Origin of the sequence: Variovorax paradoxus (assembly GCF_000834655.1) — a bacterium.
GTDB classification, from domain to species: Bacteria; Pseudomonadota; Gammaproteobacteria; order Burkholderiales; family Burkholderiaceae_C; genus Variovorax; species Variovorax paradoxus_F.
Genome location: NZ_JXQQ01000008.1, coordinates 1 through 55784, shown reverse-complemented (window position 1 = coordinate 55784; position 55784 = coordinate 1). Strand labels below are relative to the sequence as shown.

Annotated in this window: 52 protein-coding genes and 1 riboswitch (1 of these 53 running past the window's edge); of the genes, 21 read left to right on the top strand and 31 right to left on the bottom strand. The window is 65.0% G+C overall.

Features of this window, described 5'->3' with window-relative positions; translation table 11 throughout:
- From RT97_RS02850 to RT97_RS02840, 3 genes are all read right to left on the bottom strand, one after another.
- Positions 1-206 carry the 5' portion of a DUF350 domain-containing protein gene (locus tag RT97_RS02850; RefSeq protein WP_013544332.1) on the bottom strand. It extends 13 nt beyond the left edge of the window, so only the first 206 of its 219 coding nucleotides appear in the window; it begins with the start codon at positions 204-206; its stop codon lies beyond the left edge, outside the window.
- A 48-nt stretch (positions 207-254) separates the two neighbouring features.
- Entirely contained in the window at positions 255-1739 is a 1485-nt protein-coding gene (locus RT97_RS02845; RefSeq protein ID WP_042577280.1) for a DUF4178 domain-containing protein, read from the bottom strand.
- A gap of 118 nt (positions 1740-1857) precedes the next feature.
- Positions 1858-2916 (bottom strand): SPFH domain-containing protein, encoded by a 1059-nt coding sequence (locus tag RT97_RS02840; RefSeq protein ID WP_042577279.1) that lies wholly within the window; start codon positions 2914-2916, stop codon positions 1858-1860.
- A gap of 171 nt (positions 2917-3087) precedes the next feature.
- Here RT97_RS02840 and RT97_RS02835 point away from each other — a divergent pair, with 171 nt between their 5' ends.
- The 3 genes from RT97_RS02835 (at position 3088) to RT97_RS02825 (ending at position 6508) form a co-directional block, all read left to right on the top strand.
- Positions 3088-5436, top strand: a complete 2349-nt coding sequence (locus RT97_RS02835) for an NADP-dependent malic enzyme (RefSeq protein ID WP_042577278.1) — start codon at positions 3088-3090, stop codon at positions 5434-5436.
- Between the two features lie 182 nt (positions 5437-5618).
- A complete protein-coding gene (locus RT97_RS02830) occupies positions 5619-6032 on the top strand; it encodes a ribonuclease domain-containing protein (protein ID WP_042577277.1) in 414 nt (137 codons plus the stop codon).
- 50 nt (positions 6033-6082) lie between these two features.
- Positions 6083-6508 carry a barstar family protein gene (locus tag RT97_RS02825; protein WP_086011111.1) on the top strand — a complete coding sequence of 142 codons (426 nt, stop codon included), beginning with the start codon at positions 6083-6085 and terminating at the stop codon, positions 6506-6508.
- Between the two features lie 43 nt (positions 6509-6551).
- Here RT97_RS02825 and RT97_RS33360 read toward each other — a convergent pair whose 3' ends face one another.
- Genes RT97_RS33360 through RT97_RS02810 form a run of 4 tightly spaced genes read right to left on the bottom strand, consistent with a single transcriptional unit; the run spans position 6552 to position 11596 of the window.
- Positions 6552-6785, bottom strand: a complete 234-nt coding sequence (locus RT97_RS33360; RefSeq protein WP_172672145.1) for a hypothetical protein — start codon at positions 6783-6785, stop codon at positions 6552-6554.
- Positions 6782-7546 carry a 16S rRNA (adenine(1518)-N(6)/adenine(1519)-N(6))-dimethyltransferase RsmA gene (rsmA, locus tag RT97_RS02820; protein ID WP_042577276.1) on the bottom strand — a complete coding sequence of 255 codons (765 nt, stop codon included), beginning with the start codon at positions 7544-7546 and terminating at the stop codon, positions 6782-6784. Before rsmA ends, RT97_RS33360 begins: the two co-directional genes overlap by 4 nt.
- 3 nt (positions 7547-7549) lie before the next feature.
- Positions 7550-8959, bottom strand: coding sequence for a peptidylprolyl isomerase (locus tag RT97_RS02815; protein ID WP_042577275.1), 1410 nt, complete (start codon positions 8957-8959; stop codon positions 7550-7552).
- A 21-nt stretch (positions 8960-8980) separates the two neighbouring features.
- On the bottom strand, positions 8981-11596 hold the full coding sequence (locus tag RT97_RS02810) for an LPS-assembly protein LptD (RefSeq protein ID WP_042577274.1): 2616 nt from the start codon (positions 11594-11596) through the stop codon (positions 8981-8983).
- 237 nt (positions 11597-11833) lie between these two features.
- On the opposite strand from RT97_RS02810, the gene RT97_RS02805 reads away from it, so the two are divergent.
- The 5 genes from RT97_RS02805 to RT97_RS02785 all read left to right on the top strand — a co-directional run bounded on the left by RT97_RS02805 (position 11834) and on the right by RT97_RS02785 (position 17102).
- Positions 11834-13012 carry an aminoglycoside phosphotransferase family protein gene (locus RT97_RS02805; RefSeq protein ID WP_042577273.1) on the top strand — a complete coding sequence of 393 codons (1179 nt, stop codon included), beginning with the start codon at positions 11834-11836 and terminating at the stop codon, positions 13010-13012.
- Positions 13013-13081: 69 nt separating this feature from the next.
- Positions 13082-13825: a 16S rRNA (uracil(1498)-N(3))-methyltransferase gene (locus RT97_RS02800; protein WP_042577272.1), complete on the top strand. Its 744-nt coding sequence runs from the start codon at positions 13082-13084 to the stop codon at positions 13823-13825.
- An 88-nt stretch (positions 13826-13913) separates the two neighbouring features.
- Positions 13914-15260: a M20/M25/M40 family metallo-hydrolase gene (locus RT97_RS02795; protein ID WP_042577271.1), complete on the top strand. Its 1347-nt coding sequence runs from the start codon at positions 13914-13916 to the stop codon at positions 15258-15260.
- A 99-nt stretch (positions 15261-15359) separates the two neighbouring features.
- The gene (locus RT97_RS02790; protein ID WP_042577270.1) at positions 15360-15821 is read left to right on the top strand and encodes a YidB family protein; all 462 of its coding nucleotides are present in this window, start codon (positions 15360-15362) and stop codon (positions 15819-15821) included.
- Positions 15822-15932: 111 nt separating this feature from the next.
- Positions 15933-17102 (top strand): MFS transporter, encoded by a 1170-nt coding sequence (locus RT97_RS02785; protein WP_042577269.1) that lies wholly within the window; start codon positions 15933-15935, stop codon positions 17100-17102.
- A gap of 10 nt (positions 17103-17112) precedes the next feature.
- Here RT97_RS02785 and RT97_RS02780 read toward each other — a convergent pair whose 3' ends face one another.
- Both RT97_RS02780 and RT97_RS02775 read right to left on the bottom strand, forming a co-directional pair.
- A complete protein-coding gene (locus RT97_RS02780) occupies positions 17113-17967 on the bottom strand; it encodes an alpha/beta hydrolase (protein ID WP_042577268.1) in 855 nt (284 codons plus the stop codon).
- 22 nt (positions 17968-17989) lie between these two features.
- On the bottom strand, positions 17990-19501 hold the full coding sequence (locus RT97_RS02775; protein ID WP_042577267.1) for a M20 family metallopeptidase: 1512 nt from the start codon (positions 19499-19501) through the stop codon (positions 17990-17992).
- 91 nt (positions 19502-19592) lie between these two features.
- Between RT97_RS02775 and RT97_RS02770 the strand changes: the two genes are divergently transcribed.
- Positions 19593-20375 carry a DUF72 domain-containing protein gene (locus RT97_RS02770; RefSeq protein WP_042577266.1) on the top strand — a complete coding sequence of 261 codons (783 nt, stop codon included), beginning with the start codon at positions 19593-19595 and terminating at the stop codon, positions 20373-20375.
- On the opposite strand, the gene RT97_RS02765 is transcribed toward RT97_RS02770, so the two are convergent.
- A complete protein-coding gene (locus RT97_RS02765; RefSeq protein ID WP_042577265.1) occupies positions 20372-20896 on the bottom strand; it encodes a bactofilin family protein in 525 nt (174 codons plus the stop codon). The two genes, RT97_RS02770 and RT97_RS02765, sit on opposite strands and share 4 nt — an antisense overlap.
- 134 nt (positions 20897-21030) lie before the next feature.
- On the opposite strand from RT97_RS02765, the gene RT97_RS02760 reads away from it, so the two are divergent.
- The gene (locus RT97_RS02760; RefSeq protein ID WP_042577264.1) at positions 21031-21957 is read left to right on the top strand and encodes an ion transporter; all 927 of its coding nucleotides are present in this window, start codon (positions 21031-21033) and stop codon (positions 21955-21957) included.
- Here RT97_RS02760 and RT97_RS02755 read toward each other — a convergent pair.
- From RT97_RS02755 to RT97_RS02740, 4 genes are all read right to left on the bottom strand, one after another.
- Positions 21902-22489, bottom strand: coding sequence for an IMPACT family protein (locus RT97_RS02755; protein WP_042577263.1), 588 nt, complete (start codon positions 22487-22489; stop codon positions 21902-21904). The genes RT97_RS02760 and RT97_RS02755 overlap by 56 nt on opposite strands.
- A 22-nt stretch (positions 22490-22511) precedes the next feature.
- Positions 22512-23099, bottom strand: coding sequence for a methionine biosynthesis protein MetW (gene metW / locus RT97_RS02750; protein ID WP_042577262.1), 588 nt, complete (start codon positions 23097-23099; stop codon positions 22512-22514).
- Positions 23096-24253, bottom strand: a complete 1158-nt coding sequence (metX, locus tag RT97_RS02745; RefSeq protein ID WP_042577261.1) for a homoserine O-succinyltransferase MetX — start codon at positions 24251-24253, stop codon at positions 23096-23098. Before metX ends, metW begins: the two co-directional genes overlap by 4 nt.
- A gap of 216 nt (positions 24254-24469) precedes the next feature.
- Positions 24470-25033, bottom strand: coding sequence for a TMEM165/GDT1 family protein (locus tag RT97_RS02740; RefSeq protein WP_042577260.1), 564 nt, complete (start codon positions 25031-25033; stop codon positions 24470-24472).
- Between the two features lie 43 nt (positions 25034-25076).
- A riboswitch (yybP-ykoY riboswitch) is annotated at positions 25077-25228 on the bottom strand.
- A 261-nt stretch (positions 25229-25489) separates the two neighbouring features.
- On the opposite strand from RT97_RS02740, the gene RT97_RS02735 reads away from it, so the two are divergent.
- Positions 25490-26038, top strand: a complete 549-nt coding sequence (locus RT97_RS02735; protein WP_042577259.1) for an RNA recognition motif domain-containing protein — start codon at positions 25490-25492, stop codon at positions 26036-26038.
- Positions 26039-26115: 77 nt separating this feature from the next.
- Here the strand turns inward: RT97_RS02735 and RT97_RS02730 are convergent, their stop codons facing one another.
- From RT97_RS02730 to RT97_RS02715, 4 genes are read right to left on the bottom strand one after another with little or no spacing between them, the layout of a single operon-like run.
- The gene (locus tag RT97_RS02730; protein WP_042577258.1) at positions 26116-26901 is read right to left on the bottom strand and encodes an SDR family oxidoreductase; all 786 of its coding nucleotides are present in this window, start codon (positions 26899-26901) and stop codon (positions 26116-26118) included.
- A gap of 19 nt (positions 26902-26920) precedes the next feature.
- Positions 26921-27583, bottom strand: a complete 663-nt coding sequence (gene lptC / locus RT97_RS02725) for an LPS export ABC transporter periplasmic protein LptC (protein ID WP_042577257.1) — start codon at positions 27581-27583, stop codon at positions 26921-26923.
- Positions 27580-28128 carry a KdsC family phosphatase gene (locus tag RT97_RS02720; protein ID WP_042577256.1) on the bottom strand — a complete coding sequence of 183 codons (549 nt, stop codon included), beginning with the start codon at positions 28126-28128 and terminating at the stop codon, positions 27580-27582. Before RT97_RS02720 ends, lptC begins: the two co-directional genes overlap by 4 nt.
- Positions 28128-29129 carry a KpsF/GutQ family sugar-phosphate isomerase gene (locus RT97_RS02715; RefSeq protein ID WP_042577255.1) on the bottom strand — a complete coding sequence of 334 codons (1002 nt, stop codon included), beginning with the start codon at positions 29127-29129 and terminating at the stop codon, positions 28128-28130. Before RT97_RS02715 ends, RT97_RS02720 begins: the two co-directional genes overlap by 1 nt.
- An 87-nt stretch (positions 29130-29216) precedes the next feature.
- On the opposite strand from RT97_RS02715, the gene RT97_RS02710 reads away from it, so the two are divergent.
- The gene (locus RT97_RS02710; protein ID WP_042577254.1) at positions 29217-31202 is read left to right on the top strand and encodes a monovalent cation:proton antiporter family protein; all 1986 of its coding nucleotides are present in this window, start codon (positions 29217-29219) and stop codon (positions 31200-31202) included.
- 109 nt (positions 31203-31311) lie between these two features.
- On the opposite strand, the gene RT97_RS02705 is transcribed toward RT97_RS02710, so the two are convergent.
- The 7 genes from RT97_RS02705 to rpmH form a co-directional block, all read right to left on the bottom strand.
- Complete coding sequence (locus tag RT97_RS02705) at positions 31312-32256, bottom strand: zinc ribbon domain-containing protein (RefSeq protein WP_042577253.1); 945 nt, start codon at positions 32254-32256, stop codon at positions 31312-31314.
- A gap of 99 nt (positions 32257-32355) precedes the next feature.
- Complete coding sequence (locus RT97_RS02700) at positions 32356-32817, bottom strand: Crp/Fnr family transcriptional regulator (RefSeq protein ID WP_042577252.1); 462 nt, start codon at positions 32815-32817, stop codon at positions 32356-32358.
- A 100-nt stretch (positions 32818-32917) separates the two neighbouring features.
- Positions 32918-34327, bottom strand: a complete 1410-nt coding sequence (gene mnmE, locus RT97_RS02695; RefSeq protein WP_042577251.1) for a tRNA uridine-5-carboxymethylaminomethyl(34) synthesis GTPase MnmE — start codon at positions 34325-34327, stop codon at positions 32918-32920.
- A gap of 85 nt (positions 34328-34412) precedes the next feature.
- Entirely contained in the window at positions 34413-36104 is a 1692-nt protein-coding gene (yidC, locus tag RT97_RS02690; RefSeq protein ID WP_042577250.1) for a membrane protein insertase YidC, read from the bottom strand.
- Positions 36101-36388, bottom strand: a complete 288-nt coding sequence (yidD, locus tag RT97_RS02685) for a membrane protein insertion efficiency factor YidD (protein ID WP_013544365.1) — start codon at positions 36386-36388, stop codon at positions 36101-36103. Before yidD ends, yidC begins: the two co-directional genes overlap by 4 nt.
- Positions 36385-36795, bottom strand: coding sequence for a ribonuclease P protein component (locus RT97_RS02680; protein WP_042577249.1), 411 nt, complete (start codon positions 36793-36795; stop codon positions 36385-36387). The genes yidD and RT97_RS02680 overlap by 4 nt, the downstream gene beginning before the upstream one ends.
- 101 nt (positions 36796-36896) lie before the next feature.
- A complete protein-coding gene (rpmH, locus tag RT97_RS02675) occupies positions 36897-37031 on the bottom strand; it encodes a 50S ribosomal protein L34 (RefSeq protein WP_007834827.1) in 135 nt (44 codons plus the stop codon).
- A gap of 287 nt (positions 37032-37318) precedes the next feature.
- On the opposite strand from rpmH, the gene dnaA reads away from it, so the two are divergent.
- The 5 genes from dnaA to RT97_RS32980 all read left to right on the top strand — a co-directional run bounded on the left by dnaA (position 37319) and on the right by RT97_RS32980 (position 46116).
- The gene (dnaA, locus tag RT97_RS02670; protein WP_042577248.1) at positions 37319-38698 is read left to right on the top strand and encodes a chromosomal replication initiator protein DnaA; all 1380 of its coding nucleotides are present in this window, start codon (positions 37319-37321) and stop codon (positions 38696-38698) included.
- An 89-nt stretch (positions 38699-38787) separates the two neighbouring features.
- On the top strand, positions 38788-39894 hold the full coding sequence (dnaN, locus tag RT97_RS02665) for a DNA polymerase III subunit beta (protein WP_013538472.1): 1107 nt from the start codon (positions 38788-38790) through the stop codon (positions 39892-39894).
- Positions 39895-40029: 135 nt separating this feature from the next.
- Positions 40030-42651, top strand: coding sequence for a DNA topoisomerase (ATP-hydrolyzing) subunit B (gyrB, locus tag RT97_RS02660; protein WP_042577247.1), 2622 nt, complete (start codon positions 40030-40032; stop codon positions 42649-42651).
- 86 nt (positions 42652-42737) lie between these two features.
- Positions 42738-44951, top strand: a complete 2214-nt coding sequence (locus RT97_RS32315; RefSeq protein WP_042577246.1) for a sensor histidine kinase — start codon at positions 42738-42740, stop codon at positions 44949-44951.
- Positions 44944-46116, top strand: a complete 1173-nt coding sequence (locus RT97_RS32980; RefSeq protein WP_155403713.1) for a hypothetical protein — start codon at positions 44944-44946, stop codon at positions 46114-46116. The genes RT97_RS32315 and RT97_RS32980 overlap by 8 nt, the downstream gene beginning before the upstream one ends.
- Here RT97_RS32980 and RT97_RS02650 read toward each other — a convergent pair.
- The gene (locus tag RT97_RS02650; RefSeq protein WP_080898150.1) at positions 46066-47682 is read right to left on the bottom strand and encodes a DNA cytosine methyltransferase; all 1617 of its coding nucleotides are present in this window, start codon (positions 47680-47682) and stop codon (positions 46066-46068) included. The genes RT97_RS32980 and RT97_RS02650 overlap by 51 nt on opposite strands.
- Positions 47683-48177 (bottom strand): very short patch repair endonuclease, encoded by a 495-nt coding sequence (locus RT97_RS02645; protein WP_042577245.1) that lies wholly within the window; start codon positions 48175-48177, stop codon positions 47683-47685.
- A gap of 609 nt (positions 48178-48786) precedes the next feature.
- On the opposite strand from RT97_RS02645, the gene RT97_RS02640 reads away from it, so the two are divergent.
- From RT97_RS02640 to RT97_RS02630, 3 genes are all read left to right on the top strand, one after another.
- Positions 48787-49311: a hypothetical protein gene (locus RT97_RS02640; protein ID WP_042577244.1), complete on the top strand. Its 525-nt coding sequence runs from the start codon at positions 48787-48789 to the stop codon at positions 49309-49311.
- Positions 49312-49433: 122 nt separating this feature from the next.
- Positions 49434-49925 (top strand): hypothetical protein, encoded by a 492-nt coding sequence (locus tag RT97_RS02635; protein WP_042577243.1) that lies wholly within the window; start codon positions 49434-49436, stop codon positions 49923-49925.
- A 132-nt stretch (positions 49926-50057) separates the two neighbouring features.
- A complete protein-coding gene (locus RT97_RS02630) occupies positions 50058-51305 on the top strand; it encodes a metallophosphoesterase (RefSeq protein ID WP_042577242.1) in 1248 nt (415 codons plus the stop codon).
- Positions 51306-51326: 21 nt separating this feature from the next.
- Here RT97_RS02630 and RT97_RS02625 read toward each other — a convergent pair whose 3' ends face one another.
- Complete coding sequence (locus RT97_RS02625; protein WP_042577241.1) at positions 51327-51824, bottom strand: polyhydroxyalkanoate granule-associated phasin; 498 nt, start codon at positions 51822-51824, stop codon at positions 51327-51329.
- Positions 51825-52024: 200 nt separating this feature from the next.
- Here RT97_RS02625 and RT97_RS02620 point away from each other — a divergent pair, with 200 nt between their 5' ends.
- Positions 52025-52600, top strand: a complete 576-nt coding sequence (locus RT97_RS02620; protein WP_042577240.1) for an acyloxyacyl hydrolase — start codon at positions 52025-52027, stop codon at positions 52598-52600.
- A 3-nt stretch (positions 52601-52603) separates the two neighbouring features.
- Here the strand turns inward: RT97_RS02620 and RT97_RS02615 are convergent, their stop codons facing one another.
- The 3 genes from RT97_RS02615 to RT97_RS02605 are packed head-to-tail and all read right to left on the bottom strand — an operon-like array spanning position 52604 to position 55656.
- On the bottom strand, positions 52604-53557 hold the full coding sequence (locus RT97_RS02615; protein ID WP_042577239.1) for a lysylphosphatidylglycerol synthase domain-containing protein: 954 nt from the start codon (positions 53555-53557) through the stop codon (positions 52604-52606).
- Between the two features lie 13 nt (positions 53558-53570).
- Positions 53571-54854 (bottom strand): cardiolipin synthase ClsB, encoded by a 1284-nt coding sequence (gene clsB, locus RT97_RS02610; protein ID WP_042577238.1) that lies wholly within the window; start codon positions 54852-54854, stop codon positions 53571-53573.
- A gap of 13 nt (positions 54855-54867) precedes the next feature.
- On the bottom strand, positions 54868-55656 hold the full coding sequence (locus RT97_RS02605) for an endonuclease/exonuclease/phosphatase family protein (RefSeq protein WP_042577237.1): 789 nt from the start codon (positions 55654-55656) through the stop codon (positions 54868-54870).
- Positions 55657-55784: the final 128 nt, after the last annotated feature.

Here is a 55784-nt window from a genome sequence, read left to right as displayed (position 1 = left end):
GCGGCGACGATGATGCAGATGCCCAGGCTCATCGCGGCGACGACCAGGCCCAGTGCCACGTTCTGCTTCTCGACGATCTCGCCCCACAGGTCATAGGGCGTGATCTTGTCGATGATGAGGAAGCACAGCCAGAAGATGATCACGCCGATCAGCGCGTACACGAGCGATCCGAGGACCACGCCCGGTTTCAGCCATTCAAATCCCATGGGGACCTCCAGTCGTAGTAGTAAGAGACATCGCGCAGATCTTCGCCGTCATTTGTGGCCGCCGCCACTCGAATATCCGCCGTAGGAGCCGCCCGAGCTGCGATAGCCCGAGCCGGTGGTGTTGTTGGTGCAGGTGCTCAGGATGATCAGCAGGATGATGATCACCACGATGATGATGATGATCGTGCCGCAGCCCAGGCCCGAGGCGGCGCTCACCGGCAGCGCGTCGCCGCGCTTGAACATGTCCTTCTTGGCATCGAGCTTGAAGGCGGTCGCGACCACGCCGCTGTCCAGCTTGATGCCCGACGACCACGTCAGCTCGTTGGTCGAGCGCTCCATCGACAGCAGCGCCGGGCCGCTGGCGAAGTCGCGATTGAAGGTCTTCTGCCCGCGCTCGACCTGCCAGTAGAACTCGCCCGCCACGTAGGTGGTCTCGGCGTTGTAGGCGTACTGCTGCTGGTAGCGCTTGCTCAGGTAGGTGGCGGTGCTGCCGTTCTCGGCCATCACCGGCGCGCCGGTGGTCGGCTTGACCATGCTCCAGCCGTCCTCGGCATCGACCAGGAAGCTGAAGCCGCGCTTCTTGTTGTAGAGCAGGTACTCGTCCCACCCGAAGTGCTCGTCGTCGCCGGGCTCCACGCCCATGCGGTGCTGGAAGCCCACCACCTGCCACTGCGCGCCCTGCAGCTGGCCCATGGTGCCCAGGGCGATGAGCGGGCGCACCGGCTCGTCCTGCGTCGCGTGCTTGAGCTCGCCGCCGATGCCCTGCGACAGGTCGATGATGCTGTTGCACGAGCGGCATGTGATGCTCTTGCTGTCGGCCAGGTTCACGGTGACCGGCGAGCCGCAGTTGGGGCAGTTGAAGCTGCGGCCCTTTTCGTCCTTCGCCGATTCCTCGCGCAGCCCGGCCAGTTGGAGGTCTTCCAGCTGCACCGAGCGGCCGAGGTAGGCGCTGGGCTTGGCGGTGCCGTAGTCGATGCTGAGCACCAGCCCCTTGTCGTTGCGCAGCTCGACCATCGCGAACGGCCGGCCGAGATCGGGCAGGTGCGGCAGCTCGCCCTGCGCGGAGGTGAGCGCGACCTGCTCGTTCGAGGTGACCGTGTAGCTCTGGCCCGCGAAGGCGCTGGTAGCGCCCACGCGCAGGTCGACCGGCGGCGGCGCGGTGCGCTGCAGGTCGAAGGGCAGCGCGAAGACGTAGGCGCCGTTGTCCTCGCTGAGGATGGCGGTGCGCTCGTCGTCGAGCGCGGCGATCCATTCGGTCCAGCGGCCACCCGGGTAGGTGTATTGCAGCCGGCCGATCAGCGTGAAGGGCTTGTCCTGGATGCGGCCGGTGGCGAACAGCTGGAGTGGGCTGAAGTCGTCGAACAGCTCGGCCATCTTGCCGGTGCGCGCGAGCGTCTCGCCCTGGCGCACGACGGTGCTCTGGCAGTAGGGACAGACCGCGTGCGTCGATTGCGCCGAGCGGAATTCGACCGGCGCGCCACAGCCGGGGCAGGGCGCGCGGTAGTAGCGTTGGTTGCCGGTTTCCTCAGCCATGGCAACCAGCGACAGATGCAGTTATGAGGAATGCCGTGAAACCGGCTCTGCCGAGCCACGGGCATTGCCCCCTGCAAGGGGGGAGGAGAAGCGACACGGAGTGCGCGAAGCCTGGGGGTTAAACCAGCTTCTTGAGCAGGTCTGCCTTCTTGGCGTCGAACTCTTCTTGCGTGAGGATGCCCTTGGTCTTGAGCTCGCCGAGCTTCTCGAGCGTGGTCATCACGTCGGCCGGGCTCACCACGGCCACGGCGGGCTGGGATGCTGCGGTGGTCGTGGCCGCAGCCGCTGCGGCCGCGTTCGGGCTCAGGCCCTGCGCGAGGTTCTGCGCCAGCACCTGGCCGAGCGCCACGCCGGCGCCCAGGCCCATCGCGTCGCCCGCGATGCCGCCGCCGTTGGCTGCGCCTTCGGCGAACTTGGGGATGGCCTGCGCCGTCTGGTACTGCATGAACTTGCCCATGTCGTTGCCGACCATGCCCATGCCGATCTTCTGGTCGAGGATCTTCTGCAGCTCTTCGGGCAGCGAGACGTTCTGGACCGTGATGTTCTCGAGCTTGATGCCGATCTTCTCGAACTCGGGCACGAGCTGCGCGGCGAGCGCCTGCGCGAACTGGATCTGGTTGGCCGCGAGGTCCAGGAAAGGCACGCCGCTGGAAGCGATGGCGTTGCTGATGTTCTGCAGCACCAGGCCGCGCAGCTGGCCGTCGAGGTCGGCAACGCTGTAGATGTCGCGCGTGCCGGAGATCTCGGTATGGAACAGCTTGGCATCGCCGATGCGGAAGCTGTAGTTGCCGAAGGCCCTGAGGCGCACGGCGCCGAAGTCCTTGTCGCGGATGGTGATCGGCTGGGGCGTGCCCCACTTCTGGTCGACCTGCTGGCGGGTGCTGAAGAAGTAGACGTCGCTCTTGAAGGGGGACTCGAAGAGCTTGTCCCAGTTCTTCAGGTACGTGAGCACGGGCAGCGTCTGCGTCGTGAGCTTGTACATGCCGGGGCCGAACACGTCGGCCACCTTGCCTTCGTTGACGAAGACGGCCACCTGCGATTCGCGAACGGTGAGCGAGGCGCCGTTCTGGATTTCCATCTCGGCCATCGGGAACCGCCAGGCCAGCGTGCCATCGCCGGTCTCGGTCCACTGGATGATGTCGATGAACTGTTTCTTGATGAAATCCATCAGTGCCATGGTTGCTCCTCGTCTTCAGGTGTTTTGTCCGAACTGTGCATATTGCCACATCGTCTTGACAACGCCCCGTGCTTTTGGTCATGTCTCGCACCGGCCATGCGGCGTATGGCTTGCACGACCGAGGTCTACAATCGGCGCCCCCAGAAGAAGCGCCACCAGGAGCTACGGCACATGTCAGATTCGACCCCCTCGACCTCATCGACTCCCACGCCCGAAGACAAACGCGCCGAGCTGCGCCGTGCCGCCCTCGAGTACCACGAGTTCCCCGTCCCCGGCAAGATCGCCATCGCGGCGACCAAGCAGATGGTCAACCAGCGCGACCTGTCGCTGGCCTACTCGCCCGGCGTGGCCGCGCCCTGCGAGGAAATCGTCAAGGACCCGCTGAACGCCTTCAAGTACACCTCGCGCGGCAATCTCGTCGGCGTGATCAGCAACGGCACCGCGGTGCTCGGCCTGGGCGACATCGGCGCTCTGGCGTCCAAGCCGGTGATGGAAGGCAAGGGCGTCCTCTTCAAGAAGTTTGCCGGCGTCGACGTGTTCGACATCGAGATCGACGAGAAGGACCCGGCCAAGCTGGTGGAGATCATCGCTTCGCTGGAGCCCACCTTCGGCGCGATCAACCTGGAAGACATCAAGGCCCCGGACTGCTTCTACGTGGAGCGCGAACTGCGCAAGCGCATGAAGATTCCGGTGTTCCACGACGACCAGCACGGCACGGCCATCACCGTGGCGGCAGCCATGGTCAACGGCCTGAAGGTGGCCGGGAAGAACATCGCCGACGTCAAGCTGGTCACCTCCGGCGCTGGCGCCGCGGCGCTGGCCTGCCTGAACCTGCTGCTCAAGGTGGGCCTCAAGCGCGAGAACGTGTTCGTCACCGACCTGGCCGGCGTGGTCTACGAAGGCCGCGAAGAGCTGATGGACGACGACAAGCGCCAGTACATGCAGAAGACCGAGTTGCGCAAGCTCTCGCAAGTGATCGTCGGCGCCGACGTGTTCCTGGGCCTCTCGGCCGGCGGCGTGCTCAAGCCCGAGATGGTCGCCAGCATGGCGGCCAAGCCGGTGATCTTCGCGCTGGCCAACCCGAACCCCGAGATCGCCCCCGAAGACGCGCACGCCGTGCGCCCCGACGTGATCATGGCCACGGGCCGCACCGACTATCCGAACCAGGTCAACAATGTCCTGTGCTTCCCGTACATCTTCCGCGGCGCGCTCGACTCCGGCGCGACCACGATCACCGACGAGATGGAAATCGCCGCGGTGCACGCGATTGCCGACTTGGCGCAGGCTGAGCAAAGCGAACGGGTCGCTGCCGCGTACGTCGGTGAAAAGCTGTCCTTCGGCCCCGAATACCTGATTCCGAAGCCCTTCGACCCGCGTCTCATGATGAAGATCGCGCCGGCGGTGGCCAAGGCGGCCGAGGAAAGCGGTGTGGCAACGCGTCCGATCAAGGACATGGACGCCTACCGCGACAAGCTGCAGAACTTCGTCTACGCCTCGGGCACGACGATGAAGCCGATCTTCGAAGCGGCCCGCCGCGCCTCGAAGAAGCGCGTGGCGTACTGCGAGGGCGAGGAAGAGCGCGTGCTGCGCGCCGCGCAGATCGTGGTCGACGAAGGCATCGCGCGCCCGACGCTCATCGGCCGCCCGGCCGTGATCGCGCAGCGCATCGAGAAGTTTGGCCTGCGCCTCAAGGAAGAGCTCGACTACGACATCGTCAACGTCGAGCAGGACCACCGCTACCGCGATTTCTGGCAGACCTACCACCGCATGACCGAGCGCAAGGGCCAGACGGTGCAGACCGCCAAGATCGAAATGCGCCGCCGCCTCACGCTGATCGGCGCGATGCTGCTGCACAAGGACGAGGTCGACGGCATGATCTGCGGCACCTGGGGCACCACGCTGATCCACCTGCACTACATCGACCAGGTGATCGGCAAGCGCCCCGGCGGCTGCGAGAGCACCCCGCAGGACGTGCCGGTGTACGCCTGCATGAACGGCCTGCTGCTGCCCGACCGCCAGGTGTTCCTGGTCGATACGCACGTCAACTACGACCCCTCTCCCGAGGAACTGGCCGAGATCACGACGATGGCGGCCGAGGAAATGATGCGCTTCGGCCTCAAGCCCAAAGCCGCGCTGCTGTCGCATTCGAACTTCGGCACCAGCAACGAGCCCAGCGCCATCAAGATGCGCAAGACGCTCGACCTCCTGCGCGTGCAGGCACCGTGGCTCGAAGTGGACGGCGAAATGCACGGTGACGTGGCGCTGGACAGCAAGCAGCGCGCGGTCGTCATGCCCCACAGCGCGCTGGCGGGTGACGCCAACCTGTTGGTTTTTCCAAACATCGACGCTGCCAATATTTCGTACAACCTGCTCAAGACGGCAGCAGGCGGCAACATCGCCATCGGCCCGGTCCTGCTCGGTGCGGCCAAACCTGTGCACATTCTCACGGCCAGCGCGACTGTTCGACGCATCGTGAACATGACAGCCTTGACGGTGGCTGACGCAAACGCCGAAAGATAGGCCATTCGGCGAAAGTGGACGCTGACTTAGCGGCCCACTTTCGCCCTTTGCGACTGCTCAAACTTTGGGCAGTCGCTTGCTATTTTGGCCAGCGTGGTGCACACTCGCGGGCTTGAATTTGCGGGTTAACCCCGAGGTTGAGCGCAATTCGAACCCCCCGCTCTTTTCTCTTGTGGTGTCCCATGGCGGCTTACGCCTCGCTCACGTCCTCAGTCTCAAAGTTTGCGCTCACCAGCCTGATGCTGTTGGCGTTGACGACCGGGGCCGAGGCCCGCGGTTGGTTCGGCGCAGGAAAAACGTCCGCTGAGGAATCGATTGCACTGACCGATCTTCCGGTCCAGGGCCAGCGAACCTATCAGGCCATCTTGAACGGTGGCCCCTTCCGGTACGAAAAGGACGGCACTGTATTTGGCAATCGCGAGCGTCTCCTGCCGCCGGCACGGCGCGGCCACTACCGGGAGTACACGGTGACGACACCGGGCGCTCGCAACCGGGGTGCCCAGCGAATCGTCTGCGGCGGCGAGCGGCGCACGACACCCGAGGCCTGCTGGTACACGGCAGACCACTATGCAAGTTTCAGACGGATTGCGCCATGAGCGATGAAAACGACCTGAGCGGCGCCCCCAAGCGCCCCGAAGAAATGATGATGACTATGGAAAGACCAGCGGAGATGACCTTATCCCTTCGTGCCGTACGCCCGAACATCGTGCAATCGATCCGCGCGTTCCGCGTGAACGACCTGCAGGACGCCGCCAACGCGGCCGGCCAGCACTTCCTGTACGCGAACCTGGGCAACGCCCAGACCAAGCAGGACGTGCTCGACCTGATCGCCCAGCAGTTCACCTTCCCGGCGCACTTCGGCAAGAACTTCGACGCGCTGTACGACTGCATGACCGACCCGTTGCATAAATCGGGCCCGCAGCCAGGTTTCGTCATCGTGCTCGAGCAGATTCCGGCCAACGCCAAGTTCGACAAGGAAGCGCGCGAGCAGCTGCTCGACATCTTCCGGGACGCTTCGGATTACTGGGGCGACCGCAAGGTCCCCTTCCGGTGCTTCTATTCTTTTCTGTAGCCCGTTCTGCATCTACCAGCCAAGCAGAACGGGCGAACGAGGCTCAGCCCACCGCTGAAACCCTCGATGGCATCGAAGTGAACCCCAACGCCGCCGCAACGGCCGCCGCCAGCACCGAGCCGGCCGGCGAAAAAATGCCGACCGACAAACTGGTCGACGTGTCGCCCCTGGCTTTGCGCATGAGCAGCCCCTTCAACGCAGGGTACTGGCTGGCCGCCGCGTAATCGCAGCAACCTGCCTGAATGAAGAAAGCCCGTCGACGACGGGCTTTCTTCATGGGGGAACGGCCTGGGCCAGTGCAACGTATTCGGCCACCGGCACTTCCTCGGCGCGCCGCTGGGGATCGAACTCCCCCTCGAAGCCGTGCGTCTCCAGCCATTTGCCCAGCGTGTGCCGCAGAATCTTGCGGCGCTGGCTGAAAGCCACCTGCACGATCTCGCCCAGCCGCGCCGCATCCACCGCCGGCGGCTGCGCCAGCGGCACCATGCGCACCACGGCGCTGTCCACGCGCGGCGGCGGATCGAAGCTCTCGGGCGGCACGAACAGCACGTTCTGCATGTCGTAGCGCCACTGCAGCATCACGCTCAGGCGGCTGTAGTCGGAGGTGGCGGGCCTGGCCACCATGCGGTCGATCACTTCCTTTTGCAGCATGAAGTGCTGGTCCGCGATCAGGTGGGCAAAGCCCAGCAGATGGAACAGGATCGGCGTGGAGATGTTGTAGGGCAGGTTGCCCACCACGCGCAGCGGTTTGGGCGCTGCCTTGGCCGCGAGCTCGGCGAAGTCCACCTTCAGCACGTCGGATTCGATGACCTCCAGCTGCGGATGCTCCCGCAGCCGCTTGGCCAGGTCGCGGTCGAGCTCGATGACCGTCAGGCGCCCGAGCCGCTCGACCAGCGGCTGGGTGAGCGCCGCGAGCCCCGGGCCGATCTCGACCATCGCATCGCCGGGCTGCGGCGCGATCTCGTGAACGATCGCATCGATGATCCCGCCGTCGGACAGGAAATGCTGCCCGAACCGCTTCCTGGCGATGTGTGCCATCGATCAGGACTGCGGCGGGTCGCGGTATTCCACGTACGCGCGTGCGCGCACTTCCTGCACCCAGGTGGTGAAGGCTTCCTCGATGCGCTGTTCGCGCAGCACGTTGCGCGCGGCCTCGCGCTGCTCCGTCTGGGTCAACTTGGAATCGCGGCGGCCGACCACCTGGATCAGGTGCACGCCGAAGCGGGACACGACGGGGTCGCTGATCTGGCCCGGCGACAGCCGGTCCATGGCTTCCTCGAACTCGGGCACGAACTGGCCGGGGCGCGACCAGCCGAGGTCGCCGCCTTCCTTGGCGCTGGCGTCCTGCGAGTTGTCGCGCGCCAGGCTCGCGAAGTCGGCCGTGCCGGCCTGCACGCGGCGCTTGAATTCCGCCAGCTGCGCCACCGCCTGCGCCGTGGTGCGCTTGGGGTCGTTCAGCAGCAGGATGTGACGCACCTGGGTCTGCGTGACGGTCGCGTCGAGCGAGCCGATCTGCGCCTTGGCCAGCACCTTGAGCACATGGAAGCCGGCGCTGGAGCGGACCGGCCCGGCGATGCCGTTCAGCCCCGTCGATTGCACGGCGTCGACGAACAGCGGCGGGTAGCGGTCGGCCGTGCGCATGCCGATGGCGCCGCCGTTGGCGCGGTCGGGCGAGTCGGAGTTCTCGCGCACCAGCTTGGCGAAGTCCTCGCCCGAACGGGCGCGGTCGGCGATGCCTTGCGCCTTCTTCTGCGCGGCAGCCACCTGGGCGTCCGTGGCGTTCTCGGGCAGGGCGACGAGCACCTGCGCGAGATTGAGGTTCTGCAGGGCCGCATTCTTGGTGGTCGAGTTGCGCTGGTCGCGCAGGTACTCGTCGGCTTCGGTGTCGCTGATCTTGATCTTCGACTCGACTTCGCGGTCGCGCAGGCGCGTGAGCAGGAGCTGGTCGCGCAGGTCGCTGCGGAAGTCAGCCAGCGCGATGCCTTCGGCGGCCACGCGGCGGCGCAGCTCGACCAGGCTGATCTCGTTCTGGCGCGCCACGGTCTGCTCGGCCTGGTCGATCGCCACGTCGTCGACCTTGATGCCGCCTTCCTTGGCCAGCTGCAACTGGGCGCGCTCGACGATCAGGCGCTCGAGCACCAGGCGCGCAAGTTCGGCGCGCGGCACGCGTTCCGCATCGGGGTTCTCCTTGAGCAGGCGAGTCACCCGCGTCTGCACGTCGGTGTTGGTGATCGGCTCGGAGTTGACCAGCGCGACGATGAATTCAGCCGCCCGCTGCACGGGCGCCGCAGCCGGCGCGGCCGGGGCGCGCTGCACCGGCGGGGGCCCCAGGCGCGGACCGGCGCGCATGATGTCCGTGATGCCGCTGCCAGAGCGAAAGCCCTGCGCACCCGACGTTGCGGCCATTGCCGCGAGGCAGCCCAGGGTGATGATGGAACGGATGTGTTTCATGGCGGTGCTCAGTCAGTCGTCTCAGTCGTAGTTGGTGAAGCGGCTCGGCGCCTCGCCAGGTTGGCGCAGGGGTTCGTAGCGCTGGATGTTCTGCCGCAGCGCCTGCATCGGGCTCGAGCCGATGCTGGAGAAGCCGACAAATTCGAGCTGGAACATGATGCGGGTGTTGGCCGTCACCTGGCCGGTGGTGATGCGTTGCAGTACCACGCGCCCGATCCAGCAGCAGCCGTCGTACTCGAAGCCGAGCACGCCGTCCGTGAGTTTCTTGTCCTGCAGGTCGTAGTTGAGACGGCCCACCGCATACCAGCGGCCGCCGCCCTGGCCCTTGCCGGGGCCCAGGTTCTTGCCCTTGTCGCCCCACAGGTCGTTGAGCGGCCATTGCCAGCCCACGTCGATCGACTTGTTGCCGTCGTTCACCGCCGTGGTGTTCGGGTTGGCCAGCAACGCGGCCTGGTACGCCGCGCTCGGGGCCTGGTAGCGGAACGCCACGCTCAGGTTGTGATACGGCTCGGGGTTGTAGCGTGCGCTGAGCGCCGCACGGGTGGAGCGGCGCGTGTCGGGGTTGTACTGGACGAGCGCGTCGGTGCTCCACTTGGGCGTCCAGTTGATCTGGCCGCCGACGAGGAAGTCGCTCGCGCGGTCGGTGACCGGCAGGCCGCCGGGCAGCGTGACTTTCTGGTCGGCGAAGCGTAGCCGCTGCGCGATGCCGATGCGGGCCGCCTCGACACCGGTGGCGGGATCGATCAGCCGAGAGGTCACGCCCAGCGTGAGCGCATTGGTGTCCGAGATGCGGTCGTTGCCCGAGAAGGCGTTCTCGGTGTAGATGGTCGCGAAGCTGAAGTCGTTGGCGGCCGAGTCGTAGTTCGGCAGCCGGCTCTGGTCGCGATACGGCGTGTAGACGTAGTAGGCGCGCGGCTCCAGCGTCTGGCGGAAGGCGCGGCTGAAGTAGGTGGCGTCGCGCTCGAAGATCAGGCCGCTGTCCAGGCTGAACGTCGGCACCGTCCGGTTGGCCGAGGTCGGGAAGAAATAGAGCGCGCCGTTCTGGCGCGGCACGCCATTGACGTATTGGACCCCGTTGACCGTGATCGTCGGAATTTCGTTCTGCGGCCGGTAGAAGTTGTAGGCGGTCGAGTTCAGCTGCAGCTTCGGAATGACGAACGAACTCGGCGTGATGAACGGCCGGCTGATCGTGGCCAGCGCGAATGCCCGGTCGCCATCGGGCTGCGACTGCTGCGTGAGGTCGAAACCGGGCTGCCCGCTCAGGATGCTGTTGACCCGGAAGCGCGTGTAGTCCAGGTTCAGCGAAACGTCGAAGCCGTGCCAGTCGTACTTGTTGTAGTTGGCCGTGATCTGCGGCATGCGGTCGTACGACGGCACGATCGGCGACAGGTTGTACTGCAGCGTCTGGTAGCGCAGCGTGCGGACCTGGCCGCTCCAGTCGTCTTTCGTCCAGTTGAGCGAGGCCTCGTTGGGCAGCTGGCGCTGCGCGAGCGTCGGCGTGCGCGTGAAGTCGCGCCAGTAGTCGTTGTCGCTGACGCGGTTGATGTTGATGTTGGCCGACAGCGAATCCAGGCCTAGCGCCTTGGCGTCGAAGTCCTGGTGGTGGTTCGCCCAGATGCCCCAGCGCTTGGTGCTGCCCGGTGCCGCGGTCAGGTCCTTGGCCTGGATTTCTCCCTTGGCCAGTTGCTCGAGCTGCGAGGCACGCAATTCGTTGTAGCGCTGGCCCACCAGGCGGTCGGCGCCCATCAGGTCCAGGCGGATGCTGCCGCTGTATTCCTTCTCCATGTACCGGAACTCGGTGCCCAGGTTGAGGCCGCGCTTGCTCATGATCGTCGGGGTGATCGTGGCGTCGCGGTTGGGCGCGATGTTCCAGTAGTAAGGCTGCGAGATCTCGATGCCGTTGGTGTTGTCCACGCCGATGGTGGGCGGCAGGAGGCCGCTCTTGCGCGCGTTCGACAGCGGAAAGCTCACGCTCGGAATCGGCGGCGTGCTGATGCCCATGAAGCTCAGGCGCGCGTTGGTGGCCACGCCCTCGTTCTCCTCGGTGTCGGTGGTGATCGTGGCCGCGGTCAAGAGCCACGCCGGCATCCAGCCCGGGAAGTCTTCGCGGCGGCAGGTGGTGTAGGTCGCGCGCCGGGCGATCGACACGTTGGCGTCGACGAAATCGATGCGCTCCGCATCGCCGTGGCCGCCGTTCGCAAGGAACCGGTAGCGCACGTTGTTGAAGAAGCCCTCGAAGGTCTCCAGCTTGAGTTCGAGCTCGGGACCTTCGTACACGTTGCCGGCCTGGTTGACGCGCACGTTGCCCGTCGCCTTGGCGCGGTCGTCGGGCTGGTAGTACTCGAGCCGGTCGGCGGTGATGGCGACCGGGCCGCGCCTGAGCGTCGCATTGCCTTCGACCACGGTTTCCAGGTCGGGGCGGCCGGACATGCGGTCGCCCGTCACCAGGCTGGGCAGCTGGCCGCGCTCGGTGGGCGGGACGACTTCGGTCAACAGCGGGGTGCGCTTGAGCGTCAGCGGGCCGTCCAGGCCGTTCGCAGGCTGAGCGTAGGCACCGTGCGCCTGGAGCAGCGCCAGCGACAGCATGGCCAGCTTCAGCGGCGGGCTGGCGCGTCGCAGGGCAACACGTCGGCTCATCAAGCCTCCTCGCAGGCCGTTCCGAGGAAAGCCCGCGGCTCCCCCGAGGAGAGCAGCGAGCGCACAAGGTGCCAAGCGTGAGGGCTTTGGGTCGTAGGCATCGGTTCGGAACGAAAGATCGTCGGGGAGACGGCGCGGCAGGCCGGCGGGTTGCAGGGGCCGGCAGCAACCTCTGTTCGATCGGTGGCCGACCGGAGGGGGTTGCCGCGCCAGGCGGATTTGTAGAATCGATTATCCATGACAGCACCCCCGCCCCCGGCCTCATTGGCCCCACGCCCCGCCGAGGCCCTTCTCTGGACAGATCCGCAGCGCGCCGAAGTGTTCCGGGCCTGGCTCTCGGGCATTGCCGTCGCACAGCATCTTCTGCCGGACACCGTGCGCCTCGCCTCGGCCGATGCGAGCTTTCGCCGCTACTTCCGCGTCGACACCAGCATCCCCGGCACGCCGACGCGCATCGTGATGGACGCCCCGCCCGACAAGGAGAACAGCGATCCCTTCGTGCAGGTGGCCAAGCTCATGGCCGAGGCCGGCGTCACCGCGCCGCAGGTGCTCGAGTGGGACCGCCCGAACGGCTTCCTGCTCCTGGACGACCTGGGCCGCCAGACCATGCTCGATGTGATCGACCCGGCCAAGCCCGATGCCAGCCGCCCGCTCTACGACCAGGCGATCGACGCGCTCGTCCGCTGGCAGCTGGCTTCCAAACCGGGCGTGCTGCCCCCCTACGAACGGGCGCTGCTCGAGCGTGAACTGGCGCTCTTTCCCGAGTGGTACATTGGCCGCCACCGCGGCGTAGCCGTCGAAGGCAAGCTGAAGGAGCGGCTCGAGCGCAGCTTCAAGCTGATCGTCGAGAGCAACCTGGCGTCGCCCAGCGTCTACGTGCACCGCGACTTCATGCCGCGCAACCTGATGATCAGCGTGGCCCCCACGCTCGGCACTGGCGTGTCCTCGCTGCCCCCCGAGGGGGCACTCGCCGCCTCGGGGCGGCCCGGCGGCGGCTCGGGCACCACCTTGGGCGTGCTCGACTTCCAAGACGCCGTCTACGGCCCCATCACCTACGACATCGCCAGCCTGATGCGCGACGCCTTCCTCAGTTGGGACGAGGAGTTCGTGCTCGACGTCACCGTGCGCTACTGGCAGGCCGCGCGCAAGGCCGGGCTGCCGGTCGACGAAGACTTCGGCGCCTTCTATCGCGCCGTCGAATGGATGGGCCTGCAGCGCCACCTCAAAGTGGCCGGCATCTTCGCGCGCCTCACGCTGCGCGACGGCAAGCCCCGCTACCTGGCCGACACGCCGCGCTTCATTGCGTACATCCGCGCCACCGCGAGCCGCTACATGGAGCTCACGCCGCTCTTGCGGGTGATCGACGAGGTCGAGGGCACCTCCGCGCTCACGGGCTTCGCCTACGGCCGGGTCTGAGCCAAGGTTGCAGAAAACCACCCGTGTTGCCCGCACCACCGCTGCATTTTTCGCTCCTTATTTCATAGCATGCCCCGTTTCCATTGCTCCGTGCCGCTGAGCGCCGACGCCGCTTTGGCGCTGCCGCCCGGGGCCGCACGCCATGTGCAGGTGCTGCGCATGCAGCCCGGCGACGCGCTGACCCTGTTCGACGGCGCGGGCGGCGAGTACGAGGCGACGATCGAGCGCATGGGCCGCAGCGATGTCTCGGTGACGGTCGGTGCCCACTTCGCAGTCGAGCGCGAGGCGACGCGCGCGGTGCACCTGGCCGTCGGCATGCCGGCCAACGAGCGCATGGACTGGCTGGTCGAGAAGGCCACCGAGCTGGGCGTCGCGAGCATCCAGCCGCTGGCCACGGCGCACGGCGTGCTGCGTCTTTCGGGCGAGCGGGCCGAGAAGAAGCGGGGGCACTGGGAGGCCATCGCCATCGCGGCATGCGAGCAATGCGGCCGCAATCGCGTGCCGGTGATTCACCCGGTGCGGTCGTTCTCGGGCAACGCGGGCTTCATCGACGCGCAAGCCGAAACCGGAGGCGCAGCAGCGCGCTTCGTCCTGAGCCTGGCCGAGGGCACGCAAAGCATTGCCGCCGCCGTTGCGGTGCACGCCCCCGACAACCGTGAGGTGCGCGTGCTGAGCGGCCCCGAGGGCGGCCTCAGTGCGGCCGAGGAGCAGGAGGCCATCGCACGCGGCTTTGCGCCGGTCACGCTCGGCGCGCGCGTGCTGCGTGCCGAAACCGCGGCGCTCGCGGCCCTGGTGTTGCTCGGCGGCGCCTAGGGGGTGTTTTCCGCGACGCGCGCGCGGGCAGGCTGCGGAAGAATGGGTACCTCCCCCTTTCATCACGACAAAGAAGGACCCTCCGCCCATGTCCCGTTCGCTGCGTCTTGCCCCTCTCTTTCTCGCCGCGCTGTGCGCCGTCCATGGCGTCCATGCCCAGAGCAACGCGGTCGCGCCCACGCCGGCGCAGGTCAGCCCTGAAGTCGAGCGGACCTACACCCAGCTGATGGCCTCGCCGGCGATCCAGAAGCTGCTGGACGCGGTCAAGGCCGACCACGAGCGCGCGGTCGAGGAGTTGAAGACGCTCACGGAGATCGAAGCGCCACCGTTCAAGGAGCAGAAGCGCGCCGAAGCGTTTCTCGCGCGAATGAAGGCCTTGGGCCTGGCGGACGCGAAGATCGATGCCGAAGGCAACGTCGTGGGCCTTCGCAAGGGCGTGGGCAACGGCCCGAAGCTCCTGATCTCCGCGCACCTCGATACGGTGTTCCCCGCCGGCACCGACGTGAAGGTGAAGGAGCGCGACGGCCGGCTCCACGCGCCGGGCATCGCCGACGACACGCGCGGCCTCACGGTGCTGCTGTCGTGGCTCAAGGTGCTCAACGACAACAAGGTGCAGACGGCGGGCGACCTCCTGATCGTCGGCAACGTGGGCGAGGAAGAACTGGGCAACCTGCGCGGCATCAAGGCGATCTTTCGCGACCACCTGGACATCGACGGCATGGTCGGGCTGGAGCCGTCGCCGGACGGCCACGTGCTGGTCCTGGGCACCGCGAGCCATCGCTACGAGGTCAACTTCAAGGGCCCGGGCGGCCACAGCTTCGGCGCATTCGGCCAGGTGCCCAGCGCCATCCACGGCATGGGCCGCGCGATCGCCAAGATCGCCGACGTGCGCACGCCGAGCTTTCCCAAGACCACCTTCACCGTCGGCACCGTGGGCGGCGGGACCTCGGTCAACACCATCTCGCCGGATGCGCGCATGGCCATCGACATCCGCTCGGACGACATGGCCTCGCTGCTGGAGACCGAGAAAAAAATCCTCGCGGCCATCGACGAAGCCGTGGCCGAGGAAAACAGGCGCTGGAACGTGACCACGCTGAGCGCGAGCCACAAGCTGATCGGCGACCGGCCCGGCGGACGCACCCCGGCGGACTCGGTGATCGTCGAGGCGGCCACGCGCTCGAACACGGCCTTCGGGCACAAGACGCTGCTGCGCGGCGGCAGCACCGATGCCAACGTGCCGATCTCGCTGGGCATCCCGGCCATCATCATCGGGGGCGGCGGCAAGGCCTCTGGTTCCCATGCGCTGAGCGAGTCGATCGACGTGACAGATGCCTGGAAAGGCGCGCAGAATTCGCTCGTGACCGTGCTCGGGCTCGTGGGCGTGCAGGGGGTCACCCCCGCATTGCTGCCCAAACGCCCGGCACGTACCAAGTAATTTGTCACGTTGCAAGTTCGAAAGTGGGCGCTCCGCTCAGGGCTTGCGGTCCGTCACACGGAAAATGCGACGGTTCTGTCACACACCAAGGAAATGGCCATGGGATTGCTCGATTCAGTACTCGGTCAAGTGCTCGGAGGCGCTGGCCAACAGCAGCAACCGCAAGGCGGAGGCATCGGGGGATTGGGAGATCTCGGCGGCCTGGCCGGCGCACTGGGTGGCCTGCTCGCCAACAACGGAAGCGTGGGCGGCCTGGGGGGCCTGGTCTCGAAGTTCGAGCAGGCCGGCATGGGCGATGTCATCGGCTCATGGATCGGCAAGGGGGACAACCAGCCGGTGTCGGGCGACCAGCTCCAGAACGCGCTCGGCGGCGACACCATCGCGAACATAGCGGCCAAGCTCGGCATCAATGCCCAAACGCTGCTGCCCATGCTCGCCACCATGCTGCCGGCCCTCATCGACCAGCTCACGCCGCATGGCAAGGTACCGGATCAGGGGCTGGGCAACCATGACGACCTGCTGGGTTCGCTCAGCGGCTTGCTGCAAGGCAGGCAGCCCTGAGCGAGTCCCGCCTCACCAGAATTCTGGCGCCCGCGAGGGCGCTTTTTTTTGGCCGGCACCTGGCCGACGCTCGGCTGGCGCTCGGGAGGCGAATCCCGTAGAACCCTCGCCATGAACCGCAACCTCTGGCTCCTGGCCATCTGCCAGGGCCTCTTCCTGACCAACAACGTCACCTTCATCGCCATCAACGGGCTGGTGGGCCTTGGCATCGCGCCGCGCGGCTGGATGGCGACGCTGCCGGTGATGGGCTACGTGGTGGGCGGCGCGCTCACCACCGGGCTGGTGGCGCGCACGCAGCAGCGCTTCGGCCGCCGCGGGTCGTTCCAGATCGGGCTGGCGGTGGCGCTGGGGTCGGCGCTGCTGTGCGTGTACGCGGCAATCTCGAAGAATTTCTGGCTGCTGTGCTTCGCGACGGTCGTGGCCGGCTACTACAACGCCAACGCCAACCTCTACCGTTTTGCAGCGGCCGAACTCGCGGCGCCGGAGTGGCGCGAGAAGGCGGTGTCGCTGGTGATGGCCGGCGGCCTGATCGGCGCGGTGGCGGGCCCGAACCTCGCATCCGCCACGCGCGAACTCTTCGCCGTGCCGTTTGCGGGCGCCTACATCGCGCTCGCGGCGGTGGCGCTGCTCTCAATGGCGGTGATGCGCTTCATCGACTTCCCCGCGCCGCTGACCCGGCAGCAGGCCATGGGGGGACGGCCGCTGTCAGAAATCGTGCGGCAGCCGGTGTTCATCGTCGCCGCGGCCGCGGGCGCCCTGGGCTTCGGTGTGATGAACCTGCTGATGGCCGCCACGCCGATCGCGATGCAGATCTGCAGCCTGCCGTTTTCCGATGCGGCGCTGGTGCTCGAATGGCACGTGATCGGCATGTTCGCGCCGGGCTTTTTCACCGGCCACCTGATCCGCCGCTTCGGCGCGCTGCCCGTGATGGGCGTGGGGCTCGCGCTCAACCTGGGCTGCATCGCGGTCGCGCTGTCGGGCGTGGAGCTGCAGCACTTTCTCGTGGCGCTGTGCCTGCTGGGCGTGGGCTGGAATTTCCTGTTCACCGGCAGCACGACGCTCTCGCTCACGGCCTACACGGCCGAGGAGCGCGACCGGGCCCAGGGCGCGCTCAATTTCTGCGTGTTCGCGACGCTGGCGCTGACCTCGTTCGCCTCGGGCGTGCTGGTCACGACCCAGGGCTGGCAACTGCTGAACTACGGCTCGCTGGTGCCGGTGGTGCTGACCGGCGCGGCACTGCTGTGGCTCGCGCGGACCCGGCGGCGCTCGGCCGCTGCCTGACGTTGTCTGGTCAGCGCGGCGGGAACCGCTTGTCGAGCCAGCGCTGCAGCGCGGCGAATACGGGCTCGGCGTCCAGCTCGTTGAAGATCTCGTGGTACAGGGTCTCGAAGCAATGCGCTTCGACCCTGCCGCTGGGCGCGGCGGCCGCAGCGAATGCGCGGCTCGCGGCGGGCTTCACGAGCCGGTCGTCGCCCGCATAGATCTGCAGCGTCTGCACCGGCCAGCGCGCCGCCGCCTCCTGCACCGTGGCGCCTTCGTACGCCAGGAACCGCGCGAGCCGGCTGCCGATGCGGTCGTGCGTGAGCGGATCGTCGCGATAGGCCTGCACCACGGCGCGGTCGTGCGAGAGAAAGTTGTCGTCCAGCCCGTTGCCCACGCGCAGGTTTGGCGCGATGCGCGGAAGCACCGCAAGCAGCGCCTTCTGGAACCCGCTCAAGCCCGGATCGAGCCCCGGCGACGAGAGCACCAGGCCGTCGACAGGCCGCACGCCGCGTGCGACCAGACTTGCCGCGACCAGTCCGCCAAGGCTGTGCCCCAGCAGCACGACCGGCACGCCGGGGTTCTCGCGGCGCGCGTCGTCGATGACCAGCGCGAGGTCTTCGACCAATCGAAGCTCGCTCGGCAGTCCGCCGCGCGCACCGGTCGATTCGCCGTGTCCGTGATGGTCGTGCGCCCAGACCGCGAAGCCCCATTCGTGCAGCCGCTTCGCGAGCCCGTGATAGCGCCCCGCATGCTCGCCGAGCCCGTGCACCACGACCACCACGGCGCGAGGCGCCCCGGCGACGGGCAAGCGGCGCAGCGCCAGCGTCTGGCCGTCCGGGGTGGACAGCGGCACGCGCTGCGGCAGCGGCAGCGCGTCTCTCACAGGTGCACTCTTGGCAAGTCGCTCAAGCGGCCGCCGGCTCCGTGGCTGCGGCGCGGTGCGCGACCGGCAAGGCTGCGATGACCTCGGCCACGGCGGCCGTGAGCTTCTTGGCGTACGGCACGTGCAGGAACTCGTTGGGTCCGTGCGCGTTGCTCTTCGGGCCGAGCACGCCGCAGACCATCATCTGGGCCTTGGGGAAGCCGGCGCTGAGCATGTTCATCAGCGGGATCGTGCCGCCCTGGCCGATGTAGCCGCAGGACGCGCCGAAGTGCGCCTGCGAGGCCTTGTTGAGCGCGTCCTCGAACCACGGCGTGATCGTCGGCGCGTTCCAGCCGGTGGCGCCGCCGTTGCTCTCGAAGGTGACGCGCGCCTGATAGGGCGCGTTGTCTTCCAGCAGCTTCTTGAGGTTCTGCACCGACTCGGCCGCATCGACCAGCGGCGGCAGGCGCAGCGAGAGCTTGAAGGCGGTGTAGGGCCGCAGCACGTTGCCCGCGTCCTTCAGCGCCGGAAAGCCTTCGGCGCCGGTGACCGACAGCGTGGGCTTCCAGGTGCGGTTGAGCAGCGCCTCCACCGGGTCCGTGGTGGTCGGCAGCGCGAACATGGTCGAGCCGCCGCAGTCGTAGTGCGCCCATGGAAAGCGCTTGTAGACCTCGTCGCCGAGGATCGCGGCCGTCGCCTTGGCTTGCGCGAGGCGGTCGGCTGGCACTTCGCAATGGAAGCTCGCGGGCAGGAGGCGGCCGGTGGCGCTGTCTTCGAGGCGATCGAGCACCTGCCGCATGATGCGAAAGCTCGAGGGCACGAGGCCGGATGCGTCGCCCGAGTGGATGCCTTCGGTCAGCACCTCGACCTTGAGCGTGCCGCTGGCCATGCCGCGCAGCGATGTGGTGAGCCACAGCTGGTCATAGTTGCCGGCGCCGGAATCCAGGCAGATCACCAGTTCGACGTTGCCCAGGCGCGGACGCAAAGCATCCACGTAGGGCAGCAGGTCATAGGAGCCGCTTTCCTCGCAGGTCTCGATCAGGCCGACGATGCGCGGATGCGCCACGCCCTGCGCCTTGAGCGCCTGCAGCGCGGCGACGCTCGCATACACCGCATAGCCGTCGTCGGCGCCGCCGCGGCCGTAGAGCAGGCCGTTCTCGTACTTGGGCGTCCAGGGGCCGAGGTCGTTGCGCCAGCCGGTGAATTCGGGTTGCTTGTCCAGGTGGCCGTACATCAGCACGGTCTCGCCCATGTCGGTGCCGGTGGCCGGCACTTCGAAGAACAGCACCGGCGTGCGGCCTTCGAGGCGAACGATCTCCAGCTTGAGGCCTTCGACCTTCTGGGCCTCGACCCAGGCGGCCGCGTTGCGCAGCACGGTCTCCAGGTAGCCGTTGGCCGACCAGTCCTTGTCGAAGCCGGGCGACTTGGCGGGGATGGCGATGTAGTCGGTGAGTTGCCTGACGATGTCGCCGTCCCACTGGGCGGTGACATCGGAGAGGGCGCGCGTCGCGTCGAGCGTGCCGGCAGGCATTTCGCGGTGCAGGGGGGCGTTCATCGGTGGGTTCTCCGCGTGGGACGAAAAAGCGCATTTTGCGCCTCGCGGCGAGCGCGCGTAGAGTGCGGGCGATCTCAACCCGGAGCGCAATGTGAGCAAGGCAACATCGACTCGGATCAAGGTAGGCATCGGCGGCTGGACCTACGAGCCCTGGCGCGACAACTTCTATCCCAAGGGGCTCGCGCAGGCCAAGGAGTTGAACTACGCGAGTCGCCACGTGAGCGCCATCGAGATCAACGGCACCTACTACAGCACCTTCAAGCCCGAGACCTTCCGCAAATGGCACGACGACACGCCGGCGGACTTCGTGTTCTCGATGAAGGCCTCGCGCTTCACCACCAACCGCAAGGTGCTGGCGACCGCGGGCGAGTCGATCCAGCGCTTCATCGACAGCGGCGTGAGCGAGCTGGGCGACAAGCTCGGGCCGATCGTGTGGCAGTTCATGCCGACCAAGCAGTTCGATGCGGAGGACTTCGAGGCCTTCCTGGAACTGCTGCCGAAGAAGGAAGGCAGCCGCGTGCTGCGCCACGTGATGGATGTGAGGCACGAGAGCTTCATCACGCCCGCGTACAAGGCGCTCGCGAAGAAGCACAAGGTCTCGACCGTGTTCACCGACGCGGACAAATTCCCGTCGTTCGAGGAGCCCGAAGGCGACGTCGCCTATGCGCGGCTCATGATGGCCGATGCGAAGCTCAAGACAGGGTATGGACCGAAAGCGCTCGATGCCTGGGCCGAGCGCGCGCAGGGCTGGACCGGATCGCCGAAGAAGCGCGACGTGTTCGTCTACTTCATCAATGGCGCAAAAGAAAGAGCACCGGCCGCGGCCGGTGCCTTGTTGGAGCGCCTGGGGTGGAAGCCCCCCGAAGAGGCTTAGGCCGCAGCCTGAAGCGACGGCTTGGCGCCGAAGCTGATTTCGCCGGACAGCTGGCCGCCTTCTTCGATCACGATCTTGCCGTAGCGGATCTTGCCGGTGACCTTGCCGGTCGAGTGGATCACGAGCTTTTCGCGCACCGTGAGGTTGCCGTCGAAGACGCCGCGGATTTCTGCGATGTCTATTTCGGCCGAGCCCTTGAATTCGCCCTGCTCGGCGATCTGCATCAGGCGCGAGTCCATGGTCGCTTCGACCAGGCCTTCGACCACGAGCGTGTCGCAATCGGTGATCTCGACGCCCTTCAGCTTGATGTTCGGGCCGACGGTGAGCTTGCTGCCGCCTTCCTTGGCGACGGGTGCTGCCGCTGCGGCGGCATTGAGGCCGCCCTGCTGCGCGGTCAACGAGGAGGGATTGACGGGCGTGCCCGACAGATTGGTGCCCGAACCGACCAGCGGTGCGGGGCGGGATGTCAACGAGTCGGTGTCACGATCGCGCTTGCCGAAGAAGGGGGACTGTGTAGCCAATGGGGAGCTCCTCAAGAAAGGGACTATCGTAAGAACGCACTTACGGCGTGCCGCACTTCATTGCGCAAGAGGCGTAACCGAATAAGACGATGCGCCTCGACAATGGCACGACAGTAGACCCTAATCCACGGACGATGACGACCCCCTTGCAAAGCACCGCCGCATCCCCCGTTCATGCAGTGGCCGAAACGGCCGTGGGCGACGCCCGCTTCGGCAAGCCGGCAGACGGCTGGCGGCGCGCGTTGTTCTCGGTGATCTTCGAATCGGAATCGCGGCTGGGCCGCCTGTTCGACCTGATCCTCATCGCGGTGATCGTGACCAGCGTGGTGGTCGTGATCCTGGACAGCGTGCAGTCGATCCACCAGCACTGGGGCCGTGTGTTCGGCGTGCTCGAATGGGTCTTCACGGGGCTCTTCACGCTCGAATACATCGGGCGCCTGGCCTGCGTGAAGCGGCCCTTGCGCTATGCCACCAGCTTCTACGGCGTGATCGACCTGCTTGCGCTGCTGCCGACCTTTCTCGTGGTGCTCGCGCCGGAGTTCGCGTATCTCATCGACGTGCGCATCCTGCGGCTCCTGCGCGTGTTCCGCATCTTCAAGCTTTCGCGTTACTCGGTGGAGTACCGCGCGCTGGTGTCGGCCGTGGCGGCGAGCCGTCGCAAGATCACGGTGTTCGTCGGCTTCGTGATGCTGGTGGTGCTGGTGATGGGCACGCTGATGTACGTGGTCGAAGGGCCGGTGCACGGCTTCACGAGCATTCCGGTGGCGATCTACTGGGCCATCTCGACGATGGCCACGGTGGGCTTCGGCGACCTCGTGCCCAAGACCGACCTGGGCCGCGCGATCGCCTCGGTGATGATGCTGCTGGGCTGGGGCGTGCTGGCCGTGCCCACGGGCATCGTGACCGCCGAGATGGCACGGCGCGGCCCCGACGACGAGGTCGTGCCGCTGACCGGCCGCGGCATCCTCGCGATGACACCGCCGCCCGCCACGCCGCCGCGGCGGCTCACGCCGGCTGCCAGACGACGCGCCCTTGCGCAGCATCGTCGAGGCGCGCGATGAAGGCATTCGCTTCAGGCTCGGGGAGGGTGAAGGCGAAGTGCACCTCGTCGGCGTGCTGCACGCTGTCGAGCACCGCGCCGACGGCAGCCATCTCGCGCCGCACCAATCCTTCGAGCGCATAGGGCACGGCGCAGCGCAGGCTGCGCTGCCGCACCAGCGGCACGAGCGTGGCGCCGAGCAGCGCCTGCGCAATGGCATCGGTGTAGGCGCGCACGAGGCCGCCGGCGCCGAGCTTCACGCCGCCGAAATAGCGCACCACGGTGGCGAGCGAGCCCTCGATCTGTTGATGGCGCAGCACTTCGAGCATGGGGCGGCCGGCCGTGCCGCCGGGCTCGCCATCGTCGTTGGCGGCCGATTGCCCGCCCGCCATCAGCGCCCAGCACACGTGCGCGGCCTGAGGGTGCTCCGTGCGCAGCGATGCAACGACCGCCAATGCGGCGGCGCGGTCTGCCACCGGCTGCACGCAGCCGATGAACCGGCTCTTCTTGATGACCAGCTCGCTGTGAACCGGCTGCGCCAGCGTGAAGCTCATCCGGTGCGTTCGCGCGCGGTGTTCAGCCGCCCCGCTCGAACTTGAAGACCGCCGTGCTGGCGCGCGCGTTGGGCAGCCAGCGCACATCGCGCCCGTTCTGCAGGCCGAAGGCATCGAGCACGCGCAGGTTGTTCTTGCCGGCAAGCACCTCGAAGTCCTTGTAGGTGCCCACGCGGATGTTGGGCGTGTCGTACCACTGGTAGGGCAGCCGCCGCGTCACCGGCATGCGGCCGCGCGCCACGCTCAGGCGGTTGGGCCAGTGCGCGAAATTAGGGAAGGCGACGATGCCGATGCGGCCGACTCGCGCGGTCTCGCGCAGCATCACCTCGGCGTTGCGCAGGTGCTGCAGGGTGTCGATCTGCAGCACGACGTCGAAGGAGGCGTCGTCGAACATCGCGAGGCCTTCGTCCAGGTTGAGCTGGATCACGTCGACGCCGCGGCGAATGCACTGCAGCACGTTGCCGTCGGCGATCTCCACGCCGTAGCCGGTGCAGCCGCGCTCGCGCTGCAAGAGGTCGAGCAGCGCGCCATCGCCGCAGCCCAGGTCGAGCACGCGCGCGCCTTCGGGCACGAGCGCGGCAATGAGTTTCTGGTTGTCGAGGTCGCTCATTGGATTTCCTTGGCGACGCGTTCGAAGTACGAGCGCACCACGCCGATGTAGCGCACGTCGTCCAGCAGGAAGGCGTCGTGGCCGTGCGGCGCATCGATTTCGGCGTAGCTCACGTTGCGGCGGTTGTCGAGCAACGCCTTCACCAGCTCGCGGCTGCGCGCGGGGGAGAAGCGCCAATCGGTCTTGAAGCTCACGAGCAGGAATTTGGCGGTCGCCTTCGCGAGCGCCGTGCTGAGCTGGCCTCCGTGGCTGCGCGCGGGGTCGAAGTAATCGAGCGCGCGGGTGATAAGGAGGTAGGTGTTGGCATCGAAGTACTCGCTGAACTTGTCGCCCTGGTAGCGCAGGTAGCTCTCGATCTGGAATTCGACGTCCTGCGTGGAGTAGCGGTAGTCCAGCCCCGCCGCCTCGCCTTCGACGGCGCTGCGCAGGATGCGCCCGAACTTTTCGTTCATCACGTCGTCGCTCAGGTACGTGATGTGGCCGATCATCCGCGCGATGCGCAGGCCCCGCTTGGGGATCACGCCGTGTTCGTAGAAGTGGCCGCCGTGGAAGTCGGGGTCGGTCACGATGGCGCGGCGCGCCACCTCGTTGAAGGCGATGTTCTCGGCCGTGAGGTTGGGGGCGCTGGCCACCACCACGGCGTGGCGCACGCGATCGGGGTACTGCAGCGTCCACGAGAGCGCCTGCATGCCGCCGAGGCTGCCGCCCATCACGGCCGCGAGCGTCCGGATGCCCAGGGCATCGAGCAGCACGGCCTGCGCATCCACCCAGTCTTCGACGGTGACCACCGGGAAGTCGGCGCCGTAGACCCGCCCGGTGACGGGGTTCACGTGCATCGGGCCGGTCGAGCCGAAGCAGGAGCCTAGGTTGTTCACGCCGATCACGAAGAAACGGTCGGTGTCGACGGGCTTGCCCGGGCCGACCATGTTGTCCCACCAGCCCTCGGAGCGGGCCTGGCCTTCATAGACGCCCGCCACGTGGTGCGAGGCGTTCAGCGCATGGCAAACCAGCACCGCGTTGCTGCGGTCGGCATTGAGGGTGCCGTAGGTTTCGTAGGCGAGCGTGTAGTCGCTGATCGATGCGCCGCTGCGCAGGGCCAGCGGGCCTGCGAACTGCATCGACTGTGGACTGACGACCAGAGGAGGTGACGACATGAATGAAAAAACCCGGCCTCGCCAAAAACGAGCCGGGTTCCGGTGCCGTCTTTAGCTGAATTTATAAAGCGCCCGCAAGCTGTAGCAAATCGGCGCGGAGCAAAGTATATCCCCCAGGCGGCGCGCACTTCGTGTCGCTTCGCCAACCTCCTTCGGGGGCAACACCTTCGGCCCTGTGAAGCCGGTTCCGCGGCGTTTATTGAAGAAGTCCTCCTCTTACCAGCCGACGATCATCACGATGCCCAGCACGAGGAAGATCGCCGCCGAGATACCGTGCACGAGCTTGATCGGCACCCGCCGCACGATCTTCTCGCCGAGCCACACCACCGGCGCATTGGCCAGCATCATCCCGAGCGTGGTGCCCGCGACGACCCAGAAGTAGTCTTGCGTGAAGCGGGCGGCGAGCATGACGGTGGCGATCTGGGTCTTGTCGCCCATCTCGGCGAGGAAGAACGCGATCAGCGTGGTGCCGAAGACGCCGAAGTGCGAGGCGCGGGGGGCATCGTCATCGTCGAGCTTGTCGGGGATCAGCATCCAGACGGCCATCGCGATGAACGAGCCGCCAAGGATCCAGCGCAGCACCTCGGGGCCGAGCCAGCGCGTGATGTAGTTGCCGACGGCACCCGCCAGGGCGTGGTTGACGATGGTGGCCGCGAAGATGCCGAGGACGATGGGCCAGGGTTTCCTGAACCGCGCGGCGAGAAGAAGGGCCAGGAGTTGGGTCTTGTCGCCCATTTCCGCGAGCGCGACGACGCCCGTTGCTACGAGAAAAGCTTCCATGATGAACGTGGGGTTCCTTGGGCCGAAGGACGCAATTGACCGTGCAACACCTTCGGCCATATTCCCGAAGTTGCACGGTCAAAGGTCTCGCCAGGTGTGTTACTGCACGCGCCATGTCCTGTGTGGGGCAGGACAAGTCTGTTGACGCGGGCCCTTCTCGAAAACGGAAGGCGGCTACTCCCCAATGACGGGGCGGATTCTACCTGTAGCGCCAATCGCCTCATTCCGAGTCTGTAAGCGTGCGCTAGCTTTCCATGGTTTTGACAAGTGCTACTCCAAGACGCAATTTCCCGCTTGCTTTTTGGATATTTCACCCATAATGCACGAGCCTCCCTCTTCATTTTGGTCGGGGGGTAGTTCGGTGATCGGTCAGTTTCGCGCGACTCGACGGCTCTCGTTTGAGTGATGCTTTCGGGACTCCATCGCTTTTCTTGATGTGTTTATAGGAGTCCCTTGATGGGCAACAAACTGTACGTCGGCAACCTGCCTTACTCGGTGCGCGACGGTGATCTCGAACAGGCATTCGGACAATTCGGCGCAGTGACCAGCGCCAAGGTCATGATGGAACGCGACACCGGTCGCTCGAAGGGCTTCGGCTTCGTCGAGATGGGCAGTGACGCCGAAGCGCAAGCTGCCATCAACGGCATGAACGGCCAGCCCCTGGGCGGCCGCAGCGTCGTCGTCAACGAAGCACGTCCCATGGAAGCACGTCCCCCGCGCAGCGGTGGTGGCGGCTACGGCGGCGGCGGCGGTGGTTATGGCGGCGGTGGTGGCGGTGGCTACGGCGGCGGCGGTGGTGGCGGCTACGGTGGTGGCGGCGATCGCAGCGGCGGTGGTGGCCGTTCCGGCGGTGGCGGCTACGGCGGCGGCGGTGGCCGCAGTGGTGGCGGCGGCGGTGGTGGCGATGGCGGTTTCCGCAGCCCCTACGGCGCAGGCCCCCGTGGCGGTGGCGGCGGTGGTCGCTCCGGCGGCGGCTACGGCGGCGGTGGCAACAGCGGCTACTGAGCCCTGCGAACCCCAACGCATACAAAGACAAAAGGCTCCCTCGGGAGCCTTTTTCATTGGGGGATCGCCGGACTGGCTCAGCTTTCGCCGCTGCGCTTCTTGCGCCCACGGCCCTGCACGACACGGTCGAGCAGCGCGTTCGGCAGCATGCGCATGATCTTGGCGATCACGCCCATCTGCCACGGAATCACCCGATAGCTGGTGCCGGCCTCGATGTCGCGCAGCGCCTGGTCGGCAAAGTCCTCGGCCTTCATGAGAAAAGGCATGCCGTAGCGATTGCCATGCGTGAGCGGCGTGTCGATGTAACCTGGGCAGAGCGTGACGACCTTGACGCCGCTCTTGTGCAACTCGCCGCGCAGGCTTTCGCAGTACGCGACCACGCCCGCCTTGCTCGCGCAATAGGCGCCGTGCCCCGGCAGCCCGCGGATGGCCGCGACGCTCGCGATGCCGACCAGCCGCCCGCTGCCGCGCTGCCGCATTGCCGCCACGAACGGGTGGAAGGTGGCCATCAGCCCCACGTTGTTGGTCGCGAAGACGCGCGCCATCACGTCGATGTCCTCGCGCTCCGCGGTATCGACGCCGACGCTGATGCCGGCGTTGGCGATCACCACATCGGGCAGCCCCTGGTGCTCGATGCAGGCGGCGCCGGCCGCGACGATGCTGTCGGTCTGGGACACGTCCGCGCTGAAGATCCGATAGCGGCTCGCGTCCAGTCGACGTCCGTTTGCCCACGACTCGATCTCGGCCGTGCGCCGCGCCACCAAAGCCAGCCGATAGCCCGCGTCATAGAAGCTCGAAGCCAGCGCCTGGCCGATGCCGCTCGACGCACCGGTGATGAAGACGAGCGGGGAGGTGGTGGTCATGCGTGGATGGGTGCCTTCTTCAGCGCGGCTTCTTGCCGCTGCCGGCGGCTGCGGCCGCCGACGGCACCAGCAGCCCGCGCACACGGCCGGTCAGGTTGGCCACGCCGCTCAGGTTGTCGTAGTCGAGGTTGTCGGCGGTGAACTGGTCGGTGCCGCGGATCAGCGTAACCGGCTTGTTCGAGGTCACGCGCTCGGTGTCGAGGAAGGCATGCAGGAATTCGCCGCGGAACTCCAGGCGCGGCGTCGGCTTGCCGTTCGCGCCCACCGAAGGATCGCGAATGACGACCGCGTTGCCGAACAGCTGGATCTCGCTGCCGTCCGAATTCGAGATCCCTCGATTGGCCGTCGAGCGTGTCGTGTAGCCCTGCGGCGATACGGAACGCATGTTCACATCGTCGACTTCGACTGTGTCGGTGTCCGGGTAGTGCCGGCCTTCCTTGCCGTGCAACTCGCTGCGCAGGTCGCCGTTGGGCAGGAAGTTCTTGATCACGAAGTCGCGCATGAAGTAGTCGGGCTCGTGCGTGGGCGCCGTCTTGGCGGTGGGCTCCAGCAGCTTGGGCGCGTTGCGCACCAGCCAGTAGGTGCCCAGCGCCACAGCCGCCGTCAGGATGATCGGCAGGTAGATCGTCGTGCGGTCGAGCACGTCGCGCACCAGGCCCCATGCGCTCTTCAGGTTGTTCATGGCTTCGAGCCTCGCGCGGCGTCGAGCAGGTGCCGGTACTGGCCGCAAGCCGTGAGCAGCAGGTCGCAGAATTCGCGCGCCGCGCCTTCACCGCCGCGCGCCTGGGTGACGTAGCGCGCGATGCCGCGCACTTCGATGTGCGCATTGGCCGGCGCCGCGGCAAAGCCCACGCGCGTGAGCACCGGCAGGTCGGGCCAGTCGTCGCCGATGGCCGCGGCCTGCGCCCAGGTGAAGCCGAGCTGCTCGAGCATGGTTTCGGCGGCAGGGAGCTTGTCTTCGGTGCCGTAGCGCACGTGTTCGATGCCCAGCGCCTCGAGCCGCACGCGCAGCGGCTTGGAGTCGCGTCCGGTGATCACGGCCGGCACGATGCCTGCCAACTTCAGCAGCTTGAGGCCGTAGCCATCCAGGATGCTGAATCGCTTGAGGGTTTCGCCGTGTTCGGTGAAGTAGACGCCGCCGTCGGTCAGCACGCCGTCGATGTCGAAGAAGACGATGCGGACATCCTGCGCGGCGAGCAATGTTTCGGCCTGGAACGCGAGCGGCATCAGATGACTTTCGCGCGCATCAGGTCGTTGATGCTCAGCGCGCCGATCAGCAGGCCCGCCGCGTCGACCACCAGCACGCTGGTGATGCGGTGGTTTTCCATCAGCTCCGCCGCCTCGACGGCGAGTGCGTCGGCGCGCAGCGTGCGCGGGCCGGGGTGCATGACGTCGGCGGCGGTCAGGGCGCGCAGGTCGGCGCCGGTCTCGACCTTCCGGCGCAGGTCGCCGTCGGTGAAGATGCCGATCGCACGGCCCTCGGCATCGACCACAGCGGTGGCGCCGAGCCCCTTGGAGCTCATCTCGCGCATCAGCTCGCTCAATGTGGCGGTGGGCGCGACGCGCGGCACCTCGGCGTCCGAGCGCATCACGTCGCTCACATGCGTGAGCAGCTTGCGCCCCAGCGCGCCGCCGGGATGCGAGCGTGCGAAATCCTCGGAGCCGAAGCCGCGCGCGTCGAGCAGCGCCACGGCCAGCGCATCGCCCATCGCCATCTGGGCGGTGGTGCTGGCGGTGGGGGCGAGGTTGAGGGGGCAGGCTTCCTTGGAGACGCCCGCGTCGAGCACGATGTCGGCATGGCGCCCGAGCGTCGAATCGGCGCGTCCGGTCATGGCAATCAGCGGCACGCCCTGGCGCTTGACCACGGGGAGGATCACCGTAAGTTCCTGGACCTCGCCGCTGTTGGAGATGGCCAGCACCAGGTCGACCGCCTTGATCATGCCCAGGTCGCCATGGCTGGCCTCGGCCGGGTGCACGAACATCGCCGGCGTGCCGGTGGAGGCGAGGGTGGCGGCGATCTTGCGGCCGACGTGGCCGCTCTTGCCCATGCCCATCACGACCACGCGGCCGCGCACCTCCAGGATCTTGCGCACGGCCTCGACGAAGCTGGGGCCGACGCGGTCCTTCAGTCCGAGGACGGCCTCGGCTTCGATGTCGAAGGTCAGGCGTGCCCGAGCGAGGATGGCTTCGGGGTCGACCACGGGGGCCGGGGCGGGGCGGGAACTCATTCGCGGATTTTACGGGCCACCCAATGTCGCAAGCCGGCTTGCCCCGGGGAAGCCCGGGGCACGGACATTGCTCTAGCATCCGCACCCATGTCTTCGTTCGATCTCACGCTGTTGTATTTGCTCGCCGCTGTGATCGGCGTCGTCGTCTGCCGGTCGCTCAAGCTGCCGCCGATGCTGGGGTATCTCTCGGCGGGCGTGCTGATCGGGCCGCATGCGTTCGCATTGGCGCAGAACTCCGAGGGCATCCGGCACCTGGGCGAGTTCGGCGTGGTGTTCCTGATGTTCGTGATCGGCCTCGAATTCAGCCTGCCCAAGCTGAGGGCGATGCGCAAGCACGTGTTCGGGCTCGGCCTCTTGCAGGTGCTGCTCACGATGGCGATCGCCACGGCCGGCGCCCTGGTCATCGCCACGCAGTTGCCGCCGGCCTGGCGCCTGGGCTGGCAGACGGCACTGGCGCTCTCCGGCGCGCTCACCATGAGCAGCACCGCGATCGTGGTCAAGCTGATGGCCGAGCGGCTCGAACTGGAGAGCGAGCACGGCAAGCGCGTGATGGGCGTGCTGCTGTTCCAGGACCTGGCCGTGGTGCCGCTGCTGGTGCTGATTCCCGCGCTCGGCGCGCCGCCCGAAGCGCTGGCCAAGGCGCTGGGCCTCGCGCTGGTGAAGGCAACCTTTCTCATCGGCCTGCTGCTCTACGGCGGCCCGCGCGTGATGCGCTGGTGGCTCACCATCGTCGCGCGGCGGCGCAGCGAAGAGCTCTTCATCCTGAACGTGTTGCTGATCACGCTGGGGCTCGCGTGGCTCACCGAGTTGGCAGGCCTCAGCCTCGCGCTGGGCGCCTTCATTGCTGGCATGCTGGTGTCCGAGACCGAATACAAGCACCAGGTCGAGACCGACATCCGCCCCTTCCACGACGTGCTGCTGGGCCTGTTCTTCATCACGGTCGGCATGTCGCTGGACTGGCACATCGTGGTCGACCGCTGGCTGCTGGTGGCCGTGCTGCTGCTGGTGCCGCTGCTCTTCAAGCTGGCGCTGGTGACGGTGCTGGCGCGGGTGCTGGGCGCGACCTCGGGTGTGTCGCTGCGCACCGGCCTCTACCTCGCGCAGGCCGGCGAATTCGGCTTCGTGCTGCTGACGCTCGCGCAGGAACGCAGCCTGCTGCCGCCCTGGCTCGCGAACCCGGTGCTGGCCTCGATGGTGCTGTCGATGCTCGCCACGCCGTTCATCATCATGTACAGCAACGCCATCGTGCGAAAGCTGGTGGCCAGCGACTGGCTGCAGCAGTCGCTGCAGATGACGAGCATCGCGCGCAAGACCATCAACACCGCCAAGCACGTGATCATCTGCGGCTACGGGCGCTGCGGGCAGAACCTGGCGCGCATCCTGGAGCGCGAGGGCATTCCGTACATGGCGCTGGACCTCGACCCCGACCGCGTCCGCCAGGCCGCCGCCGCCGGCGACTCGGTGGTGTTCGGCGATGCGGCCCGGCTGCAGGCGCTGATGGCCGCAGGCCTCGCGCGCGCCAGCGCGGTGGTCGTGACCTACCTGGACGTGCCCGGCGCGATGAAGGTGCTGGCCAACACGCGCGCCCACGCGGCCCACGTGCCGGTGATCGTGCGCACGCAGGACGACCACGATCTCGAGAAGCTGCAGGCCGCCGGTGCGACCGAGGTGGTGCCCGAGGCCATCGAGGGTTCGCTGATGCTCGCGAGCCATGCGCTGGCGCTGGTCGGCGTGCCGATGCGGCGCGTGATCCGCGTGGTGCAGGACCAGCGCGACGCACGCTACAACCTGCTGCGCGGCTACTTCCACGGCGCCGACGACGACAACGCCGACGAGATCGACCACGAGCGGCTCAACAGCTTCACCCTGAATCCCGGCGCTCGCGCCATCGGCCACACCCTGGAGCAACTGGCGCTCGACACGCTGGGCGTGCGCGTCGCCACCCTGCGCCGCCAGGACGGCCAGGCCCGCGTGCCCACCGGCGAGACCGTGCTGACGGACGGCGACACGCTGGTGCTCTCAGGCAAACCCACCGCCCTGGCCATCGCCATCGAACGCCTTCAAAAAGGCTAGCTTTTTGTTGGTGAATACCGAGGAGCCGGCTTTGCCGGGCCTCAGGTATTGCCCCCCGGGGTAGGGGGTAGGCGAAGCGGACACGAAGTGCCGCGCAGCCTGGGGCGAGTCAATTGATCAGGGTGGGATTGCGCTTTTCTTCTTCGAGCCGCTGCTGGCGCCGCACCGCTTCGCATTGCGCATGCGCCTTGAACTCGGGCTTGACGCACTGCGCCGCCATGCACTGGGCCTTGGCGATGAAGTTGCGGTCGCCGCACTGAGACTGCGGATCGGAGGGCGCGGCGGCCGGGCCGGGCGGAGGCGGTGCAGGTGCGGCGGCGGGCGCCGGTGCTTCCGGCACAGGCGCCGGCGGCGTGGCCGTCGCCTGCTTGCGCTGCTTGGCGGTTGGCTTGGGCGCTGCTGGTGCAACGGGCGCCGTTTCTGCGGCCGGGGCTTCAGCGATCGGCGCTTCCGGCTGGGCGGCCGGAGGTTCGATGGCTGCCGGCGCAGCGGCAGGCGCAGGTGCCGGCGGCGGTGCGGGCGCGGCCACCGGGGGCGGCGGAGCCTCGACCGGCTCGGCCGACTTCCGGGTGCCGTAGCCGTACCAGCCCGCCACGACCATCACCACCGCGACCGCGAGCAAGCCCAGCCACAGCATGAGGCCGCGCTGGCGCAACGCCGGCTCCGGCGGCTCGGGTGTGCGGGGCACCTTGACCCGCGTGCGCTTGCGCTCGGACCGCTCGCTGCCGGCGGGCGAGGCTGGCGCGGGCGGCTGGCCGGGCGCCAGGATCACGGTGCGCTCATCGCCCGGCGCGGCAGCGGGCGCCCTGCCGAAAAAGCTGCGCGAGGACGGCGCAGGCTCGGGCAAATCGAAGAGCGGCGCCGGAATCGTCGGCGCACGCAACTGGGCAGGCGCGGTGGTGGCCCACTCGCGGTCGGCCTGGCTGTTCAGGTTGAGGGGACTGGGGGGAGCAGGAATACGGGTCGCCGTCGCCGACAGCGTGGTGCCGCAGCTCTTGCAGAAATTCGCGCCGTCACGGTTTTCCGTGCTGCAGACCGGGCAGATCGAGGCCATGGCTTACTTACTGACTACTCTCGGGATCCAAAAGAACTGAAACTTTGCTGCGCGTGGGGCCTGCTGATCTGTCTGGCTGTGCGCCGTAGACGCTTCGGGTCAGGTCACTGCCACGCGCTTGGAACGGTGCGCCATGCGCTTGGCGATCACGCCGCCGAGCGCCATCGCGATCTCCAGCGCCATGTTGGGCTGGCGGTTCGACATTTCCGCGAAGCGGATCGCGGTCAGGCGCCAGACCCGTCCTGCGCCGGTAACGACCACATTGGCAGAGTGCGGCTGGCGCGAGAAGAACGCGCCTTCACCCACTACCGACCCGGGCGTGAGCACCGCCAGGCGCATCTGTTCCTTGCTGCTGACGCGATGCACGCTGATGGCGCCGCTCTCGACGAAGAACACCGAGCGGTCGGGTGTGTTCTGCTCGATCAGCACGTCGCCCACGCCGGTGTCGATGGGCTGCAGGTAACCGGCCACCGTTTCCCATTGCTGGACGGTGAAAGTCAACGCAAACGCGTCGGTGCTCGTGTTTTCCGCGATGGCGCGGCTCAGGTTCTGGATGGACATGTTTTTTTCGGCCCCCGCATGTGAGTCGAAGTATCGCGAAGGGCGCGCGTTTCGGCTACAAGTGTTTACGTTTCGCCGGGCGACGCGTCGCCATGTGTCGCTATTTCCCGATACAGAAGCGCGAAAAGATGACCCCCAGCAGGTCGTCGGCGCCGAACTCCCCGGTGATCTCGTTGAGCGCGTTCTGCGCGAGGCGCAGCTCCTCGGCCAGCAGGTCGAGCAACTGGGCCTGCGCCGCGAGGTGGCTCGCGGCGAGCGCAAGGTGCGTCTCGACCCGGCCGAGCGCCTGCACATGGCGCGCCCGCGCGAGGTAGACGCCTTCGGGCACGGACTGCCAGCCGGCCATCGCCAGCAGCTGGTCGCGCAGGGCCTCGATGCCCAGGCCCGTCTTCGCCGAGAGCGCGATGCCTTGGCTAGGTGCGGCGCCCGGCGCGGCGTCCTGCTTGTTCCAGACATCGAGCACCGGCACGCTCGCGGGCAGCTTGCCCTGCAGGCCACGCAGGATCTCGGCGTCGGCGGCCGCGTAGTCCGGCTCGTCGGCGCGCGTCAGGTCGTGCAGGAACAGTACGGCATCGGCGCTTTCGATCTGCCCCCAGGCGCGCGCCACGCCGATCTGTTCGACCTCGTCGCTGCTTTCGCGCAGGCCCGCGGTGTCGGCCACGTGCAGCGGCACCCCGTGGATCTGGATTGTCTGCGAGACCACGTCGCGCGTGGTGCCCGCGACCGCGCTCACGATGGCCAGCTCGGCGCCGGCCAGGGCGTTGAGCAGCGAGCTCTTGCCCGCGTTCGGCTGGCCTGCGATGACGACCTTGATGCCCTCGCGCAGCAGGGCGCCTTGCTTGGCGCGCTGCTGCACCGCGGCGAGCTGCGACTTCAGCTTCGTTAGCTGCCCGGTCGCATCGGCTTTCTGCAGGAAGTCGATTTCCTCTTCCGGGAAATCGAGCGTCGCCTCCACCAGCATGCGCAGGTGGATCAGCGCATCGCGCAGCGTGTGGATCTCGCGCGAGAACGCGCCCGAGAGCGAACGTCCGGCGCTGCGCGCCGCGGCCTCGGTGCTGGCGTCGATCAGGTCGGCGATGGCCTCGGCCTGCGCCAGATCGATCTTGCCGTTGAGGAAGGCGCGCTGGCTGAACTCGCCGGGCTCCGCCACGCGCAGGCCCGCAAGACGCGGGCGCCCGGTGACCGGATCGGCCTCGGCGGCCGCTTCGAGGCAGCGCGCGAGAAGGAGCTGCAGCACGACCGTGCCGCCATGCGCCTGCAGCTCGAGCACGTCTTCGCCGGTGAAGGAGTTCGGCGAAGGAAAGTGGATCGCCAGCCCGTGGTCGACCGGCTCGCCGTCGGCATCCCGGAACGGCAGGTAGGTCGCCTCGCGCGGCTTGAGCGCCCGCCCGCAGAGCGCCTCGATCAAAGGCGCGAGCTGGGCGCCGGACACCCGCACGATGCCCACCGCCCCGCGCCCCGAGGCGGTGGCGATGGCGACGATGGGATCGGTGGTGCGGGCGAAGGTCATGGCAGGCGCGATTCTTTCAGCAAAAAGGAAAAGGGCCGCGGATGCGGCCCTTTGCGATGGCGCCGAAGCGCAGTGTGCGTGCGGCTTACTTGCCCAGCACGCCAAGCCGCTTGTTGATGAACCACTGCTGCGCAATCGACAGCACGTTGTTCGTGATCCAGTACAGCACGAGGCCGGCCGGGAAGAAGATGAACATCACGCTGAACGCGAGCGGCATGATCCACATCAGCTTGGCCTGCATCGGATCGGGCGGCGTCGGGTTGAGCCAGGTCTGGAACAGCGAGGTGAGCGTCATCACGACCGGCAGGATGTACCAGGGGTCCGGTGCCGAGAGGTCGGTGATCCAGCCGATCCACGGTGCGTGACGCATTTCGACCGACGACAGCAGCACCCAATAGAGCGCGATGAACACCGGGATCTGGATCACGATGGGGAAGCAGCCGCCCATCGGATTGACCTTCTCGGTCTTGTAGATTCGCATCATCTCCTGCTGCATCTCTTGCGGCTTGTCTTTGAGCCGCTCGCGCATTTCCATGATCTTGGGGTTGATGGCCTTCATCTTGGCCATGCTGGCGTAGGCCTTGGCGTTGAGCCAGTAGAAGGCGGCCTTCAGCAGCACCACCAGCGCCACGATCGCCCAGCCCCAGTTGCCGATGATCCCGTGCAACTGGTTCAGGAGCCAGTACAGCGGCTTGGAGATGATCGCGAAGATGCCGTAGTCCTTGACCAGGTCCAGGCCCGGGGCGATGGCTTCGAGCTTCTTTTCTTCCTCGGGACCGGCGAACAGCGCGCTGTTCACGGTCTGCGTCGTGCCCGGGGCGATCTTGGGCAGCGTGGCCACCATGGCGACGGTGAACAGGTTGTCGCCCAGGTCCTTCACGCGGAACTCGCGGCGCAGCTGCTCGCTGGCCGGGTCGCCCTTCAGGAGCCACGCCGAGACGAAGTAATGCTGCACCATCGCGATCCAGCCGTCGTTGGCCGGCGGCGGCGGTTCGATCTTGCCCTTGGCGATGTCCTTGAAGTCGAGCTTGTGGAACTTCTTCTCGTTGGTGTACGCGGCCGGACCGGTGAAGGTGTTGGTGCCGAACATCGTGCCGGCGGCCACGGTGCCGTGGCGCAGGAGCTGCATGTAGAGCTGCGCGTCGCGCGGCTGGTCGCTCACGTTGGCGATCTCGTGGCGCACGCCGATGGTGTAGTCGCCTCGGTGGAAGACGTAGGTCTTGGTGTACTTCAGGCCGCCGACGGGGGCGCTCTCGAAGCTCACTTCCAGCGTGTTCTGGCCGTCGGCCATTTCGCGCGGGCCGGCCTTCGCCGTCATCGGCGTCAGGTGGTTGGGGAAGCGGTCACCGGTATCGATCGTGTTCAGCAGGCCCGTCTGCGCCACGTAGCGCGTGGCCGGCGAGCCGTTCTCGAACAGCACGACGCGCTTGGTGCGATCGGCCTCGTCGTACTTCTGCAGCTCCAGGTGGTTGACCGTGCCGCCTTCGCTGTTGATCGTGGCCTTGAACAGGTCGGTGGTCACGGTGACCTGCTCGCGGGGAGCAACCGCCGCCGGCTGCGTGGGCACGGCGCCTGCATTGCCGCTGGTGCCGGATGCCGTCGGCACGCCGTTGATGGCCGCGGGCGTGGTGCCGGCCGGGGCGGTGGCCACGGCAGCCGGCTTGCTCGACGGCAGGAAAGTCGGCTTGTTGCCGTTGAAGACCTGCCATTGGTCCCACAGCAATACCAGCGAGAACCCAAAAATCACCCACAGGATCGTGCGGCGGATATCGTTCATGACGAAGACTTCTTGTCGGAGGAGAGAAGAGACGAAAACAGCGAGCCTGACTTGTCAGTGCGACACGGTGATTTCGGTGGAACCGGATCGTGCCCGCCCTGACACCAGGGCTGGCAGCGCGCGATGCGGTGCAGGGTGAGGTAGCTACCCTTGAGCGCACCGTGCACCTCCAGCGCCTCGATCGAATACACCGAGCAGGTCGGCGTGAAGCGGCATGACTGGCCGAGCCAGGGGCTCAGCAGCAGGCGGTAGCCCTTCACGAGGCCGATCAGCAGGCGTTTCATGAGGAGGAGCGGGAAGAAGGTGGTGCCGGCGAACGCGCGGCGCGAGCCAGCAATTGCTGGAGTTCGGCGCGAACGGCGCCCTTGAGCTTGTCCGAGGACGCGCTCACGAACTCCTTGCGATCGAACCCCGCCCGCAGCCGCACCACGTGCGCAGCACGGGGCAGGCCGACGTCGGATGCGGCGCTCACGGTATAGATCTGTCGCTTGATGGCGTTGCGCGTGACGGCGCGACGCGCCCAGCGCTTGGGCACCATGGCGCCCAGCCAGACATCGTCGGACGCGAACAGCGGAGCCGCGCTCGATCCGAGATCGAGCGCACAGCGATGCAATGCGAAATGAGCAGTGCGCGCCACGGTGGCACCTGCGAGGACGGCCTGGAATTGCGCGCGGGTCTTGAGCCGCTGCATGGAAACCGAGCCGCGTCCGTCGTTTCCGGTCGGGCCGTGAGCGCTAGCCGAGGAAGCTGGCGCCGGCGGGTCGGCTGCTGGCAACGGCAGGTGGGCTGCCGTCAGACGGCCAGGCGCTTGCGGCCCTTGGCGCGGCGTGCGTTGATGACGGCACGGCCGCCGCGGGTCTTCATGCGGACCAGAAAGCCGTGGGTACGGGCGCGGCGGACTTTGGATGCTTGGTATGTGCGTTTCATGATGGTTCCTGATTCCCTGATTTCCGCATGCGAAAAGCAGCGGGCGCTGGGGAGCGAGTTTCGGATGGCCCCCGAAAGACGCAATGAGGTTTTCAGGGAAACCCGCAATTATCGCAAACATTCGGCCGCGGAACAATCTTCGACCGGATTTGCGGGCCTTTCGCAGCCGTCCACAGCGTGTGGATAAGGTTTTGACAAGTTAGAATGCCCGGCGCCTTCCAGCAGAGAATATCCACAATACCTATACCAAGAAATGCCCGAGGGATTCACCACTTTTCAAAGCGCCCATGTCGACTGACGGCATCGGCGAAAGCCTCTGGCAGGCCTGCGTCGACCAGCTCGCGCAGGAGCTGTCCGAGCAGCAGTTCAACACCTGGATCAAGCCCCTGACAGCGCAGGTCGCCGACGACCTCTCGCGCATGACGGTGTTCGTGGCCAACCGTTTCAAGCTCGACTGGATCCGGGCCCAGTACGCCGGCAAGATCGCCGCCATGGCCGAGAAGATGTACGGCCAGCCAGTGGCCGTCGAGTTAGCGCTTGCTCCTCGCGAAGCGCCCGTGCGCTCAGCGCCCGTCGCCGTGATGACCGAGACCGATGTGCCGCGCGACGTGGCAGGTCCGGGCGAGGAGCCGGCCGCCGCCGGCTTCAAGAACCGCCTCAATTCGGGTCTCACCTTCGACACGCTGGTCGAAGGCACAGCCAACCGCATGGCGCGCGCCGCCGCGATGCACGTGGCCGGCATGCCGGGCCATCTGTACAACCCGCTTTTCATCTACGGCGGCGTCGGCCTGGGCAAGACCCACCTCATGCACGCTGTGGGTAACCGGCTCCTGGCCGACCGGCCCGATTCCAAAGTTCTCTACATCCACGCCGAGCAGTTCGTCTCGGATGTGGTCAAAGCCTATCAGCGCAAGACTTTCGATGAGTTCAAGGAGCGCTACCACTCGCTGGATCTGTTGCTGATCGACGATGTGCAGTTCTTCGCCAACAAGGATCGCACGCAGGAAGAATTCTTCAACGCGTTCGAAGCCCTGCTCGCCAAGAAGTCGCACATCGTGATGACCAGCGACACCTATCCGAAGGGCTTGGCGGACATCCACGAGCGCCTGGTGTCGCGCTTCGATTCGGGACTCACGGTGGCCATCGAGCCGCCCGAGCTCGAGATGCGCGTGGCCATTCTTATCAACAAGGCGCGCGCCGAATCGGCAGAGATGCCTGAAGAGGTGGCTTTCTTCGTTGCCAAGAACGTGCGCTCCAACGTGCGCGAGCTCGAAGGGGCGCTGCGCAAGATCCTGGCTTACTCGCGCTTCAACCAGAAGGAGATCTCGATCGCCCTGGCGCGCGAGGCGCTGCGCGACCTGCTGTCGATCCAGAATCGCCAGATCTCGGTCGAGAATATCCAGAAGACGGTGGCCGACTACTACAAGATCAAGGTCGCCGACATGTACAGCAAGAAACGCCCGGCCAGCATTGCGCGGCCGCGGCAGATCGCGATGTACCTGGCCAAGGAGCTCACCCAGAAGAGCCTGCCGGAAATCGGCGAGCTGTTCGGCGGGCGCGATCACACGACGGTGCTGCACGCGGTGCGCAAGATCTCGGGCGAGCGCCAGCAGCTCACCGAGCTCAACCAGCAGCTGCACGTCCTCGAACAGACGCTCAAGGGCTGAAGCCGGATGTCATCAGGAATGCCCCTCGCGACAGCGGAGAATGGCGTCTTACAAGCTGATTCAAAGAGATAAGAGAAGAGGAAGAAGACATGATCGTTTTGAAGGCAACCCAAGACAAGGTTCTTGCAGCGCTGCAGTCGGTGTCGGGCATCGTCGAGCGGCGCCACACGCTGCCGATCCTGGCGAACGTGCTGATCCGCAAGACCGGCGGGCAGCTCCAGCTGACCACCAGCGACCTCGAGATCCAGATCCGCACCACGGCCGAGCTGGGCGGTGACGAAGGCAACTTCACCACCACCATTGGCGCGCGCAAGCTCATCGACATCCTGCGCACCATGCCGGCCGACCAGACCGTGAGCCTGGAGTCCAGCGCGAGCAAGCTGGTGCTCAAGGGCGGCAAGAGCCGCTTCACGCTGCAGTCGCTGCCCGCCGAAGACTTTCCGCTGGTGCAGGAGGCTGCCAATTTCGGTCCCGTGTTCAGCGTGCCGCAAAAGACGCTGAAGGACCTGCTCTCGCAGGTCTCGTTCGCGATGGCCGTGCATGACATCCGCTATTACCTGAACGGCATCCTCTTCGTGGCCGAAGGCAAGCAGCTGAGCCTGGTGGCCACCGACGGCCACCGCCTGGCGTTCTCCTCGGCCATGCTGGACGTCGAAGTGCCGCGCCAGGAAGTGATCCTGCCGCGCAAGACGGTGCTCGAAATGCAGCGCCTCCTGTCCGACGCCGAAGGCGCCATCGAGATGCAGTTCGCGAACAACCAGGCCAAGTTCAGCTTCGGCGGCATGGAGTTCGTCACCAAGCTGGTCGAGGGCAAGTTCCCCGACTACAACCGCGTGATTCCGAAGAACCACAAGAACACCGTCACGCTCGGCCGCGCGCCGCTCTTGGCCAGCCTGCAGCGCACCGCCATCCTGACGAGCGAGAAGTTCAAGGGCGTGCGCCTGAACATCGAGCCGGGCACGCTGCGCATCGCATCGAACAACGCCGAGCAGGAAGAAGCCCAGGACGAGCTCGACATCGACTACGGCGGCGACGCCATCGAGATCGGCTTCAACGTCACCTACCTGATCGACGCGCTGTCGAACATGGACCAGGACATGGTCAAGCTGGACCTTGCCGACTCCAACAGCTCGGCGTTACTGACCATCCCCGAGAACGCATCCTTCAAGTACGTCGTGATGCCGATGCGGATTTAACAGACAGACAACAAGCGCCTTGCGCAGACAACCCGCGGCCCTCCGCGGGTTTGCGCTTTCAAGAGGCGGTGAATTGAGTTCTCGAGAGCCCGAAAAATCACGTCGATGCCGTGAGAGAGATAGAGGAATATCCGAATGAGTGCAGAAGAAAACAAGCCTGAAGTCCCGCACACCGAGCCGGTCTACACCCCTGAAGTCCAGGTCGTGCCGCCCGAAGCCATCGCGGCCGACACCAGCTACGGCGAAGGCTCGATCACGATCCTCGAAGGGCTTGAGGCCGTGCGCAAGCGCCCCGGCATGTACATCGGCGACACCTCCGACGGCACGGGCCTGCACCACCTGGTGTTCGAAGTGGTGGACAACTCCATCGACGAAGCGCTCGCGGGCCATTGCGACGACATCGTCGTCACCATCCACAGCGACAACTCCATCTCCGTGACCGACAACGGCCGCGGCATCCCGACCGGCGTGAAGATGGACGACAAGCACGAGCCCAAGCGCTCGGCCGCCGAAATCGCGCTCACCGAACTGCACGCCGGCGGCAAGTTCAACCAGAACAGCTACAAGGTCTCGGGCGGCCTGCACGGCGTGGGCGTCTCCTGCGTGAACGCGCTGAGCGTGAAGCTGCGCCTGATCGTGCGGCGCGAAGGCAAGATCCACGAGCTCGAATTCAGCCGCGGCTTCGTGCAGAACCGCCTGCTCGAAACCGTGAACGGCTTCGAGGTCTCGCCCATGAAGATCATCGGCGACACCGACAAGCGCGGCACCGAAGTGCACTTCCTGCCCGACACGGAAATCTTCAAGGAAAACAACGATTTCCACTACGAGATCCTCTCCAAGCGCCTGCGCGAGCTGAGCTTCCTGAACAACGGCGTGCGCATCCGCCTCCTGGACGAGCGCACCGGCAAGGAAGACGACTTCTCGGGCGCCGGCGGCGTGCGCGGCTTCGTGGAATTCATCAACAAGGGCAAGACCGTCCTGCATCCGAACTCGTTCTATGCAGCGGGCGAGAAGCCGGCCGACACCTACGGCGGCATCCCCGGCACGCACATCGGCGTGGAAGTGGCGATGCAGTGGAACAGCGGCTACAACGAGCAAGTGCTGTGCTTCACCAACAACATCCCGCAGCGTGACGGCGGCACTCACCTGACGGGCCTGCGCGCCGCGATGACCCGTGTCATCAACAAGTACATCGAAGAGAACGAATTCGCCAAGAAGGCGAAGGTCGAAGTCACCGGCGACGACATGCGCGAAGGCCTGTGCTGCGTGCTGAGCGTGAAGGTGCCCGAGCCCAAGTTCTCCAGCCAGACCAAGGACAAGCTCGTGTCCAGCGAGGTGCGCGCGCCGGTGGAAGACATCGTCGGACGCCTCCTCACCGACTACCTGCAGGAGCGCCCGAACGACGCCAAGATCATCTGCGGCAAGATCGTCGAAGCGGCCCGCGCCCGCGAAGCCGCCCGCAAGGCCCGCGAAATGACGCGCCGCAAGGGCGTGCTCGACGGCATGGGCCTGCCGGGCAAGCTGGCCGATTGCCAGGAGAAGGATCCCGCCCTGTGCGAGGTCTACCTGGTGGAGGGCGACTCCGCCGGCGGCTCCGCCAAGCAGGGCCGCGACCGGAAGTTCCAGGCCATCCTGCCGCTGCGCGGCAAGATCCTGAACGTGGAGAAGGCGCGCTACGAGAAGCTGCTCACCAGCAACGAAATCCTGACGATGATCACTGCGCTGGGCACCGGCATCGGGCGCGCAGGCGCCACGACCTCGGGCGGCGGCGCGGACGACTTCAACGTCGCCAAGCTGCGCTACCACCGCATCATCATCATGACCGACGCCGACGTCGACGGCGCGCACATCCGTACGCTGCTGCTCACGTTCTTCTATCGTCAGATGCCCGAACTGGTCGAGCGCGGCCACATCTACATCGCGCAGCCGCCGCTCTACAAGGTGAAGGTCGGCAAGGAAGAGCAGTACCTGAAAGACGGCCCCGCGCTGGACGCGTTCCTCCTGAAGGTGGCGCTGAAAGACGCGCGCATCGAGACCGGCGGCGCCGGCTCCACCACGCTCTCGGGCGACACCCTGGGCGAACTGGCGCGCAAGCACCAGGTGGCCGAAGCCGTGATCGCGCGCCTGCGCAACTTCATGGACGCCGAGGCCCTGCGCGCCATCGCCGACGGCGTGGCGCTCGACCTGGACACCACGCCGGCTGCCGAAGCCTCGGCCGTGGCGCTGCAGGCCAAGCTGCGCGAGCTCAACACGACGGGCATCCCCGCCGAGGTGAGCAGCGAATTCGACGCCCGCACCGACAAGCCGCTTCTTCGCATCAGCCGCCGCCACCACGGCAACATCAAGAGCAGCGTGCTCACCCAGGACTTCGTGCACGGCGCCGACTACGCGGCGCTGGCCGAAGCGGCCAACACCTTCCGCGGCCTCCTGAGCACCGAAGGTGCGGTGGTCAAGCGCGGTGAGGGCGAACGCGCCAAGGAAGAAAAGGTCGACGACTTCCGCCAGGCCATGAAGTGGCTGATCAGCGAAGCCGAACGCGCCACCTCGCGCCAGCGCTACAAGGGCCTGGGCGAAATGAACCCCGAGCAGCTCTGGGAAACCACCATGGACCCGGCCGTGCGGCGCCTCTTGCGCGTGCAGATCGACGACGCGATCGAAGCGGATCGCGTGTTCACGATGCTGATGGGGGATGAGGTGGAGCCGCGGCGCGAGTTTATTGAGCAGAACGCCCTAAGGGCTGCGAATATCGACGTGTAGAAAGTACGAAACATCGCCCGAATAGTTCTACATTTAAGCGGTGTTTGTTCCTCTCCGATGACGGGGACCTCTAATAGGTGCTTCCTATGGCAAAGCTAAGGCCACGCGCCCGCATTATTCGTACTATTGGGGACCAGCTGATCAGCGGCCCGGAGGCTGCAGTAATTGAGCTAGTAAAAAATGCCTATGACGCGGATTCCCCTTATGTTTCGATAGAGATCACCCCTAGGAATCCTCCCTCCTCGCTCGGAGAAATTGTCGTGATTGATGAAGGTCATGGCATGACACCGGAAGTGGTCGCTAATCGCTGGTTTGAACCCGCAACCGACGACAAATTAAAGCGATCAGAAAGCCCAAAGGGTCGAAAGATGCTGGGGGCAAAGGGCATTGGGCGATTCGCTGCATCACGTTTGGGATCAAAAACGACCCTAACGGCAGTTTCTTTTGATGCCGAGGAACGACTCGTTGAGACCAGCGTCGTCGTTAATTGGGAAGATTTTTTAGCTGACACCTACCTTGATTTAATCGAAATCCCTGTTGAAACTCGGAATATTCCCGGCGATTCTGGCATTTCAACGGGCGTAGTCCTAAAAATCTCCGACTTGAGAGATGAATGGACAAAAAAGCGCGTTGAATCTCTTATACGAGAGCTCCGTCGCGTCGCCTCTCCTTCGCAGGAAAAACTCTCATCTTTTGAAATTCGGCTCAATCTCTCAGGATTTACCAAGTCGTCCTCTGGGTTTGACGGAGTAGAAATTCTTGCTGAGTTAAATAACGATGCCATTTCCCCTCAGCATGAAAACGAAGACCCAACGGTTATTAGACCATTTCGTGTCGCTGAACATGCCGACTATCAACTGGTCGGCATGTTCACGGAGGAGGGCAGATTTGAGGGCACCTTTAAAATATCTAGAGGAGACAGCGTCGAGCAATCAATCGATGTTGCTGCCCCCCCATTAAATTCGGATGAAGAATCATGCGGCGCAATTTTCGTCGAACTTAACGTTTACGACCGCGAAGCAGATGCTGTAGCAGACCTATTTCGACGAATGGGGCTAAATTTCGAAGAAATCGGAATTCGCGCTGCACGCAGAATTTTGAACGATAGCTCAGGTATTGCGATGTTTAGAGAGGGTTTCAGGATTCGACCTTACGGGGACCCTGAAAACGACTGGCTTGAGCTGGAACGTCAGCGCGTTCAAAACCCCTCTCGAAAACTCGGGCTTTCCCAAGTTTCTGGAAGAGTTACCATCGATTCGGAGAATCGCTCAAAACTAATCGAGCGCAGCAGTAGAGAGGGTTTGGAGCACAACGGGGCGTTTGCGAGACTAAAGAGAATACTCCAAGGCGTCCTTCTTCATGTTGAGGAGCGTCGCATTGCCTTTCGGGAAAAAGCTGGTCTGAGTCGACGAGTTGTGGCGGATTTGGATGCCACTAAGGAACTCGCAGCTTTACCGGCAATAAATAAGGCAATTGAAAAGACCCCCGAAGCGCATAGAGCACCTCTAAGGCGCGCCGCGGAAAAAGACTCAGCAGCCCTTTCCGCCTCTCTAGAAGAAATTGATGCTTTTCAAAAGATTTTGCAATCTCGCGCAGCGCTTGGCCTAGTTGTTGCGCAGGTCATTCATGAAGGTCGACGAATTCTCAATCCGATGACCAATGCCGCTAGGCATTTAAATGAAGATAGCAACATCTTGCTTAGCACCGATGCCGCAGGCATATTAGCTAGAGAGCAACTGCCACGCCAACTCCTAGTAATTCTTGATGGGGTTAAACAAATGAGTCGCCTTATTAAACGCCTAGATCCTTTGGGCGGAAAAAAAAGAGGAGCGCCGCGCTCATTTAATCTCAAAGAGCCAATTGAAGCAGCAATTCTTCTTTTTGGTGACGCTATCTCATCTGGCAATATTAAGATCAAGACAGAAGAAATACCCTCACTCTCCGCTTTTGGCTTTCCCGAGGACCTTCAAGCGGCAGTGATGAATATTTTTGAAAATGCTATTCATTGGCTTGACACAGTAGAACAACAGGACAAGTACATCGCGATAAGTGCCGACCAGTCTGACGATAATGTTCATATCTACATAGCAAACAATGGCCCGCCTATAGAGGACAACTACGCGACAAGACTCTTTCAAGTCGGGTTTAGCCTGCGCTCAGAAGGCACGGGCCTTGGACTAGCTATAGCTCGGGAAGCATGCAGAGCCAGTAAAGGTGATTTGCGTTTTATGGCTGATACAGCAGATACGACATTCATAATTGACTTCCCTCAAAAGCAACCGAAAGGAAAAAATGACTGAGATCGTTCGCCTTTTACTGGTGGAAGACAATCCCCAAGAGCAAGAAGAGTGGAAAAACACAATTCAGCGCCAAAATGTTCGCGCCAGCTTGAAGGCCAATGTTAATTATGTGCTGACGGTGGTTTCGACTTTAGAGGAAGCACGAGCAAAAATCGAACTGTGTGACTTCGACGCGGGGATTGTTGATCTGAGACTTGCGGCGCCTGGCAAAGAATCAATGGATCGCTCGGGAAATGAGGTTTTAGATATCTTGCTTCAATCGGAGCTTGCCGCGATCGCGATGTTCACTGGGGAGCCTAGTGGCGCCGACATTCCAAGTTATGCGAAAGCGCAGGTAAAAGTATTTACAAAAGGAGGGGAGGAAAATGAAGGGACCAGCGCCGTTTTGAATTGGCTAATTTCGGAAACTCCAATGATCATTTGCGTGCGGCGCGCTCAAAAAGAAATAAAAAAAGAAATGGCGCGTTTCTTTTTTCACTCAGTTTGGCCGCGTTGGAGCAATTGGCTCGAAGAGCCCAGCATTCAAAATGAAGATTTTTTGGCTACGGCCATGGCAAGGCATATAACATCGCATGTTTATGCCTCCCTTTTAGAAAAATTCAAACAACGCGCGCATCCCGAGGAATGGTACGTTGTCCCACCAATACACGAGACATTACGCACAGGTGATATTGTCCGGCATGCAAATGGGACGCTTGAAGTCGTGATAACACCTCGATGCGATCTGGCAACAGGGAAAGTTGAATCAATTCAGCTAGCTGTTTGTGACGACGAAAGCTTGGAATGGGGAAAAATGCTTTCGGCCATTGAAAAATACACCGCTGAACAGAATGCCCATACCTCCAAAGGTGAAAAAATTCCTGACTCAGTACGTCAGAATCTAGAAAAAGCGCAGAACAAGCAACGCGCGTTTACCCAGCATAGAAGCAAAAGTTCTCTTCATTTTCTTCCTCCAATGAAGCTCTCGCAGAACGAGAACATTGGTCCGTTCATGGTGCGTTTTGATCTTATTAGATCAATTCCTGTCAACGGCGATGATGCGAAAAGTATGCTGCAAAAAGAGACGCGTGTAGCCTCGGTCGCAAGCGAATTTCTCCCCTCAATGGTTGAGCGACTAGGCACATTCTTCAGTCGCATTGGAACTCCTGACTATTCGCACGTGTGAATCTTCCCCTGTTTTTTTCCCAGGCGAGTTCTTTAGGATACTCTCACAAACGCCTGCAATCTGAAACGCCAGCATTGGTGGCACGGCGTTTCCAACTTGATGATATTGCTGTGTGCGATTTCCCTGAAAAAAATAGTTATCCGGAAAAGTTTGAAGGCGTGCGGCTTCGCGCACGGTCAAACTTCGACACTGCAAAGGGTCGGGATGAATATAGTAATGACCATCTTTTGCGATATGGCTGGTGACGGTAGTACTCGGCGCTCCATATTGCTGCACCCTGAATCGATCCGCGAATTTCCCAGTTTTCCAGTTTGCATGCGCAGGCGCCAGTCCCTTCAGGTTAAAGTCGGCGTGCCCCTTTGGTGAACGTCCATAATGCGCGGCAAAAGTTGCTGCGTAAAAATAGCGACCTAAGTCACTATTCATGTGCGAGCGGGCCTGATGGTTTAGATGCACCTTTAACTTTCCAGTCGCATCACTGACCCACCGCTCGAAATCAGTTATTGCTTCTCGCATAACTGGATCCTCGTAGCGAAGGCTACCAGTACCAAAGTCTGAGGAAATTTTAGATGCCTGCTTGGCAAGGGTTTTGGACAAGCCAGCCAGATCTTCGATGGCATTTGCACTTTTGCTCAAAGCTCGACCAAGCCCGCTGACTATTTCGCACCATTTCTTCGCACTATCGTCTTTGCTTAACTGACTACGCAATGCAGGTAGTTTCTTGATAGCGTCCTCAACCGCCAGTGGCGATGCTTTTTTCAGCAACTGATCACCAGAGTATTTTTTGTCTTCACGGACACCAAGCAAAACGACGCGATGCCGTGCTTGAGGTAACCCATATTCCTCCGCTCGAATGATGAAATCGTTTGCCTCAATTTGAGTAGGGTCTGCGCCGTAATCGAAGCGTGTGTCCGTGACCAATGAATGAATTGTGTATCGGACGCCTGAATTACCTGTTACCGCAAGCGTTGGGTCTGTCAAATCATTCAAGATGTCATGGAACACTTGCCGCTCATTCACCCGAGAAGAAAGAATTCCTTTGACATTCTCCATCACAAACATGACCGGCTTCGACAGATGAAGAATACGAAGATATTCCTTATAAAGATAGTGACGATGATCATCTTCAGCAACGTACTTTGCATTGCCCTTGTTTTTGGCCCGCCCGATGAGCGAATACGCTTGGCAAGGGGGCCCACCAATGACAATCGTCTTTTCTCCGTTTAAGTTCCTGATCGCAATAAGCTTGTCGAGTTTTTCATTGTCTTCGGGCTTACCCAACGTAAGCTGCTGAGCTTCTTCCGCCGCCGCCGCCCACAGCTCCGGAAATAAATCGCGAGGGTGCTTCACTCCCTCGTTGCAGAACCTGTAGTAGGCAAGCATCGCTCTTTCATTTCCGCGTTTTTTTGCCTTTCGGAAAAAACTCCTAAGGAGCAATGTGGAATGTGCGCTCGCGTCCATCTCGGCGGAAACACCGATCTCAAAGGTTTTACCTTCGTTGAACGAAGTGAAACCTTCGCCTAGGCCACCAGGACCGGCAAACAAATCTATTAGCTTGTAGGCCATCTAGGAATTGCAGTCAGAAATTAAAGGGGTAGCCGAATCGCCACCGGTCTCGAAGCTAATCGAGCTCGGTTGAAACCTGATCCAGTGATCGAGCTGCAGGATTAAATCGGGCCATTGTTCACGCGACTGAGCAGTTTTCAGAGCACATTCCCACACGACGGCGGTTCGCCAGCCAGCAGAAATCAGGGTCATGTGCGCAAGCGCATCGCGTCGCTCATTGTCTTCCAGCTTTGCCGACCAGAAGGCCGTGTTGCTACTTGGCATCTTTGAGAGGCGACACCCGTGCGAATGCCAAAAACATCCGTGTACGAAGATCGCAACGCGCCACTTCGGAAGAACGATATCAGGACATCCAGGCAGTCCTGAGGCGTGAAGCACAAAGCGAAAACCTCTCGCATGAAGCGCGCGGCGCACAGCAAGCTCTGGCTGGGTGCTTTTTGATCGAATCCCGGACATCATCCGACTTCGTGTGGTCGCGTCGACGATGTCAACCATGTATTGGCTTTAGCGCGTGTTGCTCTACCACTTCGTGAAGCGTCATATTGCCTGCTACTTCGTCGAGAACTAACCCCGATTGTGGTCCGCATACGGCACACCACTACTTCCACGCCAACATTACCAAGCGCGCGCACGACGATCAAGATTCGGCTTGAGCGCGGGCTCAAGCCCATGCTGCCGATCGGTCGCCGCCAGTGGCAACAGAAAACTCGCCCCCCGAGCTCGAGTGTTCACCTAGCGTACGCCCATGGACATCGACATTCTCAAATTTTTGATTGGGCAGGATTGACATGCGCGAGCTGCTCCTGTGTTCCTCCCATTGACAACCGCCACACTCACGCACCGCCGCAGACCTCACCACGCGCCCCGGCGCGGGCCATGCACCCATGCGGGCCAGCCCCAAAACCGTTGCGTCTCAGGGTTTCCGTGAGGTCGGCGTCCGAAACTGGCCGCGACGCCCGTCACACGGACGTCATCAGCTATTAAAACAATAGCGTTCAACTTCGATTCGAGGATCGTTCCTCGTAAACGCTATATCTAGCCCGACTCTTGCTAAGCAAAATCCTCGACGGATTTCACGTCATGCAAGATCGAGGACAACAAGCAATGAACCCTACGCGTCTCCGGCGGCCACTGGCCGCTTTGGTACTGGGCGGTACAGCAGCATTCCTCGGCGCCGTTTTGCCGGCCCACGCGTTCACGAACCCGCCCATCCAGGTGGCGCAGGGCATCGAATACATGTGCGGCGGCACCGTCAAGGGCGAGGCCGAGTTCATGGAAATGGTGGCGCCGCGCTGGGCTGCGACCATCGAACTGGGCGTGAGCGACGGCAAGGGCGAGCAACTGGCCGGCTTTCCGGCAAAGGCCTCGATCCAGATTCGCCAGAAGTACACCGGCCAGGCGGTGATGGACGTGGAAACGCGGGCGCCCTACATACTGGCGCGCCTGAACCCGGGTGCCTACGACGTGAACGTGACGCTGGGCGGGCTCACGCTCACGCAGTCGCTGATCGTGATTGCAGGCGCGCCGGCGCGCGCATCGTTCCTCTGGCCGTCGAACTTCGACATGGCTTCGGTCACGCCGCCGATGCCCCAGACGCAGGCGCTGGCCCAGACCTCCGCTGCCCGCTGAGCATTCAGTCAGCAGCAAGCACCACGCCGCGTGCGCGGCCTGTGGTCAGCCTTTTCTAAGTCGTGCGCCGCACATTGGCGGCGTGGCTTCTCGCCATCACGACCAGGAAAGGATTCAAGACCATGACCTCCCGTTTTTCTTCTTCGAGCACGCGGCCGCTGGCGGCTGCGGTGTTGTGCGGCGCCGTCCTGCTCGGCGTGCTGTCGTCGGCGCAGGCGGCGGTGAATCCGCCGATCTACATGGCGCACGGCGTCGAGTACATGAGCGGCGGCATCGGCAGCGATGAAGCGCAGCTGATGGAGACGGTGTCGCCGCGCTGGCCCGCGACCTTCGAATTCGCGGTCAAGGACCACAAGGGCAGCGCCGACTTCGCCGCCGGCGTGCACGTCACGGTGCGCGACAGCAGCGGCACCGCGTTGCTGGACAACGTGGTCTCGGGCGGCCCGTTCATGGTCGCGCGGCTGGAGCCGGGCACCTACGAAGTCGAGGCGCGCATCGGCAGCCAAGTGCTCAAGCAGCCGCTGCACGTGCTGCAGGGCGCGGCCGCCAAGGCCGTCTTCGAATGGCCGGCGGGCACCGACATGGCCTCGGCCGGCACGCGCACGGTGCAGTAACAACTCGGCGCCGGTGCGGGCGCCGCTCGTCGCAGCGCCAATTTTTTGACGCCCGTCAAGCCGCAACGCCCGCTATCCGGGCGTCGTGCGCTATAGAAAAAATAGCGAAGGCGGCGTCTTCGGCCGTCTTGAATGCGCGGCATGCGCCTTGCAGGTGGTGTATCCCGGGCAATGCCCGAACCCATTGCCCCGATGCCGATCCGCCCCCTGAGCGCCCTGACCGCGCTGCTGCACGTCTACATAGCGCTGCGCCTTCTGCCCGCGTTGGCCACGCTCACGCCGGCGTGGCCGCTCGCGCTGGTGCTGCTGGCGGTGTCGGCCTTCACGATCCCTCTGCCTTTCGTCTCGCGGCGCATTGCGTCCAACGCCTCGGTGGGCGAAGCGCTCAAGTGGGTCGGGCTGATCAGCATGGGCTGGTTCTCCTCGATGTTCGTGCTGACGCTGCTGCGCGATGCCGGCCTGCTGCTCACCTGGCTGGCGAGCGCGCTGGGCGTGGCGCAGGTGCACTGGAACACGCTGCGGCCATGGAGCGCGCTGGCGGTGCTGGCCATGGCCACGGGCACGTCGCTCGTGGGCTTCATCAACGCGCGCCGCACGGCCAGCGTGAAGCGGGTCGACGTGCCGATCCGCGGACTGCCGGCGGCGCTCGAGGGCTTCACGATCGCGCAACTGAGCGACATCCACGTCGGGCCGACGATCAGGAGCGCGTACATCCAGCGCATCGTCGACGCGGTGAACCGGCTGGGCGCCGACGCCATCGCGATCACCGGCGACCTCGTGGACGGCACGGTGCCCGAACTGCGCGAGCACATCGCGCCGCTGGCCGGGCTGCGCGCGCGGCACGGCACCTTCGTGGTCACCGGCAACCACGAGTACTACGCGGGCGCGCATGCCTGGATCGACGAGCTGCGCCGGCTCGGGCTGAAGGTGCTGCTCAACGAGCATGTGGTGCTGCAGACGCGCAATGTGCGCGGCGCGCAGACCGATGAAGAACTGTTCGAAAGCGCATTGGTGCTTGCGGGCGTGACCGACTTCACCGCCGGGCATTTCGATGCGGCGCATGCGAGCGATCCGCACCTGGCGCTGTTCGATGCGCCGCCGCTGGTGCACACGCGCGTGCTGCTGGCGCACCAGCCGCGCAGCGCGACGGTGGCGGCCGCGGCGGGCTACCAGCTGCAGCTGTCGGGCCACACGCACGGGGGGCAGTTCTTTCCGTGGAACCTGTTCGTTCCGATGCAGCAGCCCTTCACGGCGGGCCTGCACCGGCTGCACGACATGTGGATCTACGTGAGCCGGGGCACCGGCTACTGGGGACCGCCGAAGCGCTTCGGCGCGCCTTCGGAAATCACGCTGCTCACGCTGGTGCCCGCCCGGCCCTGAAGACGCCGGGCTTTTCGCTCGTCAGGGTTGCAACTGGGCCAGCCGCCGCGCGTTCGACGTGGCTGCGGCGTGAATGGGCTTGAGGCCTTCGCGCGCGATGCGGGCGGCAACGCCGGAGAGCTGGCTGGCCGCGGTCGCCGTGCGGGTCGCGGTCTGCACGAAGGCATCGCTGCGCGCGGCCGCCTGCGCGGGGGTGATGCTCCCGGCCATCGAGAAGAAGTCCGTCGTGCCCTGGAGCCACTGTTGCAGCACCTTGTTGGCCAGCGAGAAATGGCTGTTGTGCCACTGCTTGACCATCGCGATGCCCGATTCGCTCGCCGCGGCCAGCTTCTCGTGCCCCATGAGCTGGAACTCCGCCAAGTCGGCCGCGGTGGGCGTGAGCCCGGCCTTAGCGATGCGCTCGGTCCGCATGCGGATCACCGAGCCGGAGGACAGCAGCATCTCGTTGGTCTTGAGGGCCAGGTCGAGCCACTGCATGAGCGGATTGGCCAGACGGGCGGTGGAACTGAGAGATGACATGTGGAGGCCGATGCGAGGGGGGAGGAGACCCACTATAGGCCTCGACGGTCTGGATTGCTGCAGCGCAGCAATATCAATCTTCATTCTTGTTGAACAAGTCCTACCTTCGGATGTGGAAATTACGTGCCGAGCCGGCAATGGAGGTGCTTGAAAGTAAAGATTCCCGTTCTCTTCCATTATCCGCATCGGACGCTCACAACATGAAATCAAACCTTTGCGCGCCTCTCCGGGCCGCCGTGTTCGCAGGCCTCTTCGGCCTGCTGGGCACGGCGGCCCACGCTTTTGGGGACGACTCCCGCGGCTTCTACATCGACGGCGGCCATGCGCGGCATGGCGAGAAGGGCGACACCAACTCGGTCAGCGTCGGCATGACGGTGCCGTGGTCGATCGTCGAAAGGCGGCCGGGCAGCCCGCTCAGCTCGTACCTAGACTTCTTCGTCAGCAACTGGCATGCGCGCCCGCTGGACGACGGCCCGCGCAATTTCGTGCAGATCGGCGCGATCTACACCTTGCGCTACCGCTTCGGCGACGGCGCATCGCCCTGGTTCGCCGAAGGCGGCGTCGGAGCGACCTTGATGGACCACGTCTACCGCACGCCCGATCGCAGCTTCAGCACGGCTTTCCAGTTCACCGAGGTGCTGGGCGTCGGGCGCAGCTTCGGCGACAACGGGGCGCACGAAGTCGCGCTGCGGGTGCAGCACGTCTCGAACGGCGGGATCAAGAAGCCCAACCCGGGCGAAACGTTCCTGCGCCTTCGCTACACCTATCACTTCTAGGATCTAGCGCACGCGCCGCAGGCGGCGCGCGCGCATCTCCATGGCGAGGTAAGCGCACAGCGCCACGGCCAGCGGCAGCAGGTAATACAGGCCGCGATAGGCCAGCAGCGCCCCGAGCAGCGTGGCTTCCGGCACCTGGTAGGAGAGCAGCGCGACGAACACCGCTTCGAGCACGCCCAGCCCCGCCGGCACGTGCGTGACGACGCCAGCCACCGCGGCCACCAGCAGCACCGCGAGCACGTGCGGATAGCCGACCTGGCCCTGCAGCAGCAGCCAGATCACGCCGCCCATCAGCGACCAGTTCAGACACGACATCGCCAGCTGCAGCAGCGCCATCGCGAGGCCGGGCGTCTTGAACGTGTGGCCGCGCACGCGCCAGACGCGCCCGGCCGAAAAAGCGCACAGCGCCAGGTAGCCCACCGACACCGCCAGCAACGCCGCGCCGAGCACGCGCAGGCCGCCGCTGTCGATCTTCCATTCGGGCGGCAGCGTCATCGGCCAGAAAGAGAAGGCCACGCCGGCCACCACCAGGTAGCCGAGCCAGTTGGTCAGCATGCTGAAGCCCAGCACGCGCGTGATGGTCTCGTTGCCCAGGCCGAGGCGCGAATAGAGCCGGTAACGAAAGGCCACGCCGCCGACCAGCGAGCCGAAGTTCAGGTTGAACGCGTAGCTGATGAAGGTCACGCCCATCACCGAGCCGGCGGGGAGCTTGTGCTTCGTCAGGTGCCGCCCCAGCAGGTCGTAGGTGCTGTAGAGCGCGAAGCTGCATGCGGCCAGCGCGCCGGCCGCCAGGAGCGTGGTCGCGGGCAGCGCACGGATCGCCTGGAGCACTTCGTCCCAGTCGATGGCGCGCGCCTGGGTCACCAGCAGCCAGGCGACGAGCCCGAAGAAGCCCCACACGACCACCCGGCGGGCCCAGGGCCACCAGGACTGTCGAGCAAGGGCCATGGTGCTCATGGGCTCGAGGGGCTCATGCCGCTTCCGTCGGCGTGGCGCCGCCGGTGTGGGTGGCGTTGGCGGTGTTGTTCTTCTCGTTCCTCTGTCTCTCGGCCAGATCGGTCGCCTCGGCCGGCGTCAGCCGCGGCACGTGGCGCGGCAGGCGGTCCAGCCACGCCGGGTACCAGCGCAAGAAGTGAAAGATGAAGAAGCTTCGCACCAGGCGCCACCCGCTCCATTCGCTCGCGAGGTCCGCCGTGTCGATCTTCTTGCAGCTGTGCTGCATGAGGTGCTCCATGCGGCCCCACAGCACCTCGTTGAAGGCCTTGTCGCGCACGACCACGTTGGCTTCGAGATTGAGCGACAGGCTCAGCGGATCGAGGTTGCTCGAGCCCACCGTGCTCCAGCGGTCGTCCATCAGCGCGACCTTGCCGTGCAGCGGGCGGTCGCAGTATTCGTAGATGCGAACGCCCGCATGCAGCAGGTGGTGGTACAGCATGCTCGCGGCCGTCTTGACGATCGGCATGTCCGGCTCGCCCTGCAGGATGAGCCGCACGTCGACGCCTCGGCGCGCGGCGCGCCGCAGTTCCTTGATGAGCCGGTAGCCCGGAAAGAAATACGCATTGGCGATCACGATGCGCTCGCGCGCCGAGCGGATCGCGGCGCGGTAGTGGCGCTCGATGTCGTTGGTGTGGCGGCGGTTGTCGCGCGTCACGAAGATCGCGTCGGCCTCGCCGGCCGTCGTCTGCCGCACCGGCGGCGCCTGCTTGAGCCGGCGGCGGAACCAGCCCGCGCCCTTGCCTCCGACGGCGATGGCGCGCAGCACGAACTGATGGATCTCCGCCACGATCGGACCGGCAAGCTCCACCGCGTAGTCCTGCTTGGCCTTGGGACCGAAATCGAGCAGGTGGTCGGCCGAGTAGTTGATGCCGCCAACGAAGGCGCGCTCGCCATCGACCACCACGATCTTGCGGTGCATGCGGCGGAACACGTTGAGTCGCTGCCCCATGAAACGCTGGCCGGGGTCGAACACCCGCACCTTCACACCGACCGAGGTGAGCCCCTCGATGAATTCGCGCGAGAGATCGGGCGAGCCGAAGCCGTCGATCATCAGGTCGACCTTGGCGCCGCGCTGTGCCGCCTCGCGCAACGCCGCATGCAGCCCGAGGCCCACCTTGTCCTCGAACAGGATGAAGGTCTCGACGATCACTTCGCGCTGCGCCTGGCGGATCGCCTCGAACACGCGCGGAAAGAACTCCTCGCCGTTCTCGAGCAGCTCGATGCGATTCCCGCCGACCCAATGGTTGCCGTTGCTCATGGTGCTGCCCGCTTCAGAGATCGATGTCCGCCACCAGCGGGGCGTGGTCCGAGAGGTGCGACCAGGGCCTGCGCGGCAGCACCACCGGCGCATGCACGCCGGCATTGCGCACATAGATGCGGTCCAACTGCAGCACCGGGAAGCGCGACGGAAAGGTCCGGGCGGCGTGCCCGTTGGCATGCACGAACACCTCGCGCAGCGCGGCGCCTTTTTCAAGCACCTCGTGCGCGCGGCCGCGCCAGTCGTTGAAGTCGCCCGCGACGATCAGCGGCGCATCGGCCGGCACCTCGTCGCGCACGATGTGGCACAGCAACTCCAGCTGCTGCTGGCGGTGCGCCTCGGCCAGACCTAGGTGCGCACAGATCACATGCACATCGACCGGGCGGCCCGGCAAGCGCAGCACGCAGTGCAGCAGGCCGCGCTTCTCGGGGCCGCTCACCGACACGTCGTGGTTGCGGAAATGCACGATCGGAAACTTCGACAGCACCGCGTTTCCGTGGTGCCCCTTCGGATATACCGCGTTGCGGCCGTAGGCGAACTGCGGCCACATGGTGTCGGCGAGGAATTCGTAATGCGGCGCCTCCGGCCAGTTGCTCACCTTGCGGGAATGCCGCGAGTGCGTGCCCAGCACCTCCTGGAGGAACACGACGTCCGCCCCCACCGTGCGCACGGCGTCCCGCAGTTCGGGAAGGATGAACTTGCGATTGAGCGCGGTGAACCCCTTGTGGGTGTTCACCGTCATGACCTTGAGCGAGGTCGGCACAGGCGCGGGCGCCGCTTCGGGAATCGGGGAAGAAGACATCGACTTGGTTGTACGTCGCTGGATCGGCCACGCCTGTAGGAACGCGCCACCTTCTTTCGTGCCGTTCCTTGCGCCTGTCGCGTGCGGGAGGCCGGCTCCTACAGGCAGGCCTGCCGCACCCCGACACA

Excerpts from the sequence above, each read along its gene's own strand:
- gyrB (WP_042577247.1), top strand. The coding sequence starts at position 40,030 with ATGAGTGCAGAAGAAAACAAGCCTGAAGTCCCGCACACCGAGCCGGTC.
- RT97_RS02650 (WP_080898150.1), bottom strand. The coding sequence starts at position 47,682 with ATGGCCTACAAGCTAATAGATTTGTTTGCCGGTCCTGGTGGCCTAGGC.
- metW (WP_042577262.1), bottom strand. The coding sequence starts at position 23,099 with ATGAGCGACCTCGACAACCAGAAACTCATTGCCGCGCTCGTGCCCGAA.
- RT97_RS02835 (WP_042577278.1), top strand. The coding sequence starts at position 3,088 with ATGTCAGATTCGACCCCCTCGACCTCATCGACTCCCACGCCCGAAGAC.
- clsB (WP_042577238.1), bottom strand. The coding sequence starts at position 54,854 with ATGAGCAACGGCAACCATTGGGTCGGCGGGAATCGCATCGAGCTGCTC.
- mnmE (WP_042577251.1), bottom strand. The coding sequence starts at position 34,327 with ATGACCTTCGCCCGCACCACCGATCCCATCGTCGCCATCGCCACCGCC.
- rsmA (WP_042577276.1), bottom strand. The coding sequence starts at position 7,546 with ATGGCACACATCGCCAGGAAGCGGTTCGGGCAGCATTTCCTGTCCGAC.
- RT97_RS02605 (WP_042577237.1), bottom strand. The coding sequence starts at position 55,656 with ATGTCTTCTTCCCCGATTCCCGAAGCGGCGCCCGCGCCTGTGCCGACC.
- RT97_RS02805 (WP_042577273.1), top strand. The coding sequence starts at position 11,834 with ATGACAGCACCCCCGCCCCCGGCCTCATTGGCCCCACGCCCCGCCGAG.
- RT97_RS33360 (WP_172672145.1), bottom strand. The coding sequence starts at position 6,785 with ATGAAGAAAGCCCGTCGTCGACGGGCTTTCTTCATTCAGGCAGGTTGC.
- RT97_RS02735 (WP_042577259.1), top strand. The coding sequence starts at position 25,490 with ATGGGCAACAAACTGTACGTCGGCAACCTGCCTTACTCGGTGCGCGAC.
- RT97_RS32315 (WP_042577246.1), top strand. The coding sequence starts at position 42,738 with ATGGCAAAGCTAAGGCCACGCGCCCGCATTATTCGTACTATTGGGGAC.
- RT97_RS02720 (WP_042577256.1), bottom strand. The coding sequence starts at position 28,128 with ATGCCGCTCGCGTTCCAGGCCGAAACATTGCTCGCCGCGCAGGATGTC.
- RT97_RS02615 (WP_042577239.1), bottom strand. The coding sequence starts at position 53,557 with ATGAGCACCATGGCCCTTGCTCGACAGTCCTGGTGGCCCTGGGCCCGC.
- yidD (WP_013544365.1), bottom strand. The coding sequence starts at position 36,388 with ATGAAACGCCTGCTGATCGGCCTCGTGAAGGGCTACCGCCTGCTGCTG.
- RT97_RS02795 (WP_042577271.1), top strand. The coding sequence starts at position 13,914 with ATGTCCCGTTCGCTGCGTCTTGCCCCTCTCTTTCTCGCCGCGCTGTGC.
- RT97_RS02825 (WP_086011111.1), top strand. The coding sequence starts at position 6,083 with ATGACTATGGAAAGACCAGCGGAGATGACCTTATCCCTTCGTGCCGTA.
- RT97_RS02840 (WP_042577279.1), bottom strand. The coding sequence starts at position 2,916 with ATGGCACTGATGGATTTCATCAAGAAACAGTTCATCGACATCATCCAG.
- RT97_RS32980 (WP_155403713.1), top strand. The coding sequence starts at position 44,944 with ATGACTGAGATCGTTCGCCTTTTACTGGTGGAAGACAATCCCCAAGAG.
- RT97_RS02775 (WP_042577267.1), bottom strand. The coding sequence starts at position 19,501 with ATGAACGCCCCCCTGCACCGCGAAATGCCTGCCGGCACGCTCGACGCG.
- RT97_RS02740 (WP_042577260.1), bottom strand. The coding sequence starts at position 25,033 with ATGGAAGCTTTTCTCGTAGCAACGGGCGTCGTCGCGCTCGCGGAAATG.
- RT97_RS02755 (WP_042577263.1), bottom strand. The coding sequence starts at position 22,489 with ATGAGCTTCACGCTGGCGCAGCCGGTTCACAGCGAGCTGGTCATCAAG.
- RT97_RS02680 (WP_042577249.1), bottom strand. The coding sequence starts at position 36,795 with ATGCAGCGGCTCAAGACCCGCGCGCAATTCCAGGCCGTCCTCGCAGGT.
- RT97_RS02620 (WP_042577240.1), top strand. The coding sequence starts at position 52,025 with ATGAAATCAAACCTTTGCGCGCCTCTCCGGGCCGCCGTGTTCGCAGGC.
- RT97_RS02800 (WP_042577272.1), top strand. The coding sequence starts at position 13,082 with ATGCCCCGTTTCCATTGCTCCGTGCCGCTGAGCGCCGACGCCGCTTTG.
- lptC (WP_042577257.1), bottom strand. The coding sequence starts at position 27,583 with ATGAACAACCTGAAGAGCGCATGGGGCCTGGTGCGCGACGTGCTCGAC.
- RT97_RS02845 (WP_042577280.1), bottom strand. The coding sequence starts at position 1,739 with ATGGCTGAGGAAACCGGCAACCAACGCTACTACCGCGCGCCCTGCCCC.
- RT97_RS02790 (WP_042577270.1), top strand. The coding sequence starts at position 15,360 with ATGGGATTGCTCGATTCAGTACTCGGTCAAGTGCTCGGAGGCGCTGGC.
- RT97_RS02730 (WP_042577258.1), bottom strand. The coding sequence starts at position 26,901 with ATGACCACCACCTCCCCGCTCGTCTTCATCACCGGTGCGTCGAGCGGC.
- RT97_RS02715 (WP_042577255.1), bottom strand. The coding sequence starts at position 29,129 with ATGAGTTCCCGCCCCGCCCCGGCCCCCGTGGTCGACCCCGAAGCCATC.
- RT97_RS02645 (WP_042577245.1), bottom strand. The coding sequence starts at position 48,177 with ATGGTTGACATCGTCGACGCGACCACACGAAGTCGGATGATGTCCGGG.
- RT97_RS02830 (WP_042577277.1), top strand. The coding sequence starts at position 5,619 with ATGGCGGCTTACGCCTCGCTCACGTCCTCAGTCTCAAAGTTTGCGCTC.
- dnaA (WP_042577248.1), top strand. The coding sequence starts at position 37,319 with ATGTCGACTGACGGCATCGGCGAAAGCCTCTGGCAGGCCTGCGTCGAC.
- RT97_RS02710 (WP_042577254.1), top strand. The coding sequence starts at position 29,217 with ATGTCTTCGTTCGATCTCACGCTGTTGTATTTGCTCGCCGCTGTGATC.
- RT97_RS02635 (WP_042577243.1), top strand. The coding sequence starts at position 49,434 with ATGACCTCCCGTTTTTCTTCTTCGAGCACGCGGCCGCTGGCGGCTGCG.
- metX (WP_042577261.1), bottom strand. The coding sequence starts at position 24,253 with ATGTCGTCACCTCCTCTGGTCGTCAGTCCACAGTCGATGCAGTTCGCA.
- RT97_RS02705 (WP_042577253.1), bottom strand. The coding sequence starts at position 32,256 with ATGGCCTCGATCTGCCCGGTCTGCAGCACGGAAAACCGTGACGGCGCG.
- dnaN (WP_013538472.1), top strand. The coding sequence starts at position 38,788 with ATGATCGTTTTGAAGGCAACCCAAGACAAGGTTCTTGCAGCGCTGCAG.
- RT97_RS02630 (WP_042577242.1), top strand. The coding sequence starts at position 50,058 with ATGCGCGGCATGCGCCTTGCAGGTGGTGTATCCCGGGCAATGCCCGAA.
- rpmH (WP_007834827.1), bottom strand. The coding sequence starts at position 37,031 with ATGAAACGCACATACCAAGCATCCAAAGTCCGCCGCGCCCGTACCCAC.
- RT97_RS02760 (WP_042577264.1), top strand. The coding sequence starts at position 21,031 with ATGACGACCCCCTTGCAAAGCACCGCCGCATCCCCCGTTCATGCAGTG.
- yidC (WP_042577250.1), bottom strand. The coding sequence starts at position 36,104 with ATGAACGATATCCGCCGCACGATCCTGTGGGTGATTTTTGGGTTCTCG.
- RT97_RS02815 (WP_042577275.1), bottom strand. The coding sequence starts at position 8,959 with ATGAAACACATCCGTTCCATCATCACCCTGGGCTGCCTCGCGGCAATG.
- RT97_RS02810 (WP_042577274.1), bottom strand. The coding sequence starts at position 11,596 with ATGAGCCGACGTGTTGCCCTGCGACGCGCCAGCCCGCCGCTGAAGCTG.
- RT97_RS02785 (WP_042577269.1), top strand. The coding sequence starts at position 15,933 with ATGAACCGCAACCTCTGGCTCCTGGCCATCTGCCAGGGCCTCTTCCTG.
- RT97_RS02700 (WP_042577252.1), bottom strand. The coding sequence starts at position 32,817 with ATGTCCATCCAGAACCTGAGCCGCGCCATCGCGGAAAACACGAGCACC.
- RT97_RS02640 (WP_042577244.1), top strand. The coding sequence starts at position 48,787 with ATGAACCCTACGCGTCTCCGGCGGCCACTGGCCGCTTTGGTACTGGGC.
- RT97_RS02625 (WP_042577241.1), bottom strand. The coding sequence starts at position 51,824 with ATGTCATCTCTCAGTTCCACCGCCCGTCTGGCCAATCCGCTCATGCAG.